The 57671-nt window shown below is 60.5% G+C and carries 46 protein-coding genes, 2 tRNA genes, 1 pseudogene and 1 riboswitch; of the genes and pseudogenes, 43 read left to right on the top strand and 6 right to left on the bottom strand.

Translation table 11 applies throughout. The features are described from left to right. The first annotated feature begins 112 nt into the window (after positions 1-112). The 7 genes and pseudogenes from ABHU32_RS01575 to ABHU32_RS01545 all read left to right on the top strand — a co-directional run bounded on the left by ABHU32_RS01575 (position 113) and on the right by ABHU32_RS01545 (position 9602). The gene (locus ABHU32_RS01575; RefSeq protein WP_089572298.1) at positions 113-451 is read left to right on the top strand and encodes a P-II family nitrogen regulator; all 339 of its coding nucleotides are present in this window, start codon (positions 113-115) and stop codon (positions 449-451) included. Positions 452-538: 87 nt separating this feature from the next. After that, positions 539-1396, top strand: a complete 858-nt coding sequence (locus ABHU32_RS01570; RefSeq protein WP_346978609.1) for an HAD-IIB family hydrolase — start codon at positions 539-541, stop codon at positions 1394-1396. 121 nt (positions 1397-1517) lie between these two features. Next, on the top strand, positions 1518-2228 hold the full coding sequence (locus ABHU32_RS01565; protein ID WP_346978607.1) for a TetR/AcrR family transcriptional regulator: 711 nt from the start codon (positions 1518-1520) through the stop codon (positions 2226-2228). Between the two features lie 11 nt (positions 2229-2239). Further along, positions 2240-7027 (top strand): acyl-CoA dehydratase activase-related protein, encoded by a 4788-nt coding sequence (locus ABHU32_RS01560; protein WP_346978605.1) that lies wholly within the window; start codon positions 2240-2242, stop codon positions 7025-7027. A 416-nt stretch (positions 7028-7443) separates the two neighbouring features. Continuing rightward, complete coding sequence (locus ABHU32_RS01555; RefSeq protein WP_346978604.1) at positions 7444-8403, top strand: 3-hydroxyacyl-CoA dehydrogenase; 960 nt, start codon at positions 7444-7446, stop codon at positions 8401-8403. Positions 8404-8499: 96 nt separating this feature from the next. Further along, positions 8500-8961: pseudogene (locus ABHU32_RS01550) on the top strand (aryl-sulfate sulfotransferase); the annotation flags it as partial. A gap of 191 nt (positions 8962-9152) precedes the next feature. Beyond that, positions 9153-9602 (top strand): hypothetical protein, encoded by a 450-nt coding sequence (locus tag ABHU32_RS01545; RefSeq protein ID WP_346978603.1) that lies wholly within the window; start codon positions 9153-9155, stop codon positions 9600-9602. Positions 9603-9729: 127 nt separating this feature from the next. Here the strand turns inward: ABHU32_RS01545 and ABHU32_RS01540 are convergent, their stop codons facing one another. Continuing rightward, positions 9730-10869: a DUF389 domain-containing protein gene (locus ABHU32_RS01540; protein ID WP_346978602.1), complete on the bottom strand. Its 1140-nt coding sequence runs from the start codon at positions 10867-10869 to the stop codon at positions 9730-9732. A gap of 306 nt (positions 10870-11175) precedes the next feature. On the opposite strand from ABHU32_RS01540, the gene ABHU32_RS01535 reads away from it, so the two are divergent. Next, the gene (locus ABHU32_RS01535) at positions 11176-14628 is read left to right on the top strand and encodes a CAP domain-containing protein (protein ID WP_346978601.1); all 3453 of its coding nucleotides are present in this window, start codon (positions 11176-11178) and stop codon (positions 14626-14628) included. 201 nt (positions 14629-14829) lie between these two features. On the opposite strand, the gene ABHU32_RS01530 is transcribed toward ABHU32_RS01535, so the two are convergent. Next, positions 14830-16533, bottom strand: a complete 1704-nt coding sequence (locus ABHU32_RS01530; protein ID WP_346978600.1) for an OPT/YSL family transporter — start codon at positions 16531-16533, stop codon at positions 14830-14832. Between the two features lie 192 nt (positions 16534-16725). Here ABHU32_RS01530 and ABHU32_RS01525 point away from each other — a divergent pair, with 192 nt between their 5' ends. The 11 genes from ABHU32_RS01525 to ABHU32_RS01475 all read left to right on the top strand — a co-directional run bounded on the left by ABHU32_RS01525 (position 16726) and on the right by ABHU32_RS01475 (position 27167). Next, positions 16726-17577 carry a type III pantothenate kinase gene (locus ABHU32_RS01525; RefSeq protein ID WP_346978599.1) on the top strand — a complete coding sequence of 284 codons (852 nt, stop codon included), beginning with the start codon at positions 16726-16728 and terminating at the stop codon, positions 17575-17577. 83 nt (positions 17578-17660) lie between these two features. After that, positions 17661-18185 carry a deoxycytidylate deaminase gene (locus ABHU32_RS01520; RefSeq protein WP_138339561.1) on the top strand — a complete coding sequence of 175 codons (525 nt, stop codon included), beginning with the start codon at positions 17661-17663 and terminating at the stop codon, positions 18183-18185. Positions 18186-18354: 169 nt separating this feature from the next. Then, positions 18355-18633, top strand: a complete 279-nt coding sequence (locus ABHU32_RS01515; RefSeq protein ID WP_035137589.1) for a NifU family protein — start codon at positions 18355-18357, stop codon at positions 18631-18633. 109 nt (positions 18634-18742) lie between these two features. Next, positions 18743-19564: a prolipoprotein diacylglyceryl transferase gene (lgt, locus tag ABHU32_RS01510; RefSeq protein ID WP_022094473.1), complete on the top strand. Its 822-nt coding sequence runs from the start codon at positions 18743-18745 to the stop codon at positions 19562-19564. 134 nt (positions 19565-19698) lie between these two features. Then, positions 19699-21882, top strand: a complete 2184-nt coding sequence (locus ABHU32_RS01505; RefSeq protein ID WP_346978597.1) for a DUF6020 family protein — start codon at positions 19699-19701, stop codon at positions 21880-21882. Between the two features lie 165 nt (positions 21883-22047). Next, positions 22048-22854 carry a YebC/PmpR family DNA-binding transcriptional regulator gene (locus ABHU32_RS01500; RefSeq protein WP_006234926.1) on the top strand — a complete coding sequence of 269 codons (807 nt, stop codon included), beginning with the start codon at positions 22048-22050 and terminating at the stop codon, positions 22852-22854. A 166-nt stretch (positions 22855-23020) separates the two neighbouring features. After that, positions 23021-23566, top strand: a complete 546-nt coding sequence (locus ABHU32_RS01495) for an Asp23/Gls24 family envelope stress response protein (RefSeq protein WP_040358981.1) — start codon at positions 23021-23023, stop codon at positions 23564-23566. Beyond that, positions 23559-23936: a DUF2273 domain-containing protein gene (locus tag ABHU32_RS01490; protein ID WP_040358983.1), complete on the top strand. Its 378-nt coding sequence runs from the start codon at positions 23559-23561 to the stop codon at positions 23934-23936. The genes ABHU32_RS01495 and ABHU32_RS01490 overlap by 8 nt, the downstream gene beginning before the upstream one ends. Before the next feature lie 44 nt (positions 23937-23980). Further along, positions 23981-24502: an Asp23/Gls24 family envelope stress response protein gene (locus ABHU32_RS01485; RefSeq protein WP_138374888.1), complete on the top strand. Its 522-nt coding sequence runs from the start codon at positions 23981-23983 to the stop codon at positions 24500-24502. A 208-nt stretch (positions 24503-24710) separates the two neighbouring features. Beyond that, positions 24711-25733, top strand: coding sequence for a YitT family protein (locus ABHU32_RS01480; RefSeq protein WP_161144641.1), 1023 nt, complete (start codon positions 24711-24713; stop codon positions 25731-25733). Positions 25734-25883: 150 nt separating this feature from the next. Continuing rightward, positions 25884-27167, top strand: coding sequence for a zinc-ribbon domain-containing protein (locus ABHU32_RS01475; protein ID WP_271747557.1), 1284 nt, complete (start codon positions 25884-25886; stop codon positions 27165-27167). A gap of 140 nt (positions 27168-27307) precedes the next feature. On the opposite strand, the gene ABHU32_RS01470 is transcribed toward ABHU32_RS01475, so the two are convergent. Beyond that, the gene (locus ABHU32_RS01470; RefSeq protein ID WP_346978596.1) at positions 27308-28771 is read right to left on the bottom strand and encodes a M20 family metallopeptidase; all 1464 of its coding nucleotides are present in this window, start codon (positions 28769-28771) and stop codon (positions 27308-27310) included. Between the two features lie 162 nt (positions 28772-28933). Here ABHU32_RS01470 and ABHU32_RS01465 point away from each other — a divergent pair, with 162 nt between their 5' ends. From ABHU32_RS01465 to groL, 3 genes are all read left to right on the top strand, one after another. Further along, positions 28934-30577 carry an amidohydrolase gene (locus tag ABHU32_RS01465; RefSeq protein ID WP_346978595.1) on the top strand — a complete coding sequence of 548 codons (1644 nt, stop codon included), beginning with the start codon at positions 28934-28936 and terminating at the stop codon, positions 30575-30577. Positions 30578-31497: 920 nt separating this feature from the next. Continuing rightward, positions 31498-31791: a co-chaperone GroES gene (groES, locus tag ABHU32_RS01460; protein ID WP_022094351.1), complete on the top strand. Its 294-nt coding sequence runs from the start codon at positions 31498-31500 to the stop codon at positions 31789-31791. A gap of 96 nt (positions 31792-31887) precedes the next feature. Next, on the top strand, positions 31888-33525 hold the full coding sequence (gene groL, locus ABHU32_RS01455; protein WP_022094352.1) for a chaperonin GroEL: 1638 nt from the start codon (positions 31888-31890) through the stop codon (positions 33523-33525). A gap of 298 nt (positions 33526-33823) precedes the next feature. On the opposite strand, the gene ABHU32_RS01450 is transcribed toward groL, so the two are convergent. Beyond that, the gene (locus ABHU32_RS01450) at positions 33824-34381 is read right to left on the bottom strand and encodes an NYN domain-containing protein (RefSeq protein WP_346978594.1); all 558 of its coding nucleotides are present in this window, start codon (positions 34379-34381) and stop codon (positions 33824-33826) included. Between the two features lie 518 nt (positions 34382-34899). Next, positions 34900-35092, top strand: a riboswitch (FMN riboswitch). A 5-nt stretch (positions 35093-35097) separates the two neighbouring features. Between ABHU32_RS01450 and ABHU32_RS01445 the strand changes: the two genes are divergently transcribed. From ABHU32_RS01445 to ABHU32_RS01405, 9 genes are all read left to right on the top strand, one after another. Further along, entirely contained in the window at positions 35098-35688 is a 591-nt protein-coding gene (locus ABHU32_RS01445) for an ECF transporter S component (protein WP_346978593.1), read from the top strand. Then, positions 35685-37589: an energy-coupling factor transporter ATPase gene (locus ABHU32_RS01440; protein WP_346978592.1), complete on the top strand. Its 1905-nt coding sequence runs from the start codon at positions 35685-35687 to the stop codon at positions 37587-37589. The genes ABHU32_RS01445 and ABHU32_RS01440 overlap by 4 nt, the downstream gene beginning before the upstream one ends. Then, on the top strand, positions 37589-38389 hold the full coding sequence (locus ABHU32_RS01435) for an energy-coupling factor transporter transmembrane component T family protein (protein ID WP_346978591.1): 801 nt from the start codon (positions 37589-37591) through the stop codon (positions 38387-38389). The genes ABHU32_RS01440 and ABHU32_RS01435 overlap by 1 nt, the downstream gene beginning before the upstream one ends. Positions 38390-38419: 30 nt before the next feature. After that, the gene (locus ABHU32_RS01430; RefSeq protein ID WP_195239396.1) at positions 38420-38866 is read left to right on the top strand and encodes a pyridoxamine 5'-phosphate oxidase family protein; all 447 of its coding nucleotides are present in this window, start codon (positions 38420-38422) and stop codon (positions 38864-38866) included. A 54-nt stretch (positions 38867-38920) separates the two neighbouring features. Next, entirely contained in the window at positions 38921-39331 is a 411-nt protein-coding gene (locus ABHU32_RS01425; RefSeq protein ID WP_346978590.1) for a pyridoxamine 5'-phosphate oxidase family protein, read from the top strand. 256 nt (positions 39332-39587) lie between these two features. Beyond that, positions 39588-40658 (top strand): N-acetyl-gamma-glutamyl-phosphate reductase, encoded by a 1071-nt coding sequence (gene argC, locus ABHU32_RS01420; RefSeq protein WP_346978589.1) that lies wholly within the window; start codon positions 39588-39590, stop codon positions 40656-40658. Between the two features lie 135 nt (positions 40659-40793). After that, a complete protein-coding gene (argJ, locus tag ABHU32_RS01415) occupies positions 40794-42062 on the top strand; it encodes a bifunctional glutamate N-acetyltransferase/amino-acid acetyltransferase ArgJ (protein ID WP_346978587.1) in 1269 nt (422 codons plus the stop codon). Positions 42063-42143: 81 nt separating this feature from the next. Next, a complete protein-coding gene (gene argB, locus ABHU32_RS01410; protein ID WP_346978586.1) occupies positions 42144-43124 on the top strand; it encodes an acetylglutamate kinase in 981 nt (326 codons plus the stop codon). Positions 43125-43193: 69 nt separating this feature from the next. Then, the gene (locus tag ABHU32_RS01405; protein ID WP_346978584.1) at positions 43194-44477 is read left to right on the top strand and encodes an aspartate aminotransferase family protein; all 1284 of its coding nucleotides are present in this window, start codon (positions 43194-43196) and stop codon (positions 44475-44477) included. 696 nt (positions 44478-45173) lie between these two features. Here the strand turns inward: ABHU32_RS01405 and ABHU32_RS01400 are convergent. Both ABHU32_RS01400 and asnB read right to left on the bottom strand, forming a co-directional pair. Further along, a tRNA-Val gene (locus tag ABHU32_RS01400) sits at positions 45174-45249 on the bottom strand. A 57-nt stretch (positions 45250-45306) separates the two neighbouring features. Then, a complete protein-coding gene (gene asnB, locus ABHU32_RS01395; protein WP_118081041.1) occupies positions 45307-47175 on the bottom strand; it encodes an asparagine synthase (glutamine-hydrolyzing) in 1869 nt (622 codons plus the stop codon). Positions 47176-47607: 432 nt separating this feature from the next. On the opposite strand from asnB, the gene ABHU32_RS01390 reads away from it, so the two are divergent. The 12 genes from ABHU32_RS01390 (at position 47608) to lysS (ending at position 57448) form a co-directional block, all read left to right on the top strand. Further along, positions 47608-49092 carry a Mur ligase family protein gene (locus tag ABHU32_RS01390; protein WP_346978583.1) on the top strand — a complete coding sequence of 495 codons (1485 nt, stop codon included), beginning with the start codon at positions 47608-47610 and terminating at the stop codon, positions 49090-49092. A 30-nt stretch (positions 49093-49122) separates the two neighbouring features. Then, positions 49123-50034, top strand: a complete 912-nt coding sequence (locus tag ABHU32_RS01385; RefSeq protein WP_250786730.1) for an HAD family hydrolase — start codon at positions 49123-49125, stop codon at positions 50032-50034. A gap of 51 nt (positions 50035-50085) precedes the next feature. Then, positions 50086-50970, top strand: a complete 885-nt coding sequence (gene murI, locus ABHU32_RS01380; protein WP_138113159.1) for a glutamate racemase — start codon at positions 50086-50088, stop codon at positions 50968-50970. Positions 50971-51023: 53 nt separating this feature from the next. Continuing rightward, the gene (gene rph, locus ABHU32_RS01375; RefSeq protein ID WP_329738362.1) at positions 51024-51749 is read left to right on the top strand and encodes a ribonuclease PH; all 726 of its coding nucleotides are present in this window, start codon (positions 51024-51026) and stop codon (positions 51747-51749) included. A gap of 146 nt (positions 51750-51895) precedes the next feature. Continuing rightward, on the top strand, positions 51896-52537 hold the full coding sequence (rdgB, locus tag ABHU32_RS01370; protein WP_195624930.1) for an RdgB/HAM1 family non-canonical purine NTP pyrophosphatase: 642 nt from the start codon (positions 51896-51898) through the stop codon (positions 52535-52537). A gap of 3 nt (positions 52538-52540) precedes the next feature. Further along, the gene (dtd, locus tag ABHU32_RS01365; protein ID WP_195624929.1) at positions 52541-52987 is read left to right on the top strand and encodes a D-aminoacyl-tRNA deacylase; all 447 of its coding nucleotides are present in this window, start codon (positions 52541-52543) and stop codon (positions 52985-52987) included. 130 nt (positions 52988-53117) lie between these two features. Further along, positions 53118-53414: a Veg family protein gene (locus ABHU32_RS01360; RefSeq protein WP_117799674.1), complete on the top strand. Its 297-nt coding sequence runs from the start codon at positions 53118-53120 to the stop codon at positions 53412-53414. Positions 53415-53416: 2 nt separating this feature from the next. Further along, positions 53417-54313 carry a 4-(cytidine 5'-diphospho)-2-C-methyl-D-erythritol kinase gene (gene ispE, locus ABHU32_RS01355; protein ID WP_324252945.1) on the top strand — a complete coding sequence of 299 codons (897 nt, stop codon included), beginning with the start codon at positions 53417-53419 and terminating at the stop codon, positions 54311-54313. 49 nt (positions 54314-54362) lie between these two features. Continuing rightward, positions 54363-54439 (top strand) — tRNA-Pro (locus ABHU32_RS01350). Between the two features lie 112 nt (positions 54440-54551). Continuing rightward, positions 54552-54827 carry a twin-arginine translocase TatA/TatE family subunit gene (gene tatA / locus ABHU32_RS01345; RefSeq protein ID WP_195624928.1) on the top strand — a complete coding sequence of 92 codons (276 nt, stop codon included), beginning with the start codon at positions 54552-54554 and terminating at the stop codon, positions 54825-54827. 106 nt (positions 54828-54933) lie between these two features. Next, positions 54934-55404 (top strand): transcription elongation factor GreA, encoded by a 471-nt coding sequence (gene greA / locus ABHU32_RS01340; protein WP_006234960.1) that lies wholly within the window; start codon positions 54934-54936, stop codon positions 55402-55404. 79 nt (positions 55405-55483) lie between these two features. Continuing rightward, positions 55484-57448: a lysine--tRNA ligase gene (gene lysS, locus ABHU32_RS01335; RefSeq protein WP_346978581.1), complete on the top strand. Its 1965-nt coding sequence runs from the start codon at positions 55484-55486 to the stop codon at positions 57446-57448. Positions 57449-57671: the final 223 nt, after the last annotated feature.

The following is a 57671-nucleotide window of genomic DNA, read 5'->3' as shown; positions in this document are numbered from 1 at the left end:
AACCTGCTAAGACCAGTCAGTTGAACTTTTTGATCTCTGAGGTTGGTTTGCGACACCTGGGAAACCCGCATCTCATGTAAAGGGATACGTTGATTATTGAGAGGAATTCATTATGAAAAAGATCACGGCTATCGTGCGCCAGGAAAAGCTTGAGGTTCTCAAAGATGCGTTGTTTGCTGCTGATGTTCGTGGCATGACTATCAACCAGGTGCAGGGCTGTGGCGCGCAGCATGGCTGGAAGGAATACGTGCGCGGCAACGAGTTGCTTGTCAACACGATCCCTAAGGTACAGTTCACCCTTATCTGCGCCGATGAGCATGTCGACGGAATTGTCGAGATTATCTGCAATGCTGCTCGCACCGGTGCCGTTGGAGACGGCAAGATTTGGGTCGAGCCGGTCGAGGAGGTCATCCGCATCCGTACCGGCGAACACGGCCCCGCCGCGGTGTAGGACAATCTTTCGCCTGACGGGCGTGCCTCTCTTGGGGTGCGCCCGTTCTCGTCTACAATATCGTGCAGACGAAGGAGAGGCATGCCCATGATCAAGATGTTTGCGAGTGACTTAGACGGAACGCTGTTGAATGCCCTGCACGAGGCAGACGGGACCATTCGCCGTGCCATTCGCGAGCTGACCGAGGCCGGCCTGCATGTGGTTCCCGCGACCGGACGCTCGACGCTGCCGATCGGCGAGCATGGCTTTACAGGTCTGGCACTCGACGCCTGCTGCTCCAACGGATCCATCGTGCGTGACAGCCATGGTGAGGTGCTCAAGACCTGGACCATCGACCCGCAGGTTACCGAGGAGCTGCTCAAGACATTCCCGGACATTTGCTTTGATTGCTCCACGCCCGACGGCATGTTCTCGAGCGGTTCGTTCGAGATGCACCAGGCGGGTTTTAAGAAGGACAGCCCTATCAAGCGCATCGTGATGCGCGGCATGCGCGCGCGTGGCGGGTATCACGAGGAGCAGTATTTCAATCAGTCGATCGGCGACATCCTGCGCCACGATGTGTGTAAGATCAACTGCCGCGTGACCTCGCCCGAGCTGGAGCGCGACCTTAAGGCATATTTGGCCGAGCGATCGGACCGCGTGGTCAACGCGCCGTTCGATCCGGTGATGTTCGAGATCACGGACGTGGCGTGCAACAAGGGCGAGAGCGTGGCCTGGCTGGCGGGCTACTACGGTATTGCCGAGGATGAGGTCGCGGTCTACGGCGACGGCGGCAACGACATCGCCATGCTCAAGCGTTTCCGCCACAGCTACGCGACCAAAAACGCAAGCGATGCAGCTAAGGCCGCCGCGAGCGCGACCATCGGCAGCTGCATGGTCCACGCCGTCCCCAAACACATGCTCGCCACCATGCGCAAGCAAAACTCCCGCACCGTCATCGAATAATGTGACAACGGGACTGTTCCTTCGTCACATCCAAAATATTGCCTTTACGTGTTGATGCACACGGTGTGCAATAATACTCGCACTGTGCAATAGCGCACAGGCTGAGTAACAAGGAGGACGCTTGTCCCAGCTCGAGAAATGCGATCGCCGGTCCCTTCGCTCGCAGCGTGCCCTTCGCCAGGCACTTGCTAGCGAGCTTGCCGAAAGCGGCGACCTTTCGCGCATTAATGTCGCGTCGCTCACCGAGCGCGCTGGCCTTACGCGCCGCACGTTCTATTCGCACTACCGCGATATCCCCGACTTTATCAATCAAATCGAGGATGGCTTACTGGCCGAGATCCGTGAGCGCATTGAGCTCATCACCGCAGCTCAGCTGCCTGATCTCTATCACAACATCGATGAGCTTGAGCCGGCACCCGGTTCGGTTGAGTTGCTGCGCTACCTTGCGGCCAACCGCGATTTGATCGGATCGCTGCTGGGCCCGGGCGGCGACCAGGCTTTCATTAAAAAGATTATCGACACCGCGCGTGAGGCCGTGGTGCCTCGTGCGCAGACGGGCATTTTGGGCCTGGCGCTGGGTACGTTTTTTGACTACTACGTCACCTACGTCGTGAGCGCCGAGGTCGGCATGATTCAGCGCTGGTTTGAGCGCGGGCTTACCGAATCGCCTGAGGCCATGGCGCGCATTATGACGGTGCTCGCTTTTGTGCGCCCTGGTGACCTGTATGGCCAACCCATCGATATCAACGTGCCGGAATACGGCATGAAACTATTGAACCTGCAGCTCGAGGACGCGGCCGACACCGCCGCAGCCGTCGAGTCCAACAACTAAGAGGAGAGACAATGAGCAAACTCGTCGAGGGCATTAAGGACCGTATGGTCGCTGCCGCGCGTGAGGCTGCACCCGCCGTGGTGGATGCCGCGCAGAAGGCCGCGACCGCAGCTGCCGAGAAAGTTGCCGAGGCAGTTGCCGATGCCAAGAACGCGGCAGGGGAGACGTCCGTTGCTAGCGAGCCCGCCACCGCCACCGAGCCCGTAGCCGCCACCGCCGCCCACGCTCCCGAAGGCGCGATCTTCAACCCCGAGAACGCTCGTGGCAACCTGCACCTGGGCATCGACGTGGGCTCTACCACCGTTAAGCTCGCCGTGCTCAACGACGACAACCAGATCGTCTACGCCAAGTACCAGCGCCACCACACCGACGTCCGCGCTTGTGCCCGCGATCTGTTCGAGGGTGCTGCGACCGTGCTGCCGACGGCTCAGATGACCTGCGCCATTACCGGCTCGGGCGGCCTGCTGCTGTCCCAGTGGCTCGACCTGGAGTTTGTCCAGGAGGTCATCGCCAGCAAGCGTGCCGTCGAGACCCTCATCCCGGCCACCGATGTCGCCATCGAGCTGGGCGGCGAGGACGCCAAGATCATCTACTTCGACAACGGCATCGAGCAGCGCATGAACGGCACCTGCGCCGGCGGCACGGGCGCGTTTATCGATCAGATGGCAACCCTGCTGCACACCGATGCCAGCGGCCTCAACGAGCTCGCTGCCAACGCCACCACCATCTATCCCATTGCCAGCCGCTGCGGCGTCTTTGCCAAGACCGACGTCCAGCCGCTGCTCAACGAGGGCGCCCGCCCCGAGGACGTCGCCGCCTCCATCTTCCAGGCGGTCGTGACCCAGACCATCTCGGGCCTGGCGTGCGGCCGTCCCATCCGCGGCAACGTCGCCTTCCTGGGCGGCCCGCTGCAGTATCTCTCCGAGCTGCGCCACCGCTTCTACCTCACGCTCAACCTGGACGAGGAGCACCGTATCGTGCCCCAAAACGCCCACCTGTTTGTGGCGAGCGGCGCCGCCATGGCGCACGAGTCCAACAAGCTCAGCACGTTCCCGCAGCTCATCGAGGCCATCGACAGCTTGGGTGATACGCAGGGTGCCGAGGTCGAGCGCCTGGATCCGCTCTTTGCCACCGACGAGGACTTTGCCGAGTTCAAGACCCGCCACGACCAGGAAGTCGTTCCCAAGGGCAAGCTCGACGGCTACACCGGTCGCGTGTTCATCGGCATCGACGCCGGCTCCACCACCATGAAGGCCGCGCTCGTGGGCGAGGACGGTCAGCTGCTGCACACCTGGTACGGCAACAACAACGGCGACATCCTAGGCACGGCCAAGGTCATCATGGCCGATTTCTACAACCACATTCCCGCCGGCTGCACCATCGGCCACGTGACTACCACGGGCTACGGCGAGGCACTGCTCATCGAGGCCCTCAAGGCCGACTCCGGCGAGATCGAGACTGTCGCGCACCTGCGCGGCGCCAAGGCGTTCCTGCCCGGCGTCGAGTTCATTCTGGACATCGGCGGCCAGGACATGAAGTGCCTGCGCGTCAAGGACGGCGTTATCGAGCACATCATGCTCAACGAGGCCTGCTCGTCGGGCTGCGGCAGCTTTATCGAGAGCTTCGCCGTGTCTATGAACATGGACGTGCGCGCGTTCGCCGATGCCGCCATCCATGCCAAGGCCCCGGTCGACCTGGGAAGTCGCTGCACGGTCTTTATGAACTCTCGCGTCAAGCAGGCGCAAAAGGAAGGCGCCACGGTGGGCGACATCGCGGCCGGTCTGTCCTATTCCGTCATCAAGAATGCCCTGTTCAAGGTCATTAAGCTGCGCGACCCCAAGGAGATCGGCAGCCAGGTGATCGTCCAGGGCGGCACCTTTATGTCCGATGCCACGCTGCGCGCATTTGAGCAGCTCACCGGCGTACATGCCGTGCGTCCCGACATCGCCGGCTGCATGGGTGCCTATGGTGCTGCTCTGCTCGCCCGCGATCGCGCCGGCGCCGATGGCGCCTCGACCATCCTTTCGGCCGAGGATATCGCGCACCTCACCGTGACGCAAAAGCACGTCCGCTGCGGCCGTTGCTCCAACAACTGCCAGCTTACCGTCAACGACTTTGGCGGCGGCAGGCGCTTCATTACCGGCAACCGCTGCGAGAAGGGCGCTGGCCACAAAAAGCAAAAGACCGAGGCCCCCAACCTCTTCAAAAAGAAAAACGAGCTGCTCTTTAACCGCGAGGTCCTGAGTCCCGACGAGGCCCCCCGCGGCACTGTGGGTATCCCGCGCGCGCTCAACATGTACGAGAACTACCCCTTCTGGCACGCGTTCTTTACGCGCCTGGGCTTTAGCGTGCAGCTGTCCGACCAGTCGAGCAAAAAGACCTACCAGGCGGGCATCGAGTCCATGCCGTCCGAGAGCGTGTGCTATCCGGCCAAGATGAGCCACGGCCACGTGATGAACCTCATCGACCGCGATGTCGACTTCATCTGGATGCCGTGCGTGCGCTGGGAGCGCAAGGAAGATCCGACGGCTGGCAACTGCTATAACTGCCCCATCGTCATGAGCTACCCCACGGCGTTGGCACTCAACATCGACGAGATCCGCGAGCAGAACATCGAGTTCCTGTATCCGTTTGTACCCTATCACGACAAGACCGAGCTCAAGCGCCGTCTGTACCAGGTGCTCGCCGTCGACCGGGTGGCCGATGCTGAGGCCGGTCGCGGTCGCGTGCGCGGTCCCAAGATCACGCGCTCCGAGGTCGATGCCGCCGTCAACGCTGCCTTTGAGGCCGATGCGCGTTTCCACGAGGACATCCAGACCATGGGCGAGGAGGCCCTTAAGTGGGTCGAGGACCACGGCGGTCACGGCATCGTGCTCGCCGGCCGTCCCTACCATAACGACCCCGAGATCAACCATGCCCTGCCCGAGCTTATTTCGAGCTTTGGCTTTGCGGTCTTTACCGAGGATTCGCTCGCGCACCTGGTAAAGCCCGAGCGCCCCATCCGCGTGGTCGACCAGTGGATGTACCACAGCCGCCTGTACGCCGTCGCCCGTTTTGTGACGATGCGCAACGACCTGGATCTGATTCAGCTCAACTCCTTCGGCTGCGGTTTGGACGCCCTGACCACCGACCAGGTGCAGGAGATTCTGGAAGCCAGCGGCAAAATCTACACCGTGCTCAAGATCGACGAGGTGTCCAACCTGGGCGCCGCGCGTATCCGTATTCGCTCGCTCATGGCCGCGCTCAAGGACCAGGAGGCCGAGCGCCTGGCCGAGGCCACGGCCGCGGGCGAGACCTACGAGCAGGGTGACGCCGCGCCGGTGGCGCCCTCCACGGATGCCCCCGCGTTCGCGAGCCGCAAGTACACGTTCGAGGCGCAGCGTGAGAGCGCATCGACCGCGTGGCCCAAGGTGCCCTTTACCGAGCAGATGCGCGAGGAGGGCTACACCATCCTGTGCCCGCAGATGGCGCCGATCCACTTTGACCTGGTCAAAGAGGTGTTCCGCGGTGCTGGCTACAACTTGGAGCTGCTGCCCTCGACCGACCACGATGCCGTCGAGGCCGGCCTGCGCTATGTGAACAACGACATTTGCTACCCGTCGATCCTGGTGACGGGCCAGATTATGGAGGCCATCGAGAGCGGTCGGTACGACCTGTCCAAGACGGCCGTTGTTATCAGCCAGACCGGCGGCGGCTGCCGCGCCACCAACTACATCGCGCTCATCCGCAAGGCACTGCGCGAGAGCGGCCACCCCGAGATTCCGGTAATCTCGCTTTCGGCCGTGGCGCTCGGCGAGGACAACCCCGGCTTTAAGATTACGCCGGCGCTGCTTAAGCAGGCAGTCTACGCGGTGCTCTTTGGTGACGTGATGATGCAGATGCTCTACCGCTGCCGTCCGTACGAGGCCACGCCCGGTGCCGCCAACGCACTCTACGAGGAGTACATGGCGCGCGCCCGCAAGCTGGCGCCTAAGTTCAACAGGCACAACTACACCAAGCTGTGCCGCGAGGCCATCCGCGCGTTCGACACCATGCCGCTCGTGGGCGAGGGCGCCAAGCCGCGCGTGGGCGTGGTTGGCGAGATCCTGGTCAAGTTCCATCCCACGGCCAACAACCACGTGGTCGATGTCATTGAGCGCGAGGGCTGCGAGGCTGTGGTGCCGGGCCTGCTCGACTTCTTCCTGTACTCCATGAGTAACGCCGAGCTGCAGAAGGACGAGCTGGGAAGCTCTGCTACCACGCGCGCTGGTATGCAGGCGCTCATCAAGCTCGTGGACTGGATGCGCACGCCGGTGGAGGAGATGCTCGAAAAGTCCCGCCGCTTTGAGGCGCCCGAGCGCATCGGCACCATGGCCGACAAGGCCCGCACGGTGCTCTCGGTGTGCAACAACATGGGCGAGGGCTGGCTGCTCACGGCCGAGATGCTCGACCTGATTGACCACGGTGCGCCCAACATCATCTGCACGCAGCCCTTCGCGTGCCTGCCCAACCACGTGGTAGGTAAGGCTGTGATCAAGGAGCTGCGCCGTCAGCATCCCGAGAGCAACATCGTCGCGGTGGACTACGACCCCGGCGCGTCCGAGGTCAACCAGCTCAACCGTATTAAGCTCATGATCAGCGTGGCCAAGGAAAACATGCGCGCCGGCAAGGGCTTTAAGCTTGAGAAGGTGGCGCCGCTCGCGATGGACGAAGTCACCGGCCAGATGCGTGCCCACGATGGCTGCGTGAGCTGCGGCTCGGTCGACGAGAGTGCCGTGGCGTCGGTCGCTGAGCGCCTGGGACGCGGCATTAAGAAGTAGACGGCCCGCTTTGGGCTAGATGCGAGGCAAACGGGTGGTAGCCGTACCGGCTGCCACCCGTTTTGCTGGACATATGTTGCGTAAACGCCCCGACTATCACCCTTTGCGAACTCAGATTTCGGAAGTATGCGGCAAAATCTGAATAGACCGAGCACACCGAATATGTCCAAGCCCTGTACCTGCGGTTTTATTGGCGGAAAACCGGGGGGTGCTCAAGGGTTCCGGAATTTGCCGCATACTTCCGCAAACGACGTCTCGGTGGCACAAAAAATCGCCCTCGGAACCCTGAGATAATGAACAGGTGTAGCCGTTCGCCGCAAATTACTGTCCGTTTATAGAACCCACCCCCGGCGCGCGGCCTCCTTACGGTTGAATAAATACACATCTATGGAATTACGTAAGAGAGGACCGTCCCTATGAGCTACAAGACCGTTTGTGTTGCCGGCGGCGGCGTGTTGGGAAGCCAGATTGCCTTTCAGGCTGCCTGCTGCGGCTTTGATGTAACGATTTGGCTGCGCAGCGAGGGCAGCATCGGCCGCACCCAGCCCAAGATCGATCATGTGCGCGAGGAGTACATCGCTGCTATCGAGGGCATGGCGGACGGTACGGGCGAGTGGTGCGCCGGTATCGCCGATAGCGGCCAACCCTTCGACAAGGAGGCGGCACTCGCCGCCGTCGAGCGTGCCTACTCCACGCTCAAGCTGGAGCTCGACCTCGCCGAGGCCGTGGCCGACGCCGACCTGGTTATCGAATCTATGGCCGAGGACACCCAGGCAAAGATCGACTTCTACAAGAAGCTTGCTCCGGTTCTCCCGCAAAAGACCGTCATCGTCACCAACTCCTCCACGCTGCTGCCGAGCACCTTTGCCAAGTACACCGGCCGCCCCGAGAAGTACCTGTCGCTGCACTTTGCCAACTCCATCTGGAAGAACAACATGACCGAGGTCATGGCCCAGGACCAGACCGACAAGCGCTGCTTCGACGAGCTCGTCGACTTCGCCAACGACATCCGCATGCTGGCGCTTCCCGTCAACAAGGAAAAGAACGGCTACCTGCTCAACTCCATGTTGGTGCCGTGGCTGCTTTCGGGCCTTGACCTGTACGTCTCGGGCGTGAGCGATCCCAAGAGCATCGACCTCGCATGGACGCGTGGCACCGGCGCCCCCAAGGGTCCGTTCCGCGTATTCGACACCGTGGGTATCCAGACGGCCTACAACATCGTCATGCAGTATCAGAAGGTGCCGGGCCTGGTGAGCCCGCTGCTCAAGAAGATGATGATGCCCTACAACTTTAAGGCCATGGCCTCCGTTCTCAAGAAAATGCTCGACGAAGGCAAGCTGGGCGAAAGCTCGGGCGAGGGCTTCTTCAAGTACTAAGAACGACCCCTCGGGGTCGGAGGAAAACGGATCATTTTCGGCCGCCAGCAGTGAGAAGATGGACCCAGAAATAGAAAGGAGTGGCAATGGGCTGGCTCGGGCTTTGAAGACAAGTTATTGCAGGCCCAGGGCGATTTCTCGCTCAATGCAGGCCAGCACAGCGTGACGTATCTGCTGAGTTCTGACACGGCAGCGACTGGTCGCTACCAGGTGCTGCTATACGACAACAACTTTGGTGCGGCCGAGAGCTACCCCAAGTTCGACTGGGGCCAGCTGGGCGCCGCGGTGGTGACTGACTACAACAAGGGCACGCATTCGTTTGGGCGCATCTTTACAGTGGACGAGACGGCGCGCACCTACGAGCTCGAAGACCAGATCGCGGTGCCGTTCTCGCGCTACGTTAGCAGTGCGCAGCGCGTCGGCGATTCGAATAGTATGCTCGTGGCATCGGGCCAGGCCAAGACCTTTGCCGAGTACGATCGCTATGGACTGCCCATCGCCGCCTACGAGATGGAAGCCGAAAAGTACATCTACCGCGTGTACAAGTACGAGCTGTAGCGCTGCGCTTAGGTTTGACCAATGGAGTATGAAAACACGCCGCTCGCCGATACCCCCTCCGCGAGTGGTAGCCATATGGTTTGATGTCAGAAACATATAGTTGTCGCCAGCCTGCTGGCGACGTCCCCCCCTGATATCGGAGGTTCCAGGTATGTTTCGCGCTCCGTTAAACAACTATTGATCGGGCTAACATGGGTCGCCGTACTATTTCGATAACCCTTGCAGTGGTCTGTCTGACTGTGCTCCTGGGCGCTACAGGGCTGTTTGCTATAAGCCGAGAAACGTCCTATATGCAGGAATGCGCTTCCGAAGGGTTTGCCATTGATGGTTACTATCGGGATGACAAAACGAGTCGGGAAACCCTTGCTTTTCTTGAGGAGGACAACTGTCGATGGCAGCTGGTCGATCAAGACGGAATCTGCACAGACGGGCAGTTTAAGCGTACGGATGACCCCAACATCCTGATATTAAAGAAGGAAAACGGCGAAGAATTCGGTACGGTCCACGTCGCGTATATGTCACGCCGACGCGAGTGGGGCCAGCTCTATCTATTTAGAGATAGCGAAGTGACCCGATTTTATCTGGTGAGCACCGATCCGGCGTTTACGGTGGAGTCTGGCGATGTCGATGCGGACGTCTGATTCACGGCAATAAAACAGCGAGCGGGGCGCGGGCGTGAACTACGTCCCGCTTTTTGCATGTGCCTGCGTCGCGTCTGAGCCTCGCCGCGACTTGCGCCTGTGCGCGGGAGCCATCCCATGCTCCGTATTACTCCACATCAAACTCCACGCGATCGAGTTCGGGTACGTTGAGGTCTATGAGCTTGCGGGCGACGTGGCGGTCGTGCGTTCCGAGCGCCTCGCTCGTTGTCACATGGGCGACAGTTTGGCGCTCGACAAGGCCCTCCTTGTCGCCCTCGGCAGCCGAGGTCTCGACGGCGACGGTGTAATCCTTAAAGCCCGGCAGCACCGCGGCAAGTTCGCGCGTAGTTTCGGTGACACCGTAGCCGTCCTGCACGCCGGTCTGCGCCGAGCCAATGGACCCCGCCGTCATAACGATGCAAGGGATGGCAAAGATGACCGTTCCCACGATGATGCGGCGGCGCACTTTGCGTGACAGCTCGTCGACCTCGGCGTTTTCCTTGGCGGTCACAATGCCGTCGCCGTTGAGATCACGCTTGAGCGGTACACGTAAAAGAAGCAATACGGCTTCGGCCGCCAGCGCGATAAAGACGACGTTGATGCCAAACTCGTAGAGGGCTGAGAGGAACAGCGACCCGCTCGCGATGGCAATGCCATAACCCGCCGCGCACAGGGGCGGCATGAGCGCGGTTGCCACGGCCACGCCGGCGATGAGCGTGGCGGGTTCCTGGTCGCGCGAGTTGCCCAGGCCACCCGCAAAGCCGCCCGCGAGCGCGACGGCAAGGTCCCACACGGTGGGCGTCGAGTTGTCGATAATGGCGGCCGTGGTGGTGCCGAGGGGCGAGAGCTTAAAGTACAACGTGGATGTGACCAGGCAAAAGGCCATTTGCAGCGCAAGGCTGGCGACGGCTTCGACGGTAATCTCGCGGTCGAGCGTGGCGATGCCATATGCCATGGCAAGGACCGATCCCATAAGCGGGCAGATGAGCATGGCGCCCACGATGGCGATGTCCGAATCGATATCGAGGCCGATGCTTGCGATGAGCATGGCGATGATGAGGATACATAGGTGGGAGCCAGTCAGACGCGCGCCGTTTACAAAACGCTTGCGAATCACGTGGTAGGGCGCGCGACCCTCGCGAATGTTGAATGCGCGCTTGAGGAAGCGGGTGATGTTTTCCATGGCTTCGCTATGGGCAGGGCGGATGCCGTGACGCCGATGATGACGCTCGCGCAGTTGCTTAATCTGTTGGTTATCGAGTTCCATGTTCACCTCGTTCTGGCACGGGCCGCGTATCCCGCCCGTCGCCCTTACTCTACACCGTGGCGGGCGGGGTACCTGTTGGACGCGGGATCCGATGGGGCGGATGGCGCGGGAGCAAATGCAAATCACAGGCTCAATTCGATCCCGCGAGAATATGATGCACCAGCTCCTACATATGTGACGAAATTGTGAAGCACGAGAGCGCGAATTTCAAAAATCCGCTGGTGACCAATGTTGCGCAACAGAATTCAAAAATCAGCTCCTACATTTAGAGGCGTATGGATACATCCGTGTCAAAGGGAGAAAGCCATGGCAAACTACAGTCCACAACACTTTGAGCCTCGGGCCAAGATTGTCAACGTCAAGGGCGTTGCTAACCGCGCCGTCGCAACCGTTTTGACGGCGGGCCTCATCGCTCAGCCGCTCATGTCGCCGCTGGCGGCAATCGCCGCACCGTCAACCGGTAACGGCGATTCTGTTCAGGGGGGGGGTAGTTCTGTAGAGAATAGCGTTACCGCCGGTAACCAAGCGGTCGTAAAGACGGCTGCCCAGCTGGCCGAGGAGTCGGCAAAGCAGCTCAAAGACGCTCAGGCCGCCTACGATGCCGCCCAGAAGAACGCCGATGCGGCGGGCCAGTCTCAAAAGCAGGCGCAGCAGCAAAAGAATCAGGCCTCGCAGGCTGTGAGCGACAACGAAATCGAGCAGAACGCAGCAGAAGTCGCCGCGCTCCAGGAGAAGATTGACGAGCTCAAAGCCGCCGTCGAAAAGACCGAGCAGCAGCAGAAGAAGCTGGGCGACCTGAACGATCAGCTCGATCAAGCCAACAAGAGTGTCGAGGATAAGACCCAGGCGCTCAAGGACGCCAAGGCAAAGCAGGATGAGGCCAAGAAGGCCCTCGACGATGCCCAGGCCAAGCTCGAGGCCATGGGTATGGACGAGTACGAGGTCGCCAAGAAGGCCGTCGAGGACGCGCAGGCAAAGCTCGATGACGCCAATAAGGCCGTTACTACTGCACAGGCCAATCTGGACCAGGCCAAGGCTGCCGAGGCCAGCGCCCAGCAGGAAAAGCAGAATACCGAGGCAGCTTTGACGACTGCCCAGGCCAAGAAGCAGGAGACTGCTGCTGCTCTCGCAGCCGCAACCACCGCGCGCGATAACGCCCAGCAGAAGTTCAACCAGGCGCAGGCCGCGCTCGATGCTGCCGTCTCGGGTACGGGTGTTGACCTGAGTGCGCTTGAGGCCGCCGAGAAGGCCGCCGCTGGTGAGCTTAAGACCGCGCAGGCGGAGCTCAATGCCGCGACGGATGCCGACGCTACCGCCCAGGCGAACCTGCAGGCGGCCCAGAATACCGCCACCGCCGCGCAGGAGAAGGCCAACGCCGCCAACGCTGCCGTGGCATCTGCCCGGTCTGCATACGATGCGGCAAACAAGGAGTACAAGGACGCGGCCAGTAAGCGTGACGCCGCGAAGACGGCATACGAGCAGGCCCAGCAGACCGAAGCCGACAAGAAGGCGGAGTACGACCGACTCGTCGAGGTCCGTCAGCAGAAGCACAGCGAGTGGGAGACGGCATGCGCTGAATCCGATACCGCCAGGAAGGCATACGACACCGCGAATGCCGAGGTCGAGAAGCTTAACCAGCAGATTGCCGACCTCAAGTCGAACATGACCGTAGACCAGAATGCCATCAGCCAGGGTATGTTCGGCTTCATGAACTACATCATCGGCGGCAGCCAGTTCACAGCCACGCAGAAAAAGAACGCCCAGGATGCCGTATCGACGTTGACCGGCGCCGATGACAAGGCCGAGTGGTATGACGATTACGTCGATCAGGACATGTCTCGCGACACCAACCCGCTTTCCTTGGAGCAGATGCGAAACGCCCTGACATATCTCGACACCCAGAACAACCTCCGCAAGGCGAACGGTCAGTCGGCGCTCAGCGTCAGCCTCCGCATGACTGCGGCAGCCGCCCTTAATGTATCATATTCATCGAACATCTGGGGGCACTCGGGCTGCTACTGGGACAATGGAGAAAATCTTGCCGGCGGCGGCGGCGCATATACCGGCGGCGAGACCGAGGATACGCTTGGCTGGCCATATACCGGTCTCTACACTCAGGAAAAAGAGGCATTCGATAAGTACGTCGAGAAGAATAGTGACCTTGGAAACCATCGATATGATTCCTACTATATCTACCAGCACTACAGCAGCATCTACCATGAGTGCGGGCACTATCTCAACATCATCGATGCCGGCACGAAGGCTATCGGCATCGCGACCGGTAGCGGTAAGAACACCGATTCCGAGGTAACAATCTTCGATTACAGCTCTTTTGACAGTGAGGCTGATTTCACTGTCTCCGAGTTCAAGAAGCTCCTGAACGACTACATCGATTCCGCCTATAACGCTGGCGGCACGCAGGCGCAGAAGGCGCAACTCAAGGAGCTTCAGGGCAAGCTCGCCGAGGCGCAGAAGAACTTTGGAACTACTAGGGAAGCTTACTTCGCAGCTGTAAACGGGCAGGATGCCGCCCAGGACGCTTTCACCGCAGCCGATGTGAACATGAACACCGCCAAGGGCGAGTACGAGAAGGCTCAGTCCGCTACTGCTGCCGCCAAGTCCGCCTACACCGCCGCCGAAGCCAAACTCAAGGGTATCGACGTCAAGACGCCCAAGACCAAGCTCAACGCCGCCAAGGGCGAGGCCGCTACTGCCCAGGCAGCTCTCGATAAGGCAAACGTCACGCTTGCTGACGGCAAGGCAAAGGCAACCGATGCCGCTGCTCAAAAGGCGAAGGCTCGCAGCGCCCGCGATGCTGCCAAGGTAAAGTCCGATCAGGCCAAAGAGGCGTATGACAACGCTACCGCTTCGGTCAAGGACCTTGCCGCCAAGTGCGATGCCGCCAAGACGGATCTTGCGAACAAGCAGGGCACGCTTGACGATGCCAAGAAGGCCGACGACACTGCCCAGGCTGGCGTTGACAAGGCTCAGGCCGCAGATGTGCGCGCCGCGACCGCTCTTTCGGGCGCCAAGCAGGCAGTTGCCGCCAAGACGCAGGCCCTGTCCGACGCACAGGCGAAGGCCAAGGCCGCCGAGGACGAGCTTGCCACCGCGAACAAGGCCTTCGAGCGCTTCGCTGGAGCCCAGAAAGCGGTCGACGACGCCAAGGTCGCCTATGACGCCGCCGTCGCCGGTGTCGCCGATGCCCAGAAGCAGCTCGAGGCCGCCAACGAAGCCGTCGTCGATGCGAACTTCGAGATCGTCAAGGCCAAGGCCGAGCTTGCCAGCGATGAGGCACTCAAGGCCGATCTTGAGGCTGTCGACCACAAGGCATCCCTTGCCGCGGGCACGACGGGCAACGAGAAGCTGGTCAAGCTGAACGCTGCCTACGCTCGCTATAAGACCGCCGTTGATGCCGCTGCTGGTCTCAAGGCTGCTCTGAGCGATGCCGATGCCAAACTGTCCGATGCCAACGACGCCTATGCCGCCGCGCTTGCCGAGCTTAACGATGCTAAGGATGCCCTGGCTGCCGCACAGGCCGAGTACGACAAGTATCATCCCAAGGCTGAGCCGCAGGCCAAGCCTCAGGTTGCGCAGGCTGCTGCAAAGGCTCCTGTCGCCAAGAAGAAGGCCACGTCGGCCGCGCTCGCCCAGACTGGCGATGACTCCGCTCTTGCGGGCGAGGTGTTCGTCATCGGCGGTATCACTCTCGTGGCCGCTGGTGTGACGCTGAGCGATCGTCGTCGCAAGCAGATGTAGCGTTTCGAGCGTAGTTTCTGCAACGAACTTCGGTTCATAGCAGGAGCGCTTCGATAGCTTAACCGATAAGGCCGGCGCGCTGTTAAACGCAGCGTGCCGGCCTTTCTTTGTTTCGATATCAAAAAGCCCGGTCGGCAGCCGCGAAAGCTACCGACCGGGCAAGCCGTAGGCGATATGGTTGCCGTCGAGCGGCCGCTCGACTTAGCCCAGCAGGCTCAGGCCAACAGAAACAAACGCCAGGATAACGCCGACGACGGACTCGCCGCCCAGCAGACCGCTGGCAACGACCAGGCCCTGCTCCTGGAAGGCGGCATCCTTGGCAGCCTTCTCCTCGTCCGAAAGACCGGCCTCGGCGTCGCGGTGTGCGGCCCACTTGTCGTAGGCGAGCTTGACGCAGGAGCCTAGGAAGGCCGTGAGCGACATGTAGAACGGCAGGTACACGCCTAGACCGATCATCATGGCCGGAATGCCGAGCCAGTACATGATGATACCGGCGATAAAGCCGCCCGCGAACCACGGCACGCTCGGGATGCCCGAGACCATGGTGGCGACCACGCTTGCCTGCGCGGCCACAAAGCTCTTGTCGGGGCCGAAGGCGTCCGGACCATAGGCGGTGACGAGCGCGACCATGACAGCGGCAGCGACCAGGGCACCCACGATGCCACCAATGGCCTGGCCGACCCACTGTGCGCGCGGGTTGGTACCCAGTACGGCTCCGGCCTTAAAGTCGTTCATGACGTCGCCCGCAAGGCCGCACGCCACGGCCACGATGCCGGCGATAAAGAACAGCTTGACCTGCGCGAGCTGCGCGAAGGCTGCCACGATGAGCATGACGATGAGGCCAAAGATCTCCATGGGGTCGATGCCCGTCTGGCCGCAGCTCTGCGCGCTCATGATGGTGGTGACAAAGGTGAACAGCGTGACGATGACGGCCGGAACGGGGCCAAGGTCGAGCGCGATGGCTACGATCACGGCAATGGCGGCGGTGCCCAGGCCGATGATGCCGGCGTCGAGCTTAAGCGAGCCCGAGATGAGCGACTGCTCGTCGGTGTCGGTGGAGCTGTCGGCGGCGAGGCCGCGGACGATGCCGGCGACCTGCGGCAGGATGTCTTTAAGGACGACAGCGACGCCAAAGCCCATCATAAGGCCCATACCGAGGGACTTGACGATACCCTGCGCGGTCACAATATCGAACAGGCCGGCGGCGGTGCCGCCGACGATGATGCCAAAGTTGCCCAGCAGCGCGCCGGCAAACCAGAAGGCGACGGGGGCGAAGCCCACCAAAAAGCCGATGGACAGCAGCATGGGCGAGTTGTAGATGGCAAAGGTCACGCCGGGGATATTGAGCGTGCACAGCATGCTGGGCACCACGCCCAGGGCGTCGCGAAGCACGCTGTAGATGCCTGCAATGGCCATGGAGCCAAAGAGCTGCTTGCCGGTCTTGCCGCCGGCCTCGGTGGCGCGCAGGGTCTGAGCTGCGGCGTTGCCGGTGGGGAACTCCAGCGCGGCGTCCACGATAAAGTGACGGTGGATGAGCGCTGTCGCCAGAAGGCCCAAGATGGTGCCGGCGAGCGCCACGATAAACATGTCGAGCCAGCTGATCTGGTCGGCATAGCCCAGCATCCAAGCGCCCGGGATGGTAAACGCCAGGCCGCCGGCGACCATGGCGCCCGCGGACATGATGGTGTGGGTGACGTTGGCCTCGTTGAGGCTGGCGTTGCCCATGAGCTTCAGGAAGAACAGCGAAATGACGGCAGCGAAAATGATCGGCCAGGGGAGCGCACCCATTTTGAGGGCGGTATAGGCCGAACTTGCCGTGATGATCACGCAGCCAAGGACGCCGATGACGACGCCGCGCAGCGTGAGTTGACCGCGCATCGAAGTGCGGTTCGAGGGATTGCTCATATAGAACTCCTTTGCGTATATCCGCTTCCCCCGCAAGCGCCGCTACGGATACGGCGCGGGAAGTCGGGTTACCAAGGGCCGCCGCGTGAGCTCGCGCACGACCGCGCACCAGTATAGCCGCAAGCTAGTCATTTTGGGATGACTGGTTTAGGGAGGCGATATACTGCTGGGCAGACGAAAGGAGCGCCGACGATGCTTAATGGGTGCGCATACATATTGACGGTCGACGTGGGCAACACGTTCATTCGCTTTGGCCTGTTTGCCGAGGATTCGGCCGCGGCGCAGGAATGTCCGCTTGCGACGTGCGAGATCACCACGCCGTCGAGCATCACAGCAGACGAGGCGCGCATGCGTCTCGTGCAGGTCATGGCCGCACTGGCGGCCGATGCGGGCATGCCGGGTGTGCTCGTACCCGCCGCGGCCGTGCTGAGCTGCGTGGTCCCGGCGCTCGAGCGCCCGTGGAAGGCGGCACTTTCCCGTACCTGCACGGGGCGCGTGCTCACCGTGGGGCCGGGCCTCAAGACCGGCATACCCGTGCACTACGATGACCCGGCCGAGATCGGCCCCGACCGCATTGCCGACGCCGTGGCGGCTCGTGCCGTCTACGGCTCGCCGTGCATCGTCATTGACCTGGGCACCACGACCAATATCGAGGTCATCGATGCGCACGGCACTTTTGCGGGCGGCGTCATCGCGCCGGGGCTGGCGCTCGGCGCCCGTTCGCTTTCGGCCGCTGCGGCGCGCTTGCCGCAGGTTGAGCCCTCGGCACCCACGCATGTCATCGGCCGCAACACGCGCGAGGCCATGCGCTCGGGTGTGGTTCTGGGCGAGGTGGCCCGCATCGACGGCATGCTCGACATGGTGCTTGCCGAGATGCGCGCGACCAAGGCCGCGGGGGAGGGCGATGTGCCCATCGTCATTACCGGCGACGATGCCGAGGCACTTGCGGCCCTTGTCGGTCATAGCCTGACGGTCGATGACGCGTTGACGCTGCGGGGTCTCGCCGAGCTCTACCACATCAACCAAAAGCCCCGCCGTGCGTAGCGATGGGGGCGGTGAGACAAAAACGTCTCCACCTTCCACCTGCTACAATGGGTCAAACTATTGCGATTTCGGAGGTGTCTGCCATGTCGGACGATCTTCATCAAACCGCGTCGGGCAAGCGCCGCGACGTCATTAGCTGGGATGAGTTCTTTATGAGCGTGGCCATCGCCGCGCAGCGCCGCAGTAAGGACCCCAACACGCAGGTGGGCGCGTGCATCGCCAACACCAACCACCGCATCCTTTCGGTGGGCTACAACGGTACGCCCTCGGCGCTCAACGACGACTTTTTCCCGTGGGGCACGAGCGACGACCCGTTGCAGGATAAGCACAACTACGTGGTGCATGCCGAGGCAAACGCCGTGCTCAACTACCGCGGCTCGCTCAAAGACCTTGAGGGTTCCACGGTCTACGTCACGCTGTTCCCGTGCCACGACTGCGCCAAGATCCTGGCGCAGGTGGGCGTGGGCGAGGTCGTCTACCTGGACAATAAGTACGCCGATACCGACGACGGCCGTATCAGCCGCCGCATTCTCGACTCCTGCGGCATCAGCTACCGCCAGGTCATCGTCGATGTCCAGATTGGTACCGGGGGACAGGCTCGGCAGTAGCGCGTGCCAACGCAGCTGGCGTCAAAACAGCCAAAAGAGCCCCGTCCCAAATTGACTACTCGTGAAAGTCGCGTCTGCGCGCATGGACGGCTCGTGAGCGGGTACATGGCTGTAGTAACATAGCTTCTGTCCGCGGGCGTGCCCGCGTTATTGTGAGAAAGGAGCCCCTGTGGCTGTTAACGAAGAGCTGCTTAAGAAGGTTCTTGAAGAGATTCGCCCCAACCTGCAGGCCGACGGCGGCGATATGGAGTATGTGGGCGTCGACGACGAGGGCGTCGTCAAGCTGGAGCTGCAGGGCGCCTGCGCCGGCTGCCCCATGAGCTCGCTAACCCTGTCTATGGGCATCGAGCGCATCCTGAAGGAGCATGTGCCCGGCGTTACCCGCGTTGAGCAGGTCAATGCTTCCGGCGAGGCCGAGGACCTGTACGACGAGTACGCGCCGTTCTAAGATGCGAAAGCTGCGGACGGTACGCTCCGCATAGACGTTACGCCCAGATATGCGGCTGCGAGCGCAAGGCCCGCGGCCGCATTTGTATGTAGGGAGCAGGGGGACCGATATGCTCAACGACCTCTACCATATGCTTGATCCCGTCGCCATCTCGGCGGGGCCCATCACCATCTACTGGTACGGCTTGGCCTATGTGGTCGGAGCTCTGCTCACGGCGGTCGTCATGTACCGCACGCAGCGCCGTTGGGGTTTTGACATTACGGTCGACGACCTGACGAGTGTCGTGGTCGGCGTGGTCTTTGGCCTTATCATTGGCGCCCGCCTGTTCTACGTCATCTTTTACGGCGACGGCTACTACTGGGCGCATCCGCTCGAGATCTTTGCTACCAATGAAGGCGGCATGAGCTTCCATGGCGGCCTGGTGGGCGGCATCATCGGCGGCGTGCTCGTGTGCCGCATGTACAAGCTCGACGCCTGGACCATCGCCGACCTTGCCGTTATCGGTGCTCCGCTGGCCTTATGTCTGGGACGCTGCGCCAACTTTGTCAACGGCGAGCTGTGGGGCAAGCCGACCGATCTGCCCTGGGGCGTGATCTTTGGCGGCACCGCGGGCGATATGCCGCGTCATCCCTCCCAGCTCTACGAGGCATTCCTCGAGGGTATTGTGCTCTTTTGCATTCTGCAGGTGCTCAGCCGCAAAAAGCCGCTACTGCCCCAAGGCACGTTTATGGGCGTCTTTGTGATGGGTTACGGCATCGTTCGCTTTTTGATTGAGTTTGTGCGTGTGCCCGATGCGCAGCTGGGCTATCTGCTGGGCGGCGTCATCACCATGGGTCAGCTGCTGAGCCTGCCGCTCGTAATCGCGGGCCTGGCGCTCATCATCTTTGCTCGTCGCCGCAACCAACCCCAGCGCATCTACCTCGACGCTTAACCACCAAAAAGTGAACAGGCACCTTTGTGGTGGTTCGCTGGGCAACGATGACAGAACCGTAACGTTTCCCCAGATAAAACCTGCCAAAATAAACCTGTCCCTTTTTGGCAGGTTTCTAGAAAGGCTTTCGGACTGTGAAGGATTCCGACCTCTCCACAACGGCTGCGCGCGACGCTGCCCGCATCGTCTGGTTTAAGCGCTACCCCGCCAAGCAGACGCTCATCGCATTTTTGCTCGCGCTGTTGGCGACCACGGCGTTTTCCATCGATCCTGCCCCGGTGTCGAGCAACGCAGTCTTGGCGATTGACCCCAAAGCCTCGGGCATGCTGTACGTGTGCTACGAGGTGCTCCTTTCGTTTGCCGGCCATACCGACGCGGTCATGCTGCTTGCACTTGCCTGCCTGCTCACCTTGCCGTTTCGCTACGTGTTCTTTGGCCGTGGCGATACCTGGCGTCCATCGATCATTCTGCCGTCGCTGTTCTTCGCCATCTGCATGGTGTTCGGCCGCAGCTACGATCTCACCGACTCGGCCGAGATTGTCCTTGGCGACAAAGCCCGCATCATCTGCGCCTGGATTGGCGGCGCGGGCTGGATGCTCTTGGCGGTCGTTGCCTTCTACCTTGCCTTTGAGTGTCTAGATTGGCTGAGCTCCCGACGCATCCCGTTTTCCGAAGCACACTTTGGCCGCGTATGGCGTGTGACTCACGCCGTGCTCTCGGTCCATCCCTTTGCCGGGCCCTTCCTGGTGCTTATGATCGCCTGGGCGCCCACGCTCATCGCTTCGCTGCCCGGCCTTTTTATGGGAGATACGGGCGCGCAGATTCGCCAGTGGTTCAACTATCCCAACGGCACGAGCGACTACCTGCGCCTACTCAACCCCAACGTGCTGCTCAACGGGCATCATCCCGTAGTGCACACGGCCATTATCGGCTCGTGCGTTCAGCTGGGGCTTTCGCTGTTCAACAGCGCTAACGCGGGTCTTGCCATCTACACCTGCGCTCAATTTGTCATCACGGCTGCCTGCATGGCCTATTCCATTTCGTCGCTGCGCAAACTGGGCGTGAGCCTGCCGGTTCGCGGTGTGATCCTGCTGTTCTTTGCGTTTATGCCGATGTTCTCTAACTACGCGGCGTTGCTCACCAAAGACGTGCTCTTTGCCGACGTGTTCTTGGTGCTGTTGGTACAGACCGTCAAGCTCGTGGCATGTGGCTTGCCTCGTCGTGATGCCAATGTCGAGCGAGCGGGCGAGAAAGCCCCCGTGCTCTTTGCGCGCCACGACTGGCTGCTGCTCGCCCTGGGCGCCATGGGTTCCACGTTTCTGCGCAACGGCGGTCTGGTGTTTCCCCTGGCGGCATGCGTAATCGCGGCGGCGTTTTGCGCATGGGACGCGCATACGGCTCGTCGTGCAGCCAAGCAGGCCGGTGCTGCGCCTTCGGGCGCCATCTCGCGCTTCCGCTGGGTGGGAGTTCTTGCGGTGCTTGCACTCTGCCTTGCCTCTAATATGTACTTCACCAAGGTCTTTATGCCGGCACACGACATCACGCCTGGTTCCAAGCGCGAAATCCTTTCGATTCCGTTCCAGCAGACGGCTCGTTTTGTCCAAAAGCACGACGGCCTCAACTCGGGCGTCAACCCCACGGTTAAGGAGGACGGCACCATCGTGGAGGCTCCTTGCGACGGTTCGGTGACCGACGAAGAGCGTGCCGTGATCGATCGCGTACTCAAGTACGAGAACCTGGGCCGCCGCTACAATCCCGACAAGTCCGATGCCGTCAAGAACTGCTTTAACGAGTACGCCTCGCAGGAGGACATCGATGCCTATTTTGAGGTATGGGCTCAGATGTTTAAGAAGGATCCCGAGTGCTATATTTCGGCGCTTATCAATAACTACTATGGTTATTTTTATCCGAGCGCGCGCGATGCCTGGGTCTACAGCACGGCGCGTAGTGCCGAGATCATGGCGCGTCCCGACAACCTCAAGTACTTCGACTTCCATCCGGTTGACAGCAACGTGGTGCGCTGGTGTGACCACCTGATCAATCTGTATCGTGTAGCGGTGCAGCGCATCCCGTTTATTTCGCTCACCATGAGCTCGGCCACCTATGTGTGGATCATGATCGCCGTGGTGGTCTACCTGCTGCGTCGTCATTCATGGCGTGCGCTGGCGATCTGGGTGCCGCTGTTGGGCGTGCTTGCCGTGTGCCTGATTGGCCCGTGTAACGGATCGACCTACATGCGCTACCTGTATCCGGTCATCGCCTGCATGCCCTTCGCCATCGGCGCCACCGTCACCCGCAGCGACTTCCTCTGGTTCTAACTTGGTGCATTGGGGGTCAGGTTTCTTTGCACCAAAGGGGTCATCATCACGACGCCTTCATTTTGGGGTTTATCTCGCAGGCCAGTAGGTATATCATAACGACGTTTGTTTATATTGCCCGAGCATCTGCGCTGGGCTTTAGGTCGAAACCGATAGGAGACACGTATGTCCGGACACTCTAAGTGGGCCACAACCAAGCATCGTAAGGGCGCGCAGGACGCCAAGCGTTCCGCCCTCTTCTCCAAGCTGAGCCGCAACATCACCGTTGCTGCCCGTCTCGGCGGCGACCCGCTGCCCGAGAACAACGCCAGCCTCGCCGCTGCCGTTGCCAAGGCCAAGGCTCAGTCCATGCCCAAGGACAAGATCAAGTCCGCTATCGACAAGGCATTTGGTTCGGGTGCTGACGCTGCCGTCTACGAGAACATCGTGTACGAGGGCTACGGTCCCGCCGGTGTCGCCGTCTACGTCGACTGCCTGACCGACAACCGCAACCGTACCGCCGCTGATGTCCGTTCCGCCTTCTCCCACGCTGGTGGCAACCTGGGCACCTCCGGCTCCGTCGCCTTCCAGTTTGAGCGTAAGGGCCAGATCGTCGTCGCCAAGGAGATCCTGGACGAGAACGCCAAGAAGGAGACCATGATCGCCAACGGTGCTGCCGGTGACGAGGATGAGTTCATGATGGCCATCGCCGAGGCCGGTGGCGAGGACTACGAGGATGCCGGCGAGGAGTGGATCGTCTGGACTACTGCCAACGAGGTCATGGCTGTCTCCAAGGCGCTCGAGGAGCAGGGCGTCCAGGTCAAGGGCTCCGAGACCACCATGGTCCCGACCACCCCGACCGAGGTCTCCGGCGCCGACGCCAAGAAGGTTCAGCGCCTCATCGACCGTCTTGAGGAGCTCGACGACGTCCAGGATGTTTACAGCACCATGGACATGACCGACGAGGTCATCGCTGCCCTCGAGGAGGAGTAGCGCCTGCACGGATTGAGCCGTGCATATCTGGGCATAATGAAGCGAGCATGCAAGCCTCGTGGAATAGATGAGCCGGATCCGCGTGCGTAGAGCACCGGACCCGGCTCTTTTATAATGATGCGAACCGTTTTGCATTTCGAGAGCCGAGATTTGAAGGGAGCGTCACGTGCGCGTACTCAAACGAGCCCTAGCGATCGTGTATCTTGCCGCCGCCATCGTGGCGCTGGGTACGCTTGTCTGCCAGTTTTGGGGGCCGTATACGTATCGCTTTATGCTGCTGATGCGCGACCCCATGCCGCGCATTGTCGTGACGGCATGCGGCGGAGTTGTGGCGATTGGCGTGCTGGTAAGCTTCTTCCGCCTGATGTTTGCTCGTCGCGAGCCGTCCTGCGTGCATCCGGCGGGGGAGCGCAATATCGAGGTCACCCTTGCGGCGCTTTCTTCGTGCGCCAGGGCTGCTGCAGAGCGCGACGATCGCGTGATGATCGAGCATGTCGAGGCCCGCGTCCAAGGTTCCGACGATTCGCACGTCCGTTTTAAGGTCGAGGCTATCGCGCTTGACGATAAGGACGTGGCATCTCTGGCTACCGCGATGCAGCAGCGCATCGAGGAAGCTTGCGACACCATGCTCGGCACGCCGGGTACGACCACGCGCGTCCGTTTTTTGCCGTCCAAGACTACCGTCCAGACCGTGGAGGTTTCCGGTGAGTGATACCAATCAAGATAAGACCGCTCGTACGCCGCGCCTGACGATTGACCAGAGCGCCACGCCGGCGAGCGAACCTGTTGATTCCAAAGCAGAGGCAACTGAGTTACAAGACGCGGCGGCCGCGGATTTTGACGAGGCTATGGGTCTCATCAAGGGTACGGGCGCTGCCATCTGGAGCTATGCTGTGCGTCATCCCAACACCACGCTCGGTGCCGTCGCTGGCTTTATCCTTGCCGTGTTGGTGCTCACGCTCGGCCTGTGGGACACGCTCGTCATTGCATTCTTCGTGCTGATCGGCGCCGTGATCGGCCAAATTCGCGACGGCGAAAACGGGATCGTCAACTTCTTCGGCCGTCTGTTTAGCGGCCGCTAATATGTATTCGACTGTCGCATCCGCGGCAGGCTTAAGGAGGAACCATGGCTTTTAATACGAAGGTCGATGTGGCCGATACCGAGCTCGAGGAGAATGAGGCGGCCGTCGCCGAAGCCGAGGATGTGACGCTCGAGGATGAGGCGCTCGTCGAGGCCGAGTCCGCCGATGACGCGGACGAGGATGATGAGGAAACAGACGAGTCCGAGGACTCGCTGACCTATTCCAACGGTGTGATCGAGAAGATCGTCGCCATGGCCACCCGCGAGGTGCCGCACGTCCTGGGCATGAAGGGTAACCTTATGCACTTTGTGCAGGAGCAGTTTGGTGCCGAGAATCTGACCAAGGGCGTGACGGTTGAGGTCACCGATGACAATCGCGTGGTCGTCAACATCTCCGTCATTATCGAGTACGGCGCCTATGCGCCCGCGATTTTCGACGACGTTAAGGCGCGCGTGACCGAGCGCCTTGCCGCGATGACCGGCCTTGAGGTGGCGGGCGTCAACCTGCGCATCGAGGACGTCATCACCCCCGAGGAGTACGAGCACCGCACCAGCCAGCACGAGTAACCTTCCAAAAAGGGACAGGTTTGTTTTGGCAGGCTTTATCTGCGAAAACGTTAAACGGCCGACCGCGCAAGCAAAAGCGTGGCCGGCCGTTATTTGTATGCCCCCCGATGTGGGCATACCGCTCGTCTAACTAGGGGTTGCAATCGTCGCGTTCCGCGTTACCCTAATGGGCGCATTGTTTCCAAATTGTTAACGAGGGGTTGCCGTAATGGCCGACGAGCACGAAACAGAAAGCAAGGCATGGGCGATTGAGGCCGCCGCGGCAGAGGCGGCATCGCGTGCTGCCGAGGAGGTGCATCGTCCTCCCGTGGTGCCGATGGAGCGCGTGGTTGATCGCACCGATATCGAGCGCGGCGAGCGTGTCGGTCAAAAGCGCAGCCAGGAGCCGGGCTTCCCGCGCTTTTTTGCCGAGCTCAATCTGGGCCTGATTCTTACGGCCTTCGCCATCGTTGCGTTTAAAACCCCTAATCACTTTGCTTTTGGCGGCACCTCGGGCGTGTCGGTCATTCTGTCCACGCTGTTCCCGACCCTGCCCGTCGGCGTCTTTATGTGGATTATTAACGCGGTTCTCGTCGTTTTGGGCTTTATCTTTTTGGAGCGCAAGGCAATCCTGTGGAGCGTCTTCGCCTCGTTTGCGCTGTCCGCCTATGTTTCGCTGTTTGAGCTCTTTATTCCGACTGATGTCTCTCTGACGGGTGATATGTGGCTCGACCTGTGCTTTGCCGTCATCTTGCCGGCGCTTGGCAGCGCTATTGTCTTTGACATCGGCGCCTCGACGGGCGGCACGGACATTCTTGCCATGATCCTCAAGCGCCGCACGACGCTCGAGATTGGCCGCGCGCTGCTGTTGGTCGATATCGGCATCGTGGCCATCGCGGCCTTTTTGTATGGCCCGCGTGTCGGTCTGTATTGTGTGCTCGGCCTGTTTGCCAAGACGCTTGTGGTCGACAAAGCCATTGAGAGCATTCACCTGCGCAAAGTCTGCACGGTCATTTGCTCCGAGCCCCTTAAGGTCGAGGAGTTTATCGTCAAGCATCTCAACCGCACGGCGACCATCAGCCGCGGCTACGGTGCCTTCTCGGGCAAGTGCGTGACGGTGATCATGAGCGTGCTGAGCCGTCGCGAGGCCGTGCAACTACGCCGCTATGCGCGCGAAGTCGATCCGGGTGCCTTTATCACGATCGTCGACAGCTCCGAGATCGTCGGCAAGGGCTTCCGCGGAACGAACTAGCGCGGACACACTCATCAAACAATCGAAAAGCGCCTCGCGCGTTGCAAATACGTCATCTAAGAGTATTTGTCCTCACATTGGGTGATAATGATGCCAAAGACATCGTTTGCGATCCAGGTGATTCGCTCTAGATACGAAGGGATGATTTCGATGTTCTGCTCGCAGTGTGGCGCCCCTATGGGCGATAACGACAAGTTCTGCGGCGTGTGTGGTGCTCCTAATGCCGGTGCCGCTGGCCCCGCTCCCCAGGGACAGCCTCAGCCCCAGCAGTTTGTTCCGCAGCCGCCCGTGGCGAATGTGCCAAAGGGCTGTGTGGCTCAGGCGTTCCAAGATATGACCAAGACTCCGGGCGTGCTTCAGCGTGTATGCCAAATCGCGTTTTTGCCGGCGCTGATTTGCGTTGTGTCGGTGCTCGTGTTGTTTATTCCCGTTATTGGCGGCATTGCGGCTGCCATCGGCTTTTTGGCAGCTTGCATTGCGAGCGTGTGCGGTTCCGGCTTTGGTATTGAGTGGGGCCGTGATCTTTCGCTCAAGGTCGATGACGGCATGGATCGCCCGTTGATGCGTTCCACATCGTTTGGCCTTGGAGTCTTTTCGAGCGTTATTTCGGTCGTGCTCGAGGTTATCGCTGCCATTCCCGTTATCGGTGTAGTGCTTTCGCTGGTGGAGGGCGTGGTAATTGGCGCCGCGGGCTCGTATTCTTATTACGGCTCTTATGCGCTCGAGGCTGCGCTGTTCGGTTCGCTCGGCCTGCTTGTCCTGGCGCTAATTGCCTCGGCGATTCTGGGTGTCTTCTTTAAGATGTTCGCCGACATTGCCGTGATGCACTTTGCGGTGACCGGGCGCGTCGAGAGCGCGTTTTCGCTCGATAAGGTCTGGGCGGCCTTTAAGCACAACAAGACCAAGCTGTTCTGTGCTTCGTTCCTTCCCGAGTTTTTGACGGGCCTGGTTGCCAACGTTGTCACATGGATCTTGACGGTCGTCTTTGGCGCCATTGCCTCTGTCGGTATGTATAGCTACTACTATCGTCCTACGGGTATTGAGGCAATCGTTACCGGCGGTGGCGTCACGCTCGCGCTGTTCTTGGTGCTGGTCGCTTTCGTCACCGTATTTCTTACGGTCTTTGGCAAGATGCTCAAGCACCGTGCCGTTGGCTATTGGGCCGCACGCTATGCAAGCGAGTGGGCCGATGAGGATAAGGACGACGTCCTGACTTTTGTGTTGCCCTTCGAGAAGAAGTCCGCTCCTTCGGGTTACGGTGCTCCGGATGCTTCGCCGGCACCTGCACCCGCTCCCGCGACCGAGCCTGAGCCGGCGCCCGAGTCTGAGACGGCATCTGAGTCCGAGCCTGAGCCTGAGCCTGAGCCTGAGCCGGCACCTGCACCTGAGTCGGCGTCCGAGCCAAGCTCCGACGAGGAACCTCAGGACGAGTAGCCATGCCGTCTGCCATTTGGGGACGGGGTAGAAATAGTAGAAATGGCGCTTGAAGAATGAGCGGGGGCGGACGTGTCGAAACGTCCGCCCCCGCTTTGACATCGCGATGTGGCTATGACTGCGAGATGCCAGCGAATCGACTACTCGTCGTGCTTCTCCTCGCGGCGTGCAGCAGCGCGTGCGTCGTGGATGCCCTTGATCGCGGCATGGCGAGCCGTTCGGGCATCATGGATGGCGTCGCGAGCCTCGGCGGTCGTCGCCTTGGCAGAGCGCAACTTGGCGGCCAGATCGGGGTTGGTTTCGGCGACCGCGGTAATCGCGGGGCCGTCGAGCTCCTCTTGCGTGGGCTCGGCCAAAAAGTCGATAGCATACTGGGCGGCCACCATGGAGCCCCTTGCCAGCACGGTCTCGTCGATCTTGTAGAAGCAGGAATGTTGGGCGTACGTGGCGCCAATCTTGGGGTTGCGCGTACCTACAAAGGCGAGCACGCCCGGTACGCGACGCAGGTACTCCGAAAAATCCTCGCCCGAAAGCGTGCCGCGATAATGGCCTTGGCCGGTGGGGCCCAGGCACTTGATTACAGCCTGGCGGCAGCGCTCGCTCGAGGCGGCGTCGTTTTCGACCTTGTAGTTGGCGATGGTGTAGTCGGTGAGCTCTGCCTCGGCGCCCAGAGCTGCCGCGGTATGCTCCACGATGCGGCGCATGAGCTCCGGCATTTCCTCGTGGGTCGAATCGCCGTAGGTGCGCACTGTGCCGGCGAGGTAGGCCGTGCCGGCGATAACGTTGCGCGCGGTGCCGCCGTGCAGCTCGCCGACGGTGATGACGGCCGGCTCGTAGGGGCTGATTTCGCGCGAAACGATGGTTTGCAGGGCGTTGACGATCTCGGCGGCAACCATGACGGCGTCGTGACCTCGCTGGGGCATGGCGCCATGGCACGAGGTGCCGCGGACGTCGATGCGGAACCAGTCGGTATTGGCCATGCGCGGACCGGGCTCGCAGCTCACGGTGCCGGCGTCGACCTCACTCCAGATGTGCGCGGCGTAGGCGCCATCGACTCCGTCGAGCACACCCGTGCCGATCATGAGCTTAGCGCCCTGGCCGTTTTCCTCGCTGGGCTGGAATACGATGCGGACTTCGCCGTGGATGTCGTCGGTCATATGGCGCAGGATTTGCAGCGTTCCGAGCATCATGGCGATATGGCAGTCGTGGCCGCAGGCGTGCATGCAGCCCTCGTTGACGCTGGCGAACTCCTCGCCAGTCTGCTCGGTAACGGGCAGGGCGTCGATATCGGCGCGCAGCAGGATGCGGCGGCGTGGCGTGCCGTCCTCGCGATAGGCGTCGGGCGCGGTGCCGCGAAGGGTCGCCACCAGGCCCGTCTTGAGGGGACGCTCGTAGGGGATATTCATGGCGTCGAGCTGGTTGGCGATGTCGGAGGTCGTGCGCTCCTCGGCAAGGCTCAACTCCGGGTGCTTATGGAAGTGGCGGCGCTGCTTGATGATGTAGGGCTCAAACTCAGCGGCGATATCTTGGATGGCCGCGGTGACGTCATCTGCCGCGCGAACCTCGGTTGCCGTCATGATCTGCTGTGCCTTGGTCTTCGTCATGGTCGATTTGCTCCTTGCTGGGTTGATCGCAAAATCGTACAGGCTCTCTCCAGTATGCCACCTGCCGCTAGGGCTGGTAAAGTTGCCGTTTGCCGCTTGGGGTTTTGTTACAAGGGCGGGGGAGTACACTCGGGGGTGTTGAATTTCCTGCCAGAGATGGGGATGCCCATGCAACATATCGATCGGATTATCCGCTCCAAGAACGTTTTTACCGCCCAAGACGGCATCGATACCGCCCGCGAGCTGGCGATTGCCATCGCAGGCGACCGTATCGTCGCAGTCGGTGCGCCCGATGACGTGATCGCCGCCGCTCCCGCCGCCACGTCGGTTATCGACTGCGGCGAGCAGTTTGTCTGCCCCGGTTTCCATGACGCTCATCTGCACTTCTTCCATACCTCGGTCGGTTCCTCGCCGTACATGCTCATGGATATGGGCACGTCCGAGGCGGCGCTGGTGCAACATGCGCTCGAGTTTTCCCAGGACCTGCCCGACGACGCTTGGGTTGTGACGCAGGGCTGGCGCGACTACCGTTGGGACCCGCCCGAGCATCCTACCAAGGCGTCGCTCGATGCGGCATTCCCCGATCGTCCCTGCGCTATGTATTCGGGCGACGGGCACACGCTTTGGCTCAACAGCCGCGCACTCGAAGCCCTCGGCGTGACACGCGACAGCGAGCCTCCGGCGGGTGGCAGTTACGACAAAGACTCAAACGGTGAGCTTACGGGTATCGCCCACGAGGCAGCTGCTATGCAGCTGCTGCCGCGCTGTCTTGAATGGCTGGGCGAGGATCGCATTGCAAGCGCTTACGCCGATCAAATGAGGCGGATGGCCGAGCAGGGCATCACCTCGATATGCGATATGTCGCTCATGCCCATGCCGGGCTGCGATTTTATCCGCGACGACGTCTACGACAAACTGCAGGCAGCCGGCAAGTTGGGCATCCGAGCCCATTTGTTTCCCACGCTGCTGGATGACCAATCACGCTTGGAAGAGCTGCAGGTACGTTACGCGAACAACGCGCTGCTTTCGGCGCCAGGCTTTAAGCAGTTCTTCGACGGTGTGTCGAGCGAACACACGGCCTATCTCACCGAGCCCTATACCAACCCGCGCTTCCCGGGCGATCAAGGTCGCCTGACGGTTCCTGCCGAGCGCATGCGCAAGCTGGTTCTGGCGGCCGCGGAGCGCGGCCATACCGTGCGCATCCATGTCATCGGCGACGGTGCCATCCATGCCGCGCTCGATATCTTTGAGAAGGCCGCCGAACTGTACGGCCTGCCCCAGCACGGCCATAACACGCTCGAGCACCTGGAGAACCTCTTGCCCGAGGACATCGATCGTCTACGCAAGCTTAACGTCGTTGCCTCGAGCCAGCCCTGTCACATTACACTCGACCCGGGCGGCCCCGAGCGCGATCTGGGCCTGGAACGCAGCCGCATCATGTGGCCGTTTGCGACCTATAAGCAGCGCGGCATCCGCCAAGCCTTCGGCACCGATAGCCCCATCACAGCTGTTACAAGCATGAACGTGCTCTACACGGCTATCACGCGCCAGGATCCCAAAAGCCACTGGCCCGAGGGCGGCTGGTTACCGAGCGAGCGCATCGATGCAGCAACAGCCCTGCGCAACTATACCCTGGGCAGCGCCTATGCAGCGGGCGACGAGCAAAACCTCGGCAGCTTGGAGCCCGGCAAGTATGCCGACCTGGTAGTCCTGGACCAAAACCCGCTCACCATCGACCCCCAAGAGCTCCAAGCCACCAAAGTCCAAGCCACCTACCTAGCCGGCAACCTGATCTACGAGCACTGACGTTCATACCGCACCGTTAAACGCGGCTCGGGCAGTCTATTTTGGGATGGCGCTCGAGCCGCATTTGTTTGCCGATGGGGGTTCGTTAGGAGCGTCCCCGCTCTGTTGGATTTGGGCGCGGGGTTGAGGTGCTGCTGCCTCGTGCGCTCAATTTGGACATCAGCAATGCTGACTCTTAGTGTTTTGCATACTTCCCATTACAGATTGCATAAAAAGGCTGGGATGTTCTTCCTGATCCTGATGTACCCCCGCCCGTGCCGTGCAAAAAACGGAGTATTCAGCACCACGAGCTCTGCCGGTGCCGCTGCGGCTGAGTAACGTTGCGGAGATTGACGTCATTTTGGGCTCCGGTACGGCGCGAAGTACGCCCATTTGTCCCAACGGGGTCTGCCCACCGACCAAAACCGCCCGCTGAAGGCGTTCTTGGGACCAATAAGGTATGTCCGGCGCGTATGCAGCCGTCCTGGCTTGCTGAATACTCCCAAAAATGCACGGTGCTTCCCAGGGGACCCGTGCGCGCAGCGAAAACCATACCCACGTTCCTATCCGCATCGCCATTTTGCTGCACTGACTTTTCTGAATGTCGGGCCCGAATTAGTTAACCTGCCTCCCGTGTGGCTCCGGAGGGGCGGGGCATAAGGTTTATCGCGAGTTCCGCACGAGCCGAAGGCCACTTAATGTGGCCTTCGTGCGAGCAGGACTGCCCGAGCAGGAAACCTTACGCCCCGCCCCTCCGGAGCCACACGGGAGGCATCGCTAAGTTATCCCCCAGCATTCAGAAAATCTAAGTGCCAAAAAATAAGATTTTTTGACTCCATGTTGTATAACCCGCCATTCGTGGGTACCATTCAACGCGTACGCAAACAAAAAGGGTTAATTCGCGTGGTATAACCGCGCGGCCCAAAAAGGAGGAGACAAGCATGTCGTCTTTGAAGCCGCTTGCAGATCGTGTTCTGGTCAAGCCCGACGAGGCCGAGCAGAAGACCGCTTCTGGTCTGTACATCGCCAGCAACGCTCAGGAGAAGCCGCAGCGCGGCACCATCGTTGCCGTGGGCGCCGGCAAGGTCAACGACAAGGGTGAGCGCATCCCCATGGACGTCAAGGTTGGCGACGTTGTCATCTACGGTAAGTTCGGTGGCAACGAGGTCAAGGTCGACGGCGAGAAGTATCTGCTGATGCGCGCCGACGACATCTATGCTGTCGTCGAGGCCTAGTCTCGTCAGAATCTCTGATTCGTCTTTGAACGCGCCCGCCGCATAGGACTCGGAAGCGGCGGCGCGAGTCACATTTCTTTTGGAGGATTACCTACCATGGCAAAGAACATTACGTTCAACACCGATGCCCGCGCTAAGCTTGCCAAGGGCGTCAACACTCTGGCCGACGCCGTTACCGTCACCATGGGCCCCAAGGGTCGCTACGTTGCGCTGCAGCGCACGTTCGGTGCCCCGACCATCACCAACGACGGCGTTTCCGTCGCCAAGGAGATCGAGCTCGAGGATAACATCGAGAACATGGGTGCTCAGCTGGTGAAGGAGGTCGCTACCAAGACCAACGACACCGTGGGTGACGGCACCACCACCGCAACCCTGCTCGCTCAGGCCATCGTCAACGACGGTCTGCGCAACGTCGCCGCTGGCGCTAACCCGCTGGCCATCCGTCGCGGCATCGACAAGGCCGTCAACGCCGCCGTCGCCGAGATGAAGAAGCAGGCCAAGCCGGTCGAGACCAAGGAGCAGATCGCTTCCGTCGGTACCATCTCCGCCGGTGACCCCGAGGTCGGCGAGAAGATCGCCGAGGCCATGGAGGTCGTGGGCAAGGACGGCGTCATCACCGTCGAGGATTCCCAGACGTTCGACATCACCATCGACACCGTCGAGGGCATGCAGTTCGACAAGGGCTATGTCTCCGCTTACTTCGTCACGGACAACGACCGCATGGAGGCCGTGATGAAGGATCCGTACATCCTCATCACCGACCAGAAGATTTCCAGCGTTCAAGACATCATGCCCGTTCTCGAGGCTGTCCAGCGCGCTGGCCGTGGCCTGCTCATCATCGCTGAGGACATCGACGGCGAGGCTCTGCCTACCCTGGTCCTCAACAAGATCCGTGGCGCTCTCAACGTCTGCGCCGTCAAGGCCCCGGGCTACGGCGATCGCCGCAAGCGCATCCTCGAGGACATCGCCGTCCTCACCGGTGGCCAGGCTGCCCTGGACGAGCTGGGCGTGAAGGTCGCTGACATCACCGCTGATATGCTCGGTACCGCTAAGTCCGTCACCATCTCCAAGGACAACACCGTCGTCGTCGGTGGCGCTGGCTCCAAGGAGGCCATCGACGCTCGTATCGCTCAGATCAAGGGCGAGATGGAGAACACCACCTCTGACTTCGACCGTGAGAAGCTCCAGGAGCGCCTGGCCAAGCTCTCCGGTGGCGTTGCCGTCATCAAGGTCGGCGCTGCTACCGAGTCCGAGCTCAAGGAGATCAAGCACCGCGTCGAGGACGCCCTGCAGGCTACCCGCGCTGCTGTCGAGGAGGGCATCGTCGCCGGTGGCGGCGTCGCCTTCATGGACGCTGCTCCTGCGCTCGACGCCGTTGAGCTCGACGACCCCGAGGAGAAGATCGGTGTCGACATCGTCAAGAAGGCTCTGACTGCTCCGGTCGCTACCATCGCCAAGAACGCTGGCTTTGAGGGCGCTGTCGTGGTCGACAAGGTTGCCGAGCTGCCCGCCGGCCAGGGTCTCAACTCTGCCAACGGCGAGTGGGGCGACATGATCGAGATGGGCGTCCTCGACCCCGTCAAGGTCAGCCGCGTCACCCTGCAGAACGCTGCTTCTGTCGCCAGCCTGATCCTCATCACCGAGGCTACCGTCTCCGATGTGCCCAAGAACACTCAGCTTGAGGATGCTATCGCTGCCGCTACCGCTGGTCAGCAGGGCGGCGGTATGTACTAAGGCCGACAAGGTCTAGAACTCCCACCGGGAATCCGGGGGCGGGACGGGGACTTCTCTCCGGAACGTCCTCGGTTAGATTGGGACCCCTTGTCCTGCTCCTTTGGAGCCGCGGACAAGGGGTCCTTTTTGTGCTGAATTATTGTTCAACTTTTCGAAATCTCTCATTTGTTCGACTTTAATCGACTGTCTGCTCAATTGAGTGGCGGGCTCGTCTCGACTCGCGTCTTGCAAGTTCTTGGGTAGACGGCTTGCTCGAGGTTTATGAAAGGGGCCGTCCCGCGGGACGGCCCCTTACTTGCTATCTGACTTTGGCAGGATCGAACTCATTCGATATATCTTCGATGCCATCAGATTGAAGAATGAGCTCGCTAGGCAGATGGTGGCCCATCGGATCGATTAGGAAATCGAGTCCTGCCCTTCTGGCCGTTTTTGCGACTGGGATGAAGTCTGTGTCACCAGCTATGAGAACGATTTGATCAACAGTTCTCCCATGGGCGAGCGAGGCGACATCGAGTCCGATTCTCATGTCAACACCGGATTGCTTTAACCCAACGAGGGTGAAATCTTCCTGCCCGAGGTCGGTTGTTGTCAACTCACCCTTGAGTAGCTTCTTGAGCGATTCTTGTTTCAAGTTGTAATGCGCGTTCGCTGAGCGTAGTTCGCCCATGCGCATCGCAACTTTCCTCTTCTCCCCGAGGGCTGCGTGGAAATCGGACATCCATACATTGGAGGGATGCTTCCGGCTGAACACGGTATTGTGTTCGTCCCAGGGCTGCTTAAAAGTGCCGTTTTCTAGTGGTGGACAGTTGTAGAAGAAGATTCTGTATAGGGAGCGGTCGCCGTATTCTAGCGTCATCTTTCGTTTAGCGGATATGTGCCGCAGGGCATAGGCATGACATTCCGATGCGCGCTTTTCGGGTGAAGTGTCTCCCCATAGCCTGCGCGCTCGTTTCAGGAAGAAATTTCCATCGATTAGGACAGCGGTTCTTGTCATGATATCTCCTGCTACATGAATTGACCCCCGAGCTGTGGTACTCCGGCTAAAGATTGGAGCCACTGTCGGAGGTCTTCAAAAAACGGAGGACAGGGAGATGGCGGAAAACCTAATTTCTCTGTCTGGCTTGAGTCTACATCCATTGACTCAGCAATTTGTGGTGGAATTCGGGTTAGATTGTGGAATCGCGCCCTTTGCACTTCGGGGAATTCTGTGTTGACTGCCCTTCTTGATCTTTCGTACTTGCCTGCGATCAGTTGTTAGCGTGCTGCAGCATTGTTGTTGCGCCGCTCTATCCCGGGCGTATTTGTGGGGCGTTTCCCTACCATAAATTACCCTTGGCATACTTGCGCGAAAGCCTACTGGTGCTACACTTGCAATTGCTGTTTCAGGGCGGGGTGGAATTCCCCACTGGCGGTAAATCGGGCGGTGCCAAAGGGGTGCCGTGGCGCAGACGAGGCGTCTGCGACCGAGCCGATGAGTCCGCGACCCGTGCGTGTGTTGGTTCGCATGCCGGCTGAACTGGTGAGACCCCAGTACCAACGGTTAGAGTCCGGATGAAAGAGGCAGGTGATCTTATGTCTGAACAGTCGCAGCATATCCATTTTGAGAACACGAATAGGTGGAGCACCAAACAGCTCGTTACCATGGCGTTGATGTGCGCCTTGGGCGCCCTGTTTATGTATGTGCAGCTGCCCATTCTTCCTTCGGCGCCGTTTTTGACGTATGACCCGTCGCTGGTGCCGGCGATGGTGTGCGGGTTTGCGTATGGCCCCGGTTCCGGTACCGCTGTTGCAGCCATGGCGATCGTTATCCATGCGCTCACCACGGGTGACTGGGTCGGCGCGCTTATGAACCTGGTTGCCACGCTGGGCTACATTCTGCCCGCGGCTATCGTCTACCAGAAGATGCATACCTATAAGGGTGCCGTGATTGGCCTGGTGCTCGGCGTTATTGCTGCTACGGCGTTGTCTATGGTCGCAAACCTTACCATTGGCGTATGGTTCTGGTATGGCTCGGTCGATGTGATCGCCCCGCTCATGATTCCTGCCGTGCTGCCGTTCAACCTTATCAAGACCGTGCTTAACTCGGTGTTGACGCTTGCAGTGTACAAAGCGGTCTCCAACCTCATCACGCCTAAAAAGGACCAGGTCAAAGGCCGCGCATGATTGAGTGTCGGGGCGTTTCCTTTAGCTATGACGGTGCCGCACCGGCACTCGACGGCGTCGATCTGAACATCGAGGATGGCGAGTTTTTCTGCATCCTCGGTGGCAATGGGTCGGGCAAGTCGACGTTTGCCAAGCATCTGAATGCACTGTTGCAGCCCGATGCGGGCACGGTACGCGTCAACGGCATGGATGCGTCCGACCCCGAGCTGGTCTACGACATTCGTTCGACCGCGGGCATGGTATTCCAGAATCCCGATGATCAGCTGGTAGCAACGCTTGTCGAAGATGACGTTGCGTTTGGTCCTGAAAACCTTGGCGTGCCATCGGCGCAAATTGCGCAGCGCGTACGCGAGGCACTGAAGGGCGTGGGCCTGGTGGGCTTTGAGCGCCACGAGACCCACGCGCTTTCGGGCGGCCAAAAGCAGCGCGTGGCGCTTGCCGGCGTGCTCGCCATGGAACCGCGCGTGCTCATATTGGATGAGGCTTCCTCGATGCTCGATCCGCGTGGACGCAAGGGCCTCATGAAGGCTTGCCGTGCGTTGCATGATCGCGGCATGACCATCGTGATGATTACGCACTTTATGGAAGAGGCCGCCGAGGCCGATCGCGTTGCTGTCTTCCAAGCGGGCCGCGTTGCCATGATCGGTACGCCCGAGGAAATCTTGACGCGGGCGGACGAACTTGCGCAGCTCAACCTGGATATGCCGGCGTCGTGCTGCCTAGGTAGGGCACTTCGTGAGAAGGGCGTGCCCGTTTGCGCGCAGGTGCGCGAGGCAGATATGGTCGCCGAGATTGCGCGGGTTTACGCCGAGCGGGGCGGGGCGGACGTCGCAGTGCAGCCTTCTGCATCCGATTCTCGTATGCTCGACAATGCATCCTTCGCGACTAACGAGGCGGCCGCATCGGAGCCCGTTATCGAGATTTCGCACCTCTCGCATAGTTACTCGCTGAGCGCCCGCGAGCGCCGTCGATGGCGCAAGCGCTCGACCACTGCGGACGCATCGAGCAAACAGGCTCTTTGGGGCAACGATCCAAACAGCCCCTGGGCGCTACGTGATGTTTCGCTGACGGTGCGCCGCGGCGAGTTTCTGGGATTGGCGGGTCATACCGGCTCGGGTAAATCGACGCTGGTTCAGCATCTCAACGGGTTGATTCGTCCGCAGGAGGGAAGCGTTTGCGCGCTGGGGCTCGACCTATCAAGCAAGAAAGACGCCGCCGCGGTTAAGGCCAAGGTCGGCGTGGTGTTTCAGTATCCCGAGCGCCAGCTATTTGCCGAGACCGTGGCGCAGGACGTGGCGTTTGGCCCGCGCAACCTTGGCCTGCCAGAAGACGAGGTTGCACGCCGTGTCGCATCATCGCTTGCGCGCGTGGGCCTCGACCTTGCCGCGATAGGCGACAAGAACCCCTTTGAGCTTTCGGGCGGCCAGCAGCGCCGCGTGGCGTTTGCCGGCGTGCTCGCCATGGAGCCCGAGGTGCTGGTGCTCGACGAGCCCATGGCGGGGCTCGATCCGGCTGCGCGCGGGGATTTCCTGGGGCTCATCGATCGACTCCATCGCGAGGGCCTGACTGTTGTCATGGTTTCGCATAGCATGGATGACCTGGCAAATTGCTGTGACCGTATCGTTGTGATGAACGAGGGCGCCGTGTTTGCCGAGGGAACGCCCGCACAGGTTTTTGCGCACGCGAACGAGCTCAAGTCAATCGGCCTGGGCGCCCCTGCCGCTCAGCGCATGGCATTATCGCTCGTGCAAGCCGGTGTGCCGCTCCGCTGCGACAAACTTTATACGGTTGAGGCACTGGCCGACGAGCTGGCCGGCTTGCTGCTGGGCTGCGCGGAAGGGCCTTTGAGGGCTCCGTGTCAGGCCGGTTCCAAGATAGCCGCGCGAGAGGAGGGCTGCTGATGGAGGCGTTCTCATTTGGCAGCTACTATCCCGGGGATAGCGCGGTGCATCGCCTGGATCCGCGTACTAAGTTGCTCCTAGGTTTCGCCTTTCTGGTCACCGTGCTCACCGTCGGAAGCTTTTGCGGGCTGGTTCCGGTCGCAATGTTTGTGGTCCTGGTCTATGTCGTGGCCCGGGTGCCGTTGCGTCGGGTCCTATCATCGATGGCACCACTGCTGGCGATTGTCGTGGTAGTCGCGGTGCTCAACTTGTTTTCCGATCAGAGCGGCCGCATTTTGTGGCAGCTTGGCTTTTTGCAGGTGAGCGAGGGCTCGCTGCGTTCTGCGGCGTTTGTGGCGTGCCGCCTGACGTTGATGATGGCCGGCATGAGCGCCATTACACTCACCACGCCGACGCTCGACCTCACCGCGGGCTTTGAACGTCTACTCGCACCATTTGCGCGCGTGGGGCTTCCGGCGCACGAGCTCGGCATGATTATGGGTATCGCGCTGCGGTTTATGCCGCAATTTGCCACCGAGATGAAACAGACGGCCGATGCACAGGCAAGCCGCGGCGCGCGCGTGACGGGCGGTCCGCTCGGCGGTGTGCGCATGCTCGGCAGTGTGGCGATTCCGCTGTTCACCGGTGTGTTCCGTCATGCCGAGACGCTTTCGGCCGCCATGGATGCGCGTTGTTATCACGGCGAGCAGGGACGCACGCGTCTGCATGCGCTTGCGTTTGGCCGGGGGGATGTACTGGCAGCGCTGGCGATGGCGCTGCTGGTGACATGCGTTGTCGTTATCAATCTTCAACTCTTCTAAGCTCGATTCGAGCACAAGAAAGGGGTCTCCATGACCGACATCGATCGCACGGCTCAGCTCGAGCGCGCCTGCTCGTATCTCAGGCGCATTCCGGCGTGGTATCTTGCCACGACCGATGCGAGCGACGGGCATCAGCCCCGCGTGAGGCCGTTTTCGTTTGCCATGGTCGATGACGGCAAGCTGTGGTTTTGCACGTCGCGCGACAAGGACGTATGGGCGGAGTTGAGCGCGAATCCCAAGTTTGAGGTATCGGGCTGGAAGCCGGGGGAGTGCTGGATCGTGTTAACCGGTGAGGCCGCGCTCGAGGACGATGCATTCGTGAGCGACAAGGTGCGCCAAGCGGGCTTTAAGCACATGGTGGGCATTGGCGAGCAACACGATAGCGCCAACGATGGCCGCCTTGCATTCTTCTCGGTCCGCAATATCGCCGCACGGTTCTGCGATATCGACGGCAGCGAAGAGCGCCTCGAGCTCTAATTTCCCAAATTGACTACCCATTCCAAAAAGACTGGTCAGGCGACAGGAGGAAACGTGGACGGATTGAATACGGTGCTGGAGTATCTGACGTCGGTGCCGGCGTGGTATCTGGCGACGAGCGTGGGCGGGCAGCCGCATGTGCGTCCGTTCTCGTTTGCGCAGATTCAGGACGGCAAGCTGTGGTTTGTGACAGCGCGCACCAAAGATGTGTGGCAGGAGCTGCTGCAAAACCAGCGCTTTGAGGCCACGAGTTGGTGGCCGGGCCATGGCTGGCTCATCTTGCGCGGGCGTGCCGGCTTGGATGACCGGGCTTTAGACGAAATGCGCGAAGTCGGGTGGAAGCATCTAGAGCACCTGGGCGAGCACTATGAGGGGCCTAACGACCCCGCGCTCGTCTTCTTTAGCGTCGAGGAGCCGGAGGCCTTCATCTGCAACCACGACGAATGGGTGCCGGTCGAGCTCTAGCCAGCTGACTCATCCCAACAACTTAGTTTTCGCATGGGCGGGCCCTGTGTTGCCCGGCACCGTAAGGAGTGCCGGTCAATACGGGCCCGCTCTATTTGTCAATTCCTTCAAGCGAATGTGTCGGGAATGTTTCAATGCATGAATATGCAAGCTATTTACATATTCATGCATCTTTTGGTGCTAAAGTTTCAACCCACTTCATAACAACCGCTGCGAAATGCGCATCGGTGCATAAATCGCAGGCAAGGAGTCTGATATGTCTTTGAAGGTTGGAATCGTCGGCGCGGCTGGATATGCCGGAGCCGAGCTCATTCGCCTCGTACTCGGCCATCCCGAGTTTGAACTTGTTGCCATTACGTCCAACGCCGATGCCGGCCAGCCGCTGTCCGCGGTGTATCCGAGCTTTGCTGGCGTGAGCGATCTGGTTTTCACCACGCATGACGCCCCCGAGCTCAAGAGCTGCGATGCGGTTTTTCTTGCCGTGCCGCACACGGCTGCCATGGCACAGGTGCCCGCGCTGCTTGCATCGGGCGTCTCCTGCTTTGATCTTTCGGCCGACTACCGCCTGAACGACGCGTCCGTCTTTGAGACGTGGTATGCCGCCGAGCATACGAGCCCCGAGCTGCTCAAGACCCGTGCCTTTGGCCTGCCCGAGCTATTCTGCCGGGACTTGGAGACCGCCGCATCCGACCATGCCGACGGCAAACCCGTTTTGGTCGCCTGCGCCGGCTGCTATCCCACCGCAACGAGCCTCGCTGCTGCTCCTGCCGTGCGTGCGGGCTGGGTGGCAGAGAACGGTCCCGTAATCGTCGATGCCATTAGCGGCGTGACGGGTGCCGGTAAGTCCTGTAACGCTCGCACCCATTTTTGTAGCGCAGACGAGAACCTGGAGGCCTATGGCGTAGGCAAACATCGCCATACGCCCGAGATTGAGCAAATTCTGGGCCTGACCGATCGCGTCGTCTTTACTCCACACTTGGCACCGCTCAAGCGCGGCCTGCTTTCCACGGTGACGATGCCGCTCGCGCCGCAGGCTCTCGACGCGTTGGCCCTTGAGGACGTCGTCGACCATTACAAGAAGTTCTACGCCGGTCGCACCTTTGTGCGCGTGCTCGATGCCGGCCAGCAGCCCAAGACGGCTTCGGTCGTCGGTACCAACGCTGCCCAGATTGGCCTTGCGCTCAACAAGCGTGCGGGCGTGCTGGTGGCAACGGGGGCCATCGACAATTTGTGCAAGGGTGCCGCGGGCCAGGCGGTCCAGTGCGCCAACATCGTCTTTGGTTTTGCCGAGCGACGAGGCTTGCCCACAGTGGCGTGCCCGGTGTAGCACATTCGATTGTTAACGATTTGGTAGTCGGGTATCGAGTTGGGCGCCGCTTTCAAGCTGGTCTAGTAGTTGCGACCGGTATGGCGTGCCAGCCGATGCCCGCTTTTTTGTCTGATATAAGGAGTCGTAGGGACGATGAATACCGACCTGATTGATATCAAGATACGCGCCGTCGAGGGTGGCGTTACGGCAGCGGCCGGCTTTAAGACCGCAGGCATCCATGCAGGATTCCGGAAGAATCCCGAGCGCTTGGACTATGCGCTCGTCGTGCCCGATAAGCCCTGTCCAGGCGCCGGCGTGTTTACGACCAACCGCTTTTGCGCGGCGCCCGTGCAGGTGAGCCGTGCCAACCTGGGCGGTGCGGACAAGGGCTATGGCATCATCGCCGGCGTTTCAATCAACTCCGGCAACGCGAATGCCGCCACGGGCGAGACCGGCCTTGCCTGCGCGCGAGAGACATGCAATATCGCGTCGCAGGTCATCGGCTGTGAACCCCAGCAGATCCTAGTTGCATCCACAGGCGTGATTGGACAGATTCTGCCGATTGACACGTTTGAGACGGCCGTCCCGTCCGCCTACGAGGCACTCTCTGCCCATGGCGGTGCCGATGCGGCCCGTGCCATCATGACGACCGATACGCACTCCAAGGAGTATGCCGTTCGCTACCGCAGTGAGGCTGCGGGTCATGCGGGCAACGCTTATACGGTGGGCGGCATGTGCAAGGGCTCGGGCATGATCATGCCCAATATGGCCACCATGATCGCGGTCATTACTACCGATGCCCCCGTCGAGCCGTCGGCGCTCCACGCCCTGTTGCTCTCGACCGTTAAGCAGACCTTCAATAAGGTGACGGTCGATTCCGATACCTCGACCAACGACACCTGCATCATGCTTGCTTCTGGCGCTGCAGTCGCAGATGCCGAGGCCATCGTCGAGGGTACTGATGCCTTTGACGAGTTGGCCTTTGCCGTGCACGAGGTGTGCGAGAGCCTGGCGCGCAACATTGCGGCCGATGGCGAGGGTGCGTCAAAGCTCGTGACGGTTAACGTCGCCGGCGCCGCCAACGACGAGGAAGCCGATATCGCCGCCCGCGCCGTCGCCAATTCGCCGCTCGTCAAGACCTGCATCGCCGGCCACGACTGCAACTGGGGCCGCGTCGCCATGGCGCTTGGCAAGTGCGGCGTGAAGTTTAATCAGGAAGACGTTTCCATCGACATGATGGGCATGCCCGTCTGTCGCGATGGTCTGACCGTTCCCTTTGACGAGGACGAGGCTCTGCGACGTTTTGAGGCGCCCGAGATCGTGATCTCGGCCGACCTGGGCGCAGGCGATGCGGCAACGACCGTGTGGACCTGCGACCTCACGCACGAGTACATCTCCATCAACGGTGACTACCGTTCCTAGATTCCAGACACGCTGCGCATCTTGCCGCGATTGCGGACGGCGGAGCACGGCACGATAACGATACGAAAGACGAGGCAGATTATGAAATTCGCACGCGATTGTCGTTCGAGCGAATCCAACGAAGCAACCGCGCAGCTGCTGTTCGAAGCGCTGCCGTGGATTAAAAACCTGACCGGCAAGACGGTCGTTATCAAGTATGGCGGAGCCGCCATGGTCGATGAGCAGCTGCGCCGCGACGTGATGAGCGACATCGTTTTGCTCAAGATCATCGGTATGCGCCCCGTCATCGTGCATGGCGGCGGCAAGGCCATCAACGAGGCGCTGAGCCATTACGATATTCCCGTCGAGTTTAAGAACGGCCAGCGCGTGACCACGCCGGCGACTATGGATATCGTGCGCGAGGTGCTGGGCGGCAAGGTTAACCAGGAGCTGGTCGCCGCCATCAACCACCACGGCAACCTGGCCGTAGGCGTGTCGGGCAGCGATGCCGGCACACTCATCGCCGAGCCGCTCGACCCCGAGCTCGGTCGCGTGGGCAAAGTGACGCACGTCAACACCGACTATATCGAGCGCTTGCTCGATAGCGAGTACATTCCCGTTATCGCTACCGTCGCGGCGGGGGAGGACGGCGGATTCTTCAACATCAATGCCGACACCGCTGCCGGTGCCGTTGCGGCGGCGCTTCACGCGCATAAGGCGATTTTTTTGACCGATGTCGACGGCCTGTACAAGGATTTTAGCGACAAGGACTCGCTTATCTCCAACCTGACGCTCGACGAGGTCAACGAGATGCTCTACGGCGGAGAAGTCGACAAGGGTATGATTCCCAAGCTGCGCGCCGCCGTTGATGCGCTTGCTGCTGGCGTGTTCCGAGCCCACATCATCAACGGCACGACGCCGCACTCGCTGCTGCTGGAGTTGCTGACCGATGCTGGCGTCGGTACCGTGATCCACTCCACCGAGACGGCCTACGAGTTCGATACGCATCCGCATCCGCTTTCGACGTTTGCGGCGCGTCTGACCGAGAACCTCGACGAGGTCGAGAAGCTCCAGACGGTCTAGCCGACCCGCGGTCGTCGCGTCCCTGCACCCATAGCCCTGCGCCGTACGGCGCCCAACGAAAGGCATCTCATGTCACTTGCAACTCAGCAATCACTCGAATCCCATTACGTTATGCATACCTTTGGTCGCTCGCCGGTAGAGTTTGTCGAAGGTCACGGTATGAAGCTCATCGGTGACGATGGTCGTGAGTATCTCGACTTTCTCGCTGGTATCGGTGTGTGCAGCCTTGGCCACGGCAATCCGGCAGTGCTCTCGGCGCTCGAGGCTCAGACCAAAAAGCTTCTGCATGTGTCTAACTACTTCTACATCGAGCAGCGTGGACAGGTCGCGGCGCTGCTGTCCAAGCTTGCCAACGACGACGTAGATGGTGCGTGCGTGCTGGCCGATGCCATTGCCGCCGGCGATGAGACCACGGCCGCTGCGCTCGGTGCCCCGGCTGCGGACGAGCAGGTGTGGGAGACGTTCTTTGCCAATTCTGGTGCCGAAGCCAACGAGGGCTCGATGAAGCTCGCGCGTCTGTACGCCAAGCGTGCTGGTAACGGCGGCAACACCATCGTATGCATGCGTGGCGGCTTCCACGGCCGTACGCTCGAGACCATTGCCGCCACCATGCAGGATCGGCTACAGGACAGTTTCCGTCCGCTGCCGGGTGGCTTTGTGGCCTGTACGCCCAACGATGTCGACGAACTGCGTTCGATCTTTAAGCAGCTGGGAAGCGAGGTCTGCGCCGTCATGCTCGAGCCGATTCAGGGCGAGAGCGGCGCGCACCCCATGACCGAGGAGTTTATGGCGGCGGCGCGCGACTTGGCACACGAGGTGGGCGCCGTTCTTATCGCCGACGAGGTCCAGTGCGGAATCTTTCGTACGGGTAAGCCGTTTGCGTTCCAGACCTATGGCGTGGAGCCCGACATCATGAGCCTTGCCAAGGGCATTGCCGACGGTGTGCCTATGGGTGCCGTGGTGGCAAAGAAGGAAATCGCCGACGTCTTTAAGCCCGGCGATCATGGTTCGACCTTCGGTGGCAGCTGCTTGGCCATCGCGGCGTGTGCCGCGACGCTCTCCGCGCTTGTGCACGGCGATTATGCCGAGCATGCTGCCAAGGTTGGCGCCTATATGGAGCAGGCGCTGGCTAAGCTTCCGCATGTGGTAGAGGTGCGTGGTCGCGGCCTGATGCTCGGCTGCGATTTGGATGCTGCCGCGGGTGATGCACACGACGTCGTGGCCCGTGCATTGGGGGCTGGTGCCGTGATCAACGCTACAGGCGCACATACGCTGCGCTTCCTTCCGCCGCTCGTGTGCGAAGAGGCCGACGTGGACAACCTGATCGAGATCCTGGCGGGTGTTTTGGCCTAACACGGCGCAATAACTTAATTTGGACCGGGTTCCGGACTGCGGACGTGCCATATGCGGCACGATTCAGCGGTCTGGAGCCCGTTTTGCTATCGATTTACCATGGCTGGGATAGGCCGTGTGCAAAAAGTGGCAAATATGAGTACGGGCACTAACTTCGTAACATATAAATTAGGCACTTTTAGATGAGTTGGGCCACATATGTCCAGTTTTGTAGTTGGCAAATTGGCTTAACTGGACTATCGATCGTCGTTCTAATGCCGGATTTGCCTTTTATGACTTCGAAAACGCTGCTACTAAAAAGGTAGCAGTACTCATATTTGGCATTTTTTGCACACGGGTATTCGCCAAGGGTCCATTTCGCCGCCCGAGCCCCGCTTCGTCGCTCCGCTCCTCGCGTGCTGCGCTGGAAAACGCTTCGCGTTTCCTCAGCTCCGCACTCTTGCGGGTTCGAATCCCATGCACCGGCCCAAAAAAGAAAGGCCTCCATCGCTGGAGGCCTAACAATTCAATGGCGGGCGATGAGGGATGTCCGCGTGCGGCTGGCGCCGTCCGCGCCCCGCTTCGTCGCTCCGCTCCTCGCGTGCTGCGCTGGAAAACGCTTCGCGTTTCCTCAGCTCCGCACCCTGTCGGGTTCGAATCCCTCTGCGATGGGCCCAAAAAAGAAAGGCCCCCATAGCTGGGAGCCTAACAAATCAGTGGTGGGCGATGAGGGATTCGAACCCCCAGCCTTGTGCGTGTAAAGCACCTGCGCTAACCGTTGCGCCAATCGCCCGCAGAGATTGAGTATAGCGGAAACCCTGCGTGGTTCACCGCTAATTCATAACGAAAACTAAGCGGCGACTTTAGCGCCCTTGTCCTCGTCGATAAAGAAGCGCTTGTACCAAATGAGGAACGTCAGCGTGGTATAGATCTTGCGCTGGTTGAGCGCGCGACCCTTAAAGTGATCGTCGAGCAGTTTCATGAGCGCATCGGTGTCAAAGAAATCAGCAGCCCACGGCGCGGTGAAGTATTCCTTTACGTAGTCGTAATACTTTTGCTCGCGCAGCCAGAACTTGACCGGTACGGGGAAGCCCACCTTCTTGCGCGTTGCCCACTCGTCGGGCAGCGTGCGGTTGGCAGCGTGACGCAGAACGAGCTTGCAGCCTTCTTCGTTAACACGGTAGTTGGCGGGAATGTGCTCGGCAAACTCCATGACCTTCTTGTCCAGGAACGGAACGCGGAGCTCCAGAGAATGCGCCATGCACATCTTGTCGGCCTTGAGCAGAATGTCACCCGGCAGCCACATGTTCATATCCAGATACTGTTTCTTGGAAAGCTCGCAGCAGTCGGGAACCTGCTTGTAGTACTCGGCGCACATCTCGGCGGCGTTCTTGCCGGTGTTATAAGCGGGCTTGAGCACCTCGTCGACTTCGGAGGGATCGAACACCTTTGCCTGACCCACATACCAGCGCTCGGGAACCTCGGCGCATTTCGTCAGGAAGTTGTGTCCCTTAAAGTAGGGGAGATGCTGAACGAGTGAGCCCAGGGCGTGACGTACGCCGAGCGGCACGCGTTTCTTAAAGGTACGCATCTCGGGGGTGTCCTCGTACCACTCATAGCCGGCAAACAGCTCGTCGGCACCCTCGCCCGAAAGGACGACGGTGACCTCCTTGGAAGCCATCTGCGCCAGATAGTACAGCGGCACGCTGGACAGGTTCGATTGCGGCTCGTCCATGTGGTACTGGATATCGGGCAGTGCATCAAAGAACTCGTCGGCGGTAATCATCTTGCGCACGTTCTTGATGCCCAGCTTGTCGGAAAGCTCGGCGGCGTAGTTGGTCTCGTTGAAGTTCTTGTAATCGAAGCCGACAGAATACGTGGTGTCGGGCATGAGACAGGCGGCAATGTAGCTGGAGTCCACACCGCCAGAAAGGAACGAGCCCACCTTAACATCGGCGATTCGGTGCGCAGCGACGCTTTCGTGCACGACCTTGTCGCACTCGTCCACGTACTCCTCGAAGGTCTTGGAGTTGTCGTCGGTGAAGTCACAGCTCCAGTAACGCTTGATGTCCATGGTGTTGGTCGTCAGGTCATACGTAAAGCAATGCGCCGGGGCAAGCTTGAACACGCCCTTAAAGAAGGTCTCCTCCGTGGCGGGGAATTGCAGCGTCAGGTAGGGGCGCAGCGCGTCGTGGTTGACAGCCTTCTCAAACTTGGGATGGTCCAGGAAGCTCTTGATCTCGGAGCCAAACAGCAGCGAGCCATCGGATGCCTGGTAGTAATAGAACGGCTTGATACCAAAGATGTCACGAGCACCAAAGAGTTTGTTCTTGTTCTGGTCGTGAATCACGAACGCGTACATGCCGCGCAGACGGTTGACCAGGTCCTCGCCCCACTCCTCGTAACCGTGTACCAGGACTTCGGTATCAGCGTTGCAGTGGAAGGCGTAGCCGGCCGCCTCCAGCTCGGCGCGAAGCTCCTGGAAGTTGTAGATCTCTCCGTTGAAGACAATCGTGACCTTGCCGTCGTCGCTCGACATGGGCTGGGCTCCAGCTTCGGAAAGATCGAGAATCGAAAGACGACGGAAGCCAAGGGCAACGTTGTCGACGATATGCTGGCCGCCCATATCGGGACCACGGTGGATGATGCGATTCATCATGGCCGTGAGAACCAGCTCACTCTGTTCATCTGTACCGGTAAAACCGACAAAACCGCACATGCAAGATCCTTTCTGCTGACGGCTCAGGTGTACTGCCGCAAGGATTGTGGCAGCTGATGTCAAATAATCTTTACTATCATGCCAATCTTTTGTTTCGTGATAGGGCATAAGCGCCGAGCGAACCGAAAAAACCACGTCCCGATCTTCAGACGAAGCGGCGGGCCGTGGTTGCGAACGCTATGTTAAAGAACAGCACCCAGATTTCCTTGTTTTTACACGGGGTGAACACCGTTGCCATTTATTAGACCACGGCACAGTCCATGCAATTTTTTAGAAGGCTGTGATGCGCGTAAGGTCAGGTGGCATATTAGGATGGTTGATAATACAGAATGTTTCATCGTTTCTGCCGCGGGACGTCTTCTGCCCTTTAAGGCTGAATTTAGCGAGAGAGGTCTTTGTATGTCGAGTCCGACACAAGAGAAGCTAACTCTGATGCGCTATATAGAGTTGCTCGAGGAAGATGACCTTGTTGTTTCCAGACCGAGCGCTTCGTGCGACCAGCGCATTGAGTTTGCGACTGATGACTCGCGCCAGGTGCGTCCGGGCACGTTGTTTGTCTGCAAGGGCCGTGCGTTTAAGCGCGAGTACCTGCTTTCGGCAATCGCCGATGGCGCCGTGGCCTACGTTTCCGAGGTCGATTACGATGTTGATCTTCCCGCGGTGATTGTGAGCGATATTCGTCGCACGCTCGCCGTGGTGGCAGATGCCTTTTATGGGCACCCGTCGGGTAAGGTGAAGGTCTGCGCCTTTACAGGCACCAAGGGCAAGTCGACCTGCAGCTTTTATCTGCGCGGCATCCTCGCCAACGAGGCCAAGCTTACGGGCTGTCATCGACCCGCTCTTAATACGGGCATTGAGTTCGACGACGGCATCGAGACGGGCCCTTCCAAGCTGACGACCCCCGAATCCTTCCTGCTGCAGTCTCGCATCGCGCATGCTGCGGAGGCGGGTGCCCCGTGGCTGGTTATGGAGGCATCGAGTCAGGGCCTCAAATACGAGCGTACGGGCAAGATTGACTTTGAAGTCGGCGCCTTTACCAATATCGGCGAGGATCACATTTCGCCGATTGAGCATCCGACGCTCGAGGATTACTTTGCCAGCAAGCTCAAAATCTTCTTGCAGAGCCGTTTTGCCGTGGTCAATCTCGATATGGATAAGGTCGATCGCGTGCTCGAGGCGGCATCTCGTTGCGAACGTACGGTGACGTTCTCCCTGACCGACGAGCGTGCCGACGTGCTTGCGCTGGCGATTCGCAATGGCGACTGCGGCGTGGTGGCAACGGTGCGCACGCCCCGTTTTACGCGTGACATTGTGATTCCCACGCCGGTTAAGTTCAATGTGTCCAACGCGCTTGCCGCTATTGCCTGCGCCGAGGCCCTGGGCATTTCCGAAGAGGGTATCGTCCATGGCTTTGAGGGCGTCTTCGTTCCCGGTCGTATGGAGCTCTATCCGTCCGTATCGGGCAAAATCCTGGGCATCGTCGATTTTGCACATAACGGCATGAGCCTCGAGACACTCCTGCGCGACTTGCGCGAGAACTATCCCGAGCGCGAGCTGGCGGTTGTATTTGGCGCTACGGGCGGTAAGGGTGTCGATCGACGCACCACGATGGGCATCGCCGCTGGCAAGTATGCCGACCGAATCGTGATTACCGAGGATGACCCCGGCCCCGAGGATGTCGAGGACATCTGCGCCGAGATCGCGCGCAACGTTCAAGCGCAGGGAAATGATAACTGGCAAATCGTGACTGATCGCGTTGCCGCTATCGAGACTGCCGTGCGCGAAACTGTCCGTCCTGCCGTGGTCATCGTGACCGGTAAGGGCGAGGAAGAGTGTATGCTGCGCAAGAACGGACCCGAGCCTTGTGAGCGCGACGGTTCGATTCTCAAGCGCACCCTTGCGGCGTACGACGCCTAGACCAGCCCCTTCTATGTAAACGGAGTGACCATGTCCCACAACATCCTGCCGACCGTTGCCGAGCTTTCGGGCGAGATGCGCGAGCGCCTTGCCAAGGTCAAGTATGTCTTTACCGATCTGGACGCCACGATGCTCGCCCCCGGCTCGTGCGTGCTGCGCGATAACGACGGCAATCCCTCGACCAAGCTCGTCGAGGCGGTTGTCGCGCTCGCCCGTGCCGGCATCCAGGTGGTTCCCACCTCGGGTCGCAATCGCACCATGATCCATGAGGACGCCCGCGTGCTCGGCCTCAACTCCTACATCGGCGAGATGGGCGGCCTGGTCATGTACGACCTCAAGGCCAACGACTGGGAGTACCTGACGGGCGACATGCCCTACGACCCCGCCTGCGGTCTCACGCCGCACCAGGTGATCGAGCAGACCGGCGTGTGCGAGAAGATCCTTGCCCGCTGGCCGCACAAGATCGAATACCACAACGACATGTCGACCGGCTACAAGTACCGTGAGGTCACCGTCGGCATGCGCGGCGATGTGCCCGACGATGAGGTCCAGGCCATCCTGGACGAGGCCGGCTGCGGTCTGGTCTGGGCTTGCAACGGCCATCTGACTCACCTGTCCAAGCCGACGACGCTCGAGCTTAATCGCGTCGAGGACGGCCGCGCCTTCAACATCAATCCGGCGGGTCTCAACAAAGGCGTTGCCATTGCGCGCTTCTGCGAGCACCTGGGGATCGAGCGCGAGGAGACGCTTGCGCTCGGCGACTCCGAGTCCGACTTCTACATGGCCGACCATGTTGGCATGTTCTGCCTGGTCGAGAACGGTCTGACGAGCGCCGGTGCCCCGGAGTTCTTGGACGCCTGCGACAATGCCTATGTAACGCGCGGCAAGATTGTCGACGGTTGGGCGGCAACGGCCGAGCTGTTGGTCGCGGCCCGTTCGTAGCGCGACGCATCACGCATGGTCGCATTTTTCGAGAGAGAATCTGGTGAGGTAATGTCCGATATCGATAATCTGGCCGGGGACACGCGTCCGATCGGCGTGTTCGACTCGGGCCTGGGCGGCTTAACGGTCGCGCGCGCGATCGCAACGGCGCTTCCGCACGAGTCCGTCTACTATTTCGGTGACACAAAGCGCTGCCCTTATGGCACCCGCACCGAGGACGAGGTTCGCTCGTTTGCGCTGCAGGCGGGCCGCTGGTTATCGAGGCACGACGTTAAGATCATGGTCATCGCCTGTAACACGGCGACCGCCGCGGCCTTGCGTCTGGCTCAGCAAGTGCTCGACGTTCCTGTGATCGGCGTGATCGCCCCGGGCGCACGCGCCGCCATCAACAGCACGCGTACGCGTCGCGTGGGCGTGCTCGCCACCAACCTCACCATTCGCTCGGGCGCCTACACGCGCGCCATCCAGGATTTGGATGCTGGTGTCGATGTGTATGGCTGCCCGGCTTCGAGCTTTGTCGAGGTCGTCGAGCACGAGCTCGCCTCGGGCGCGCATCTGCAGGAGCAGTGGCTCGAGAACGAGGATATTTTTGATACGCCAGCCGTTCGCGCGCTGGTCGGCACCACGGTCGAGCCGCTGCACGATCGTGGCATCGATACCGTGGTACTCGGCTGCACGCATTTCCCGCTGCTGGTGGGTCCCATCCGCCATGCGCTAGGACCCGGGGTGCGCGTGGTGAGCTCCGCCGAGGAGACCACCCGCGAGCTGACCGATATCCTCACGCGCCGTGAGCAGCTGGCGGGCGATGCCGCCGAGCCACAGCATCGCTTTGCCACCACGTCTGACAACATTGCCGAGTTTGCGGTGGCGGGTAGCTTTATCTTTGGCCAGCCGCTTAAAAGCATCGAGCATGTCGATATCGACGAACTCGGTTAGGCTCGCAATGTCGCCGGAGGCTTCGCCACATCTTTTGCCGAAAGGATAGTTCCATGGAATACATGCAGGTTAACCGCGCCAACGGCCGCGCCGCCAACGAGCTGCGCCCCGTTAAGCTCACCCGCGGCGTCATGAAGCACGCCCACGGCTCGTGCCTGGCTGAGTTCGGCGACACGCGCGTACTGTGCGCCGCCACCATCGAGGAGGGTGTGCCTGGTTGGCGCAAGGGCGCCAAGGCCGGCTGGGTAACGGCGGAATATGCGATGCTACCGGCCTCGACCGGTAAACGCTGCAAGCGCGAGCATGCCAACCGCAAGGGCCGCTCCATGGAGATCGAGCGGCTTATCGGCCGCAGCCTGCGTACCGTCGTCAATATGAAGGCGCTCGGCGAGTACACCGTTACCGTCGACTGCGATGTGATCCAGGCCGATGGCGGCACGCGTACGGCGAGCATTACCGGCGCCTGGGTGGCGCTGCACGACGCCCTTGCCATGTGGGTCGAGGCGGGCAAACTCGAGCGCATCCCGCTCACGGGCCAGGTTGCCGCCATTTCCATGGGCGTCGTCGACGGCAACACCCTGCTCGACTTGGATTATTCCGAGGACAGCCACGCCGAGGTCGACATGAACCTCGTCGCCACCGACACCGGTGAGATGATCGAACTCCAGGGTACCGGCGAGCAGGCGCCCTTCGACCGCAAGCGTCTCAACGCCCTGCTCGACCTGGGCGATAAGGGTATCGCCGAGCTCATCGAGCTTCAGCGCCAAGCCCTCGCCTAACCTGCCAAAAAGGGACAGGTTTATTTTGGCAGGTTTTATCTGGGAAAACGTCGAAGTATAAGACTGCCGTTGATTGAGACGGGAGAGAGGCCGAAGTCCTCGTCGTCCTCAACTCGGCATTGCTATAGAGACAAAGGAGACCAGCTATGGCACTTGAGAAGATTGACATCGACACCCTCGACCCGGCGGCGACCATCGTCGTGGCAACCGGCAACGCCCATAAGCTCACCGAGATCGAGGCCATTTTGGGCAAGGTCATGCCCGAGGTGCGCTTTGTGGCGCTCGGTCAGCTGGGCGATTTTGAGGACCCCGAGGAAAACGGCACGACGTTTTTGGAGAACGCCATCATCAAGGCGCAGGCTGCCGTTGAGGAGACGGGCCTTATGGCCATCGCCGACGATTCTGGCTTGGTCGTCGACGCGCTGGACGGCGAGCCGGGCGTGTATAGCGCGCGCTATGCGGGCGTGCATGGCGACGATGCCGCCAACAACGCCAAGCTTCTCGTTAACCTGGAAGGCGTGGCAGACGAGGATCGTACCGCGCGCTTTATGAGCGTCGTCGCGCTTATCGATACGGACGGCCTGGTCACCTATGGCGAGGGCGCCTGCGAGGGCGTTATCGCGCACGAGGGCCGCGGCGATCACGGCTTTGGCTACGACCCGCTGTTCCTGCCGGTCGATACGCCGGGCAAGACCATGGCCGAGCTCACGACGGACGAGAAGAACGCCATCAGCCATCGTTTCCATGCGCTCGAGCATCTGTCCGCTAAGCTGACGGGCGAGGAGTAGGCCGTGCGTGCGGTGGTACAGCGCGTGCTCAACGCCGGCGTGACAGTCGACGGCGAGTGCGTGGGCCGTATTGGACGCGGCTACCTGGTGCTGCTGGGCGTGGGCCACGGCGACACACGCGCCGAAGCCGACAAGCTGTGGGGCAAGCTCCGCGGGCTGCGTATCAACGAGGATGAGAACGGCAAGACCAACTTGGCGCTGGCGGATGTCGACGGCGAGGTGCTCGTGGTGTCGCAGTTCACGCTGTTTGCCGACTGCCGCCACGGCCGCCGTCCGTCGTTTACGGACGCCGGCGCGCCCGATGTCGCTAACGAACTTTACGAGTACTTTCTGACACTCGTCGCTCAGGACGTTGAGCATGTGGCGCACGGTATCTTTGGCGCCGATATGAAGGTCGACCTGGTCAACGACGGTCCGTTCACCATCGTCCTCGACACCGATAGTCTGTAAGTAGTCAATTTGGGACCGGGCTTTTTTAGCTGCTTGCGTATGGCTGCAACAGGGTGCTATAGTATTAGAGTTTTGTCTATCTTAGGGGTATTATCCCCTTTTTGAATTGCACCCTCTGGAGGCCCTATTCATGGAAGAGATGGAAGTCAATCACGTCGACGACATCCACGAGAAGCTGACCGATATGGTGGGCGATCGCGTCAAGGTTAAGGCCAACATGGGCCGTACCCGCGTCATCGAGCGCATGGGCACCATCAAGAGCGTCCACCCCGCTGTCTTTATCGTTGAGGTTGACGAGCGTCGCGGCCGCAAATCGCGTCAGTCCTACCAGTACATCGATGTCCTTACCGGCCAGGTCGAACTGTTCGACCCCGAGAGCGGCGAACATATCTTTACCCCGCTCGGCAACCAGCTCGAGGAGCACTAACGGTGACCGATCGGTCCCTCATCCTTACCGCGCCGGCAAAGATTAACCTCTATCTGGGGGTTCATACCGAGCGCGACGCCCGCGGCTATCACAGGGTCGATTCCCTGATGGCAGCCGTCGGTCTAGCCGATGCCGTGACGGTCACGCCGGCGCAGGCGTTGACCGTCCAGACGGTTCCGGCATCCGATTTTCCCATGCAAAAAAATACGGCCTATCGGGCGGCAATCGCTATGGCCGAGCGTTACGGTCGCGATGCCAACGTGTGCGTGACGATCGAAAAGCGTATCCCGCTGTGCGCCGGCCTGGGAGGCCCCTCGACGGATGCCGCTGCGGTCATCGTTGCCTTGGCCGAGCTGTGGGGTATCGACCGTGCCGACCCCGCGCTCGATGACATCGCTCGCGGTATCGGCGCCGACGTGCCGTTCTTTTTGCACACGAGTCCCGCACTCTACGTCGGCGGGGGAGATGTGCTGGCCACTGAGTATCCTGTGCTTCCGGCGACACCTGTCGTATTGGTCAAACCGCACGAGACGAGCGTTTCAACGGTTGAAGCGTATCGACGATTTGATGAGAGCCCGGTGCCCGCGGAAAAACCCGATGCGATTGCTTCTGTCTTACGCGCCGGCGATGCCGAGGCGGCATATGCGCTCGTTCATAACAATCTGGGCGTCATATCCGCGCAGATGGAGCCGCGGATCCAGGCGGTTCTCGACTGGCTGCGCGCACAGGAGGGAACCGTTGCCGTGGACGTGTGCGGTTCGGGTGCCTGCTCGTTTGCCATTTGTGATACCGTCGCTGCAGCAGCCCATCTTGCGGGAGCTGCCCAGCAAAATGGCTGGTGGGCCTGCACGACTGAGCTTATTCCCAACACGGTTCAAATCGACGCGCCAAAGAAATAAAAATTTCTCTAGCACGCGGCGAAAATCTTTGTTACTATAGTCGAGCTAACGGGTTGTGGCTCAGTTTGGTAGAGCACTGCGTTCGGGACGCAGGGGTCGCTGGTTCAAATCCAGTCAACCCGACCAGAGCATGAGAAGGGACCGCTTCTTGCGGTCCCTTTTTTTAGCTATTGTTGTGATACCGCGGCACCCGCGGTATACTCATTCGAGCTTGTCTCGCTGTATTGTGGAGGTCTACATGTTTGGACTGAGGGCTCCTGAGCTCATCATTATTCTCATCGTTGTCTTGATCATCTTCGGGCCTAAGAACCTGCCGAAGCTCGGCAAGTCTCTCGGCTCTACCGTCAAGAATATCCGCGAGGGTATGGAGGGCGACGATAAGGGCGAAACCAAGCAGGCCGAGGACGTTGTGGTCGAGGAGTCCAAGGAGGACAAGGAGATCGCAGAGCTCGAGGCCAAGCTCGCTGCTGCCAAGAAAAAGCAGGCAGAGGACAGCGACGCGGACGCAGAGTAGTCCCATCCCTTTGGGGTGAGCACCTGACCGGCTTGCCCGCAGGCTAGCCGGTCTTTTTCGTTTTGTTGACAGTTGATCGTTACATCATAGTTGGGGAGATATCCGTATGGACGCAAGCCAGATCGTACTGACCGCTGAGGGCCGCCAGAAGCTCGTCGAGGAGCTCGCTTGGCGTGAGGGCGATTACGCCAAGGAGATCGTCGAGGACATCAAGGAAGCCCGCGCGTTCGGCGACCTTTCGGAGAACTCCGAGTACGATGCCGCCAAGGACAAGCAGGCCCAGAATGCTGCTCGCATTGCCGAGATTCAGGCCATCCTCGCCAACGCTCAGGTTGCTGCCACCACGGGCGATCTGACCGTCTCCATCGGTTCCACCGTTTCTCTGATCGATCCCAACGGTGAGGTCATGGAAGTCACACTCGTCGGTACCACCGAGACCAACTCGCTCGAGCACAAGATCTCTAACGAGTCTCCGGTCGGCCACGCCATCATCGGTCACGGCGAGGGCGACTCCGTTGAGGTCGTTACGCCTTCTGGCAAGACCCGCGTCTACACCATCGCCAAGATCGCACGCTAGACCACGGTCCCGCGTAAAGGTATGTTTTCGCTCCCTGGGACCGAATCCTGGGGAGCGTTTTAGTTTGAGGAGCTAACTTATGGCAGAGAACCAGAACGTCGCCGATCAGGCCTCGACGCTCAACGACGAGCGCGCCACGCGTCTGGCAAAGCGCGCCGCCCTGTTCGAGGCGGGCCAGAACCCCTATCCCGAGCACTCCGAGATCGAGGACTATGTCGTTGACATTGAGGCCAAATATGCCGATCTTGCCGATGGCGAGGATACTGAGGACGTCGTGAAGATCGGCGGCCGCGTGGTCGCCAAGCGCGGTCAGGGCAAGATCATGTTTATCGTCGTGCGCGACGCTACCGCCGAGATTCAGCTGTTCTGCCGTATTAACGACATGGACGAGGCGGCCTGGAGCACGCTTAAGGCCCTCGACTTGGGCGATATCCTGGGCGTGACCGGCGTGGTCGTGCGCACCAAGCGTGGCCAGCTTTCCGTCGCCCCCAAGAGCGCGACGCTGCTCTCCAAGGCCGTTCGCCCGCTGCCCGAGAAGTTCCATGGCCTCTCCGACAAGGAGACCCGCTATCGTCAGCGCTATGTCGACCTGATTGCCAACGACGATGTTCGCGAGACCTTCCGCAAGCGCTCGCAGATTCTCTCCACCTTCCGCCGCTTTATGGAGTCCGACGGCTACATGGAGGTCGAGACCCCCATTCTGCAGACTATCCAGGGTGGCGCTACGGCTAAGCCGTTCATCACGCACTTCAACGCGCTCGATCAAGAGTGCTACCTGCGCATTGCTACCGAGCTGCACCTCAAGCGCTGCATCGTCGGTGGCTTTGAGCGTGTCTTCGAGATTGGCCGCATCTTCCGCAACGAGGGTATGGACCTCACCCACAACCCCGAGTTCACCACGATGGAGGCCTATCGTGCCTTCTCCGATCTCGAGGGCATGAAGGCACTCGCCCAGGGTGTCATCAAGGCTGCCAACAAGGCCATCGGCAACCCCGAGGTCATTGAGTACCAGGGTCAGACCATCGATCTTTCCGGTGAGTGGGCAAGCCGTCCCATGACCGACATCGTCTCGGACGTGCTCGGCAAGCAGGTCACCATCGACACGCCGGTCGAGGAGCTTGCCGCCGCCGCACGCGAGAAGGGCCTGGAGATTAAGCCCGAGTGGACTGCTGGCAAGATCATCGCCGAGATTTACGATGAGCTGGGCGAGGACACCATCGTCAACCCGACCTTCGTATGCGATTACCCCATCGAGGTCAGCCCGCTTGCCAAGCGTTTTGAGGACGATCCGCGCCTGACGCACCGCTTTGAGCTGGTCATCGCCGGCCACGAGTACGCCAACGCATTCTCCGAGCTCAACGACCCGGTCGACCAGGCCGAGCGCTTTGCTGCCCAGATGGCTGAGAAGGCCGGCGGCGACGACGAGGCTATGGAGTACGACGAGGACTACGTGCGCGCCCTCGAGTACGGTATGCCTCCCGCGGGCGGCATCGGCATCGGTATCGATCGCGTGGTCATGCTGCTCACCAACCAGGCTTCCATTCGCGACGTCCTGCTGTTCCCGCACATGAAGCCCGAGAAGGGTTTCCAGTCCGGTGCCGCCGCTGCCAAGGCTGCCGAGGCCGGCAACGCCGCAAGCCCGTTCGTTAAGCCGCTCAAGCCCACGCTCGATTACTCCAAGATCGCCGTTGAGCCGCTGTTCGAGGAATTCGTCGACTTTGATACCTTCTCCAAGAGCGATTTCCGCGCTGTGAAGGTCAAGGCATGCGAGGCCGTCAAGAAGTCCAAGAAGCTGCTGAACTTTACGCTCGACGACGGCACCGGCACCGACCGCACCATCCTCTCCGGCATCCATGGCTACTATGAGCCCGAGGACCTGGTCGGCAAGACCTTGCTCGCCATCACCAATCTGCCTCCGCGCAAGATGATGGGTATTCCCAGCTGCGGTATGCTGATCAGCGCCATCCACGAGGAGGAGGGCGAGGAGCGCCTCAACCTGATTCAGCTCGACGCTTCCATCCCCGCCGGCGCAAAGATGTACTAGGGGGTTACGCGGGTTTACCAACCCGCGTAACCAGTTGACGCTGCAAGCCCGCCAGAGCGGCAATCTGCCTTTCAACTTCGGCGGCATGACCAGAAGGTCAATGCCGCCTTGTTTCAAGGCACCTTGCTCGCTCTGGCGGGTTTTCGCTCATATGACCCAATCCGCTGTCAAGAGCCACAATGGCCCCGCCGACCGCTTGCAATCGGTCGGCGGGGCCTGCCGT

It is taken from the genome of Collinsella aerofaciens, assembly GCF_039758965.1.
Classification (GTDB): Bacteria; Actinomycetota; Coriobacteriia; order Coriobacteriales; family Coriobacteriaceae; genus Collinsella; species Collinsella aerofaciens_BR.
Note: the sequence above shows the minus strand (reverse complement) of the source record. Positions and strands in the feature narration are given on the sequence as shown.

Bases quoted from the DNA above. Each gene is read 5' to 3' on its own strand.
- ABHU32_RS01575 (WP_089572298.1), top strand. From the start codon at position 113: ATGAAAAAGATCACGGCTATCGTGCGCCAGGAAAAGCTTGAGGTTCTC.
- ABHU32_RS01570 (WP_346978609.1), top strand. From the start codon at position 539: ATGATCAAGATGTTTGCGAGTGACTTAGACGGAACGCTGTTGAATGCC.
- ABHU32_RS01560 (WP_346978605.1), top strand. From the start codon at position 2,240: ATGAGCAAACTCGTCGAGGGCATTAAGGACCGTATGGTCGCTGCCGCG.
- ABHU32_RS01555 (WP_346978604.1), top strand. From the start codon at position 7,444: ATGAGCTACAAGACCGTTTGTGTTGCCGGCGGCGGCGTGTTGGGAAGC.
- ABHU32_RS01545 (WP_346978603.1), top strand. From the start codon at position 9,153: ATGGGTCGCCGTACTATTTCGATAACCCTTGCAGTGGTCTGTCTGACT.
- ABHU32_RS01540 (WP_346978602.1), bottom strand. From the start codon at position 10,869: ATGGAACTCGATAACCAACAGATTAAGCAACTGCGCGAGCGTCATCAT.
- ABHU32_RS01535 (WP_346978601.1), top strand. From the start codon at position 11,176: ATGGCAAACTACAGTCCACAACACTTTGAGCCTCGGGCCAAGATTGTC.
- ABHU32_RS01530 (WP_346978600.1), bottom strand. From the start codon at position 16,533: ATGAGCAATCCCTCGAACCGCACTTCGATGCGCGGTCAACTCACGCTG.
- ABHU32_RS01525 (WP_346978599.1), top strand. From the start codon at position 16,726: ATGCTTAATGGGTGCGCATACATATTGACGGTCGACGTGGGCAACACG.
- ABHU32_RS01520 (WP_138339561.1), top strand. From the start codon at position 17,661: ATGTCGGACGATCTTCATCAAACCGCGTCGGGCAAGCGCCGCGACGTC.
- lgt (WP_022094473.1), top strand. From the start codon at position 18,743: ATGCTCAACGACCTCTACCATATGCTTGATCCCGTCGCCATCTCGGCG.
- ABHU32_RS01500 (WP_006234926.1), top strand. From the start codon at position 22,048: ATGTCCGGACACTCTAAGTGGGCCACAACCAAGCATCGTAAGGGCGCG.
- ABHU32_RS01485 (WP_138374888.1), top strand. From the start codon at position 23,981: ATGGCTTTTAATACGAAGGTCGATGTGGCCGATACCGAGCTCGAGGAG.
- ABHU32_RS01480 (WP_161144641.1), top strand. From the start codon at position 24,711: ATGGCCGACGAGCACGAAACAGAAAGCAAGGCATGGGCGATTGAGGCC.
- ABHU32_RS01475 (WP_271747557.1), top strand. From the start codon at position 25,884: ATGTTCTGCTCGCAGTGTGGCGCCCCTATGGGCGATAACGACAAGTTC.
- ABHU32_RS01470 (WP_346978596.1), bottom strand. From the start codon at position 28,771: ATGACGAAGACCAAGGCACAGCAGATCATGACGGCAACCGAGGTTCGC.
- ABHU32_RS01465 (WP_346978595.1), top strand. From the start codon at position 28,934: ATGCCCATGCAACATATCGATCGGATTATCCGCTCCAAGAACGTTTTT.
- groES (WP_022094351.1), top strand. From the start codon at position 31,498: ATGTCGTCTTTGAAGCCGCTTGCAGATCGTGTTCTGGTCAAGCCCGAC.
- groL (WP_022094352.1), top strand. From the start codon at position 31,888: ATGGCAAAGAACATTACGTTCAACACCGATGCCCGCGCTAAGCTTGCC.
- ABHU32_RS01450 (WP_346978594.1), bottom strand. From the start codon at position 34,381: ATGACGCTAGAATACGGCGACCGCTCCCTATACAGAATCTTCTTCTAC.
- ABHU32_RS01445 (WP_346978593.1), top strand. From the start codon at position 35,098: ATGTCTGAACAGTCGCAGCATATCCATTTTGAGAACACGAATAGGTGG.
- ABHU32_RS01440 (WP_346978592.1), top strand. From the start codon at position 35,685: ATGATTGAGTGTCGGGGCGTTTCCTTTAGCTATGACGGTGCCGCACCG.
- ABHU32_RS01435 (WP_346978591.1), top strand. From the start codon at position 37,589: ATGGAGGCGTTCTCATTTGGCAGCTACTATCCCGGGGATAGCGCGGTG.
- ABHU32_RS01430 (WP_195239396.1), top strand. From the start codon at position 38,420: ATGACCGACATCGATCGCACGGCTCAGCTCGAGCGCGCCTGCTCGTAT.
- argC (WP_346978589.1), top strand. From the start codon at position 39,588: ATGTCTTTGAAGGTTGGAATCGTCGGCGCGGCTGGATATGCCGGAGCC.
- argJ (WP_346978587.1), top strand. From the start codon at position 40,794: ATGAATACCGACCTGATTGATATCAAGATACGCGCCGTCGAGGGTGGC.
- argB (WP_346978586.1), top strand. From the start codon at position 42,144: ATGAAATTCGCACGCGATTGTCGTTCGAGCGAATCCAACGAAGCAACC.
- ABHU32_RS01405 (WP_346978584.1), top strand. From the start codon at position 43,194: ATGTCACTTGCAACTCAGCAATCACTCGAATCCCATTACGTTATGCAT.
- asnB (WP_118081041.1), bottom strand. From the start codon at position 47,175: ATGTGCGGTTTTGTCGGTTTTACCGGTACAGATGAACAGAGTGAGCTG.
- ABHU32_RS01390 (WP_346978583.1), top strand. From the start codon at position 47,608: ATGCGCTATATAGAGTTGCTCGAGGAAGATGACCTTGTTGTTTCCAGA.
- ABHU32_RS01385 (WP_250786730.1), top strand. From the start codon at position 49,123: ATGTCCCACAACATCCTGCCGACCGTTGCCGAGCTTTCGGGCGAGATG.
- murI (WP_138113159.1), top strand. From the start codon at position 50,086: ATGTCCGATATCGATAATCTGGCCGGGGACACGCGTCCGATCGGCGTG.
- rph (WP_329738362.1), top strand. From the start codon at position 51,024: ATGGAATACATGCAGGTTAACCGCGCCAACGGCCGCGCCGCCAACGAG.
- rdgB (WP_195624930.1), top strand. From the start codon at position 51,896: ATGGCACTTGAGAAGATTGACATCGACACCCTCGACCCGGCGGCGACC.
- ABHU32_RS01360 (WP_117799674.1), top strand. From the start codon at position 53,118: ATGGAAGAGATGGAAGTCAATCACGTCGACGACATCCACGAGAAGCTG.
- tatA (WP_195624928.1), top strand. From the start codon at position 54,552: ATGTTTGGACTGAGGGCTCCTGAGCTCATCATTATTCTCATCGTTGTC.
- greA (WP_006234960.1), top strand. From the start codon at position 54,934: ATGGACGCAAGCCAGATCGTACTGACCGCTGAGGGCCGCCAGAAGCTC.
- lysS (WP_346978581.1), top strand. From the start codon at position 55,484: ATGGCAGAGAACCAGAACGTCGCCGATCAGGCCTCGACGCTCAACGAC.